Genomic DNA, 57,671 nt, shown 5'->3' with positions numbered 1-57,671 from the left:
GAGTAAAATATGGCTCAAAAAGGAAGACTTAGAGTTCAGTGTTTTGATGGTGAAAGTTATATACCTATTGAAAATTGCAAAATAACAGTTATACCCGAAGTTACTAGAAAAAATGTAAAGAAAAAATTAATGAGGTCAGTAGAGTTAGTTACAGACTCATCAGGTTCTACAATAACTATAGATTTAGATGCACCACCACTTGATTATTCTCAAAAACCAGATGGAAGTATTCCGTATAGTTTATGTGATATAAAGGTGGAAAGAGAGGGATATAATCCTCTAACTATTGAAGGGTGTCAGATTTATCCAGAAGAAACTGCATATCAAAAATGTAATTTAGAAGCTACAGGAAATAGAGCGACAAGAAGCGATATTATAGTTATACCACCAAACAGACAAGTTGGAGACTTTCCAAGTAAAATCCCAGAAGAGGTTGATAAACCACTTCCACTACCTTCAAGTGGGGTAGTTTTACCAAAACCTGTTGTTCCAGAATATATAATAGTTCATGAAGGAGGACCAAATAATACAAGCGGAAAAAATCATAAAGTTTTATATAAAGACTATATAAAAAATGTAGCATCTAGCGAGATATATTCTACTTGGTCAGAAAATACTATAAGAGCAAATGTATTTTGTATAATTTCATTTACATTAAATAGAATATATACAGAGTGGTATAGATCTAAAGGAAAGAATTTTCAAATAACTAATTCTACTGCATACGACCACGCATTTACTAATGGAAGAAATGTGTATGATAATATTAGTGATATTGTTGATGAAATATTTGCAACATATGTAAGAAGGATAGCTAGAAAGCAACCTCTTTTAACTCAATATTGCGATGGGAAAAATGTAAAATGCCCAGAATGGTTAAGTCAGTGGGGAAGTAAGGATCTAGGAGATCAAGGGAAAACACCTTTTGAAATATTAACCTACTATTATGGAAATAATATAGAACTTGTTACAGCAGAAAAGGTTACTGGAATACCTGAATCTTATCCAGGATATAACTTAACTATAGGTTCAAGAGGAGAGCCTGTAAAAGAAGTTCAAAGGGAATTAAATAGGATAGCTAGAAATTATCCTTTAATTCCAAAGGTTGCAGTTGATGGGATTTATGGAGAAAAATCAGCACAGCAAGTTAAAGTTTTCCAAGGTATATTCGGATTAAATAAAACTGGTGTTGTAGACTATAAAACTTGGTATAAGATTTCAGAAATATATGTAGGAGTTACTAGAATAGCAGAATTAAAGCAATAAAAAGTTAAGCCTTTGTAGATATTAATCTATGAAGGCTTTATTTTTAAAGAGATATACTTAGTATATAATTAGATGTATTAAGTGAAGGTGGTGTTTAAAAATGCTTAGCAGAAAATTAGCTTCAGATATTTCAAAGAAAATGATGGAGATAATACCGTATAACGTAAATATAATGGATGAAAAAGGTGTGATAATCGGAAGTGGTGACTCTAGTAGATTAGGTAGAGTTCACGAAGGTGCTTTAGAAACACTAGAACAAAAAAGAAGCATAGAAATTGAGAAAGAAAACGGGGGAACGAAGCCTGGGGTTAACACACCTATATTTTTTAGAGGAGATGTTATAGGTGTGATTGGAATAACAGGGAAGCCTGCAGAAGTTAGGCAATTTTCTAAAATAGTATCTATAACAGCGGAACTTTTAATTAATCAAGAGTATTCTTTAAATGAGTATTTGATTGAAAAGAAATTAAAAGAAGAATATATTTACGAATTGCTTTATTCAGACAAAGAATATGATGATGATTTTATTCAAAAAGGAAGAATGCTAAATATAGATATATCAAAAAAAAGGTTTGCTATAGTTTTAAGGTATGAAAAAGAAGCAGAGGAAAAAATTAAGAAAATATTAGATAAAAAGCTATCTAAGGATGAGTTTTTTATAAATATAGGGTCAGATAGAATAGCATTAATTTCTGTTTGCGATTATGAAGATGAATATAGAGGTAGGAAGATTTTAAGTTATTTAAAAGATTTTGATATAAAAATTGGAGTTGGAGAAGGGCTAAAGACTATCCATCATTCCTTTATACAGGGAGTAAAAGCTTTAAATATAGGAGAAAAACTTAAAGGTAGAGAAAATATATTTTTCTATAATAAAATAAAACTATTTTATTTTATGGAAGAATTTTTTAGAAAAGATGATAATAAAGAAATAATTAAAAGACTAAAAAGAGAAGATAAAGAACTTTTTTATACCTTTATTACATATTTTGATATGAATGGTGAGAAAAATAATACAGCAAAGAAACTTCATATTCATAGAAATACTCTAAGCTACAGGTTATCTAAAATCGAAGAAATAACAGAACTCAGTTTTGAAAACTACATTGATTTATTTCAATATCTGTCTAGTTATATAGGATATAAATTAGATGATATTTGTGCAAATGAACAAAAATAAACACTGTAAATCGTTATAAAAACGATGAAAATGTTTACTTAAACAATTACAATAAATAATGCAATTATTAAACGATTGGAGGAATTTAAGTGAATATAACAGTAACAGCTTTAGGAGCTATAGTAGCATTAGTAGTTACTATAGTATTAATAATAAAAAAGGTTCACCCAGCATATGGCTTAATTTTAGGGGCAGTAGTTGGAGGTTTAGTTGGAGGCGCAGGTCTTACAGGGACAGTTACATTAATGATGGATGGCGCAAAAGGTATGATTCCGGCGATACTTAGAATTTTGACAGCTGGTGTTTTAGCAGGTGTTTTAATTGAATCTGGAGCAGCTGCTAAGATAGCAGAAACTATCGTAGAGAAGATAGGTGAATCGAGAGCGTTAGTTGCACTTACTTTAGCAACTACAGTTTTAACTATGGTAGGTGTATTTGTAGACGTTGCAGTAATAACTGTATCACCTATAGCACTTGCTATAGCACAAAGATCAAACTTAACAAAAACAGCAATACTTATAGCTATGGTAGGTGGAGGTAAGGCAGGTAACATAATGTCACCTAACCCAAATACTATAGCAGCTGCAGATAACTTAGGAGTTCCATTAACTTCAGTTATGCTAGCAGGTGTAATTCCAGCTATTTTTGGAATTATAGTAACTTGTATTATATCAAAAAGATTAAAAGCTAAGGGTAGCTTAGTTAAAGAAGAAGAAAAGATGAAAGAAATAGAGGATATGCCAAGTTTCTTTGCATCTATACTAGGACCGGTTGTGGCAATAGTTTTATTAATGCTTAGACCTATTGCAAATATAGCTATAGATCCTCTTATAGCATTACCAGTAGGTGGAATTATAGGGATAATAGCTATGGGAAAAGTAAAACATTTAAATAGTTATGCTACCTTTGGATTAGCTAAGATGTCAGGGGTTGCAATACTTCTTATAGGGACAGGAACATTAGCTGGAATAATAGCAAATTCGGGTTTAAAAGATTTAATAATAGAAGGTGTAAATATGATAGGCCTTCCAAGCTTTGCACTTGCACCTATTTCGGGAATACTTATGTCAGCTGCAACAGCATCTACTACATCAGGAACAGCAGTTGCAACATCTGTATTTGGACCTACTATTGTAGGGCTTGGAGTAGCACCACTTGCAACGGCAGCTATGATTCACGTTGGGGCTACAGTTTTAGACCACTTACCTCACGGAAGCTTCTTCCATGCAACAGGTGGTAGTGTAGCTATGGAAATGAATGAGAGACTTAAACTTATACCATATGAATCATTAGTAGGTTTATCAATGACTATTGTATCTACTATAATATTTGGATTTATTTTATAAGAGAATTATAGATAGGAGAGTAAGAAATTATGAAATTCGTATTAGCACCAGATTCTTTCAAAGAGAGCATGACTTCAAAAGAAGCTTGCGAAGCTATGGAAAGAGGAATAAAAAAGATATATAAAGATGCAGAATGTATAAAAGTACCTATGGCAGATGGTGGAGAAGGTACTGTGTGTGCATTAGTTCAAGCAACAAATGGAAAAATGTATAAAGCTACTGTGAAAAATCCTTTAGGGGAAGAAATAGAAGCAAACTTTGGGATGCTTGGAAATTCTAAAACTGCGGTTATAGAAATGGCAGAAGCTAGTGGGATAGAGCTAATAGGAAAAGAGTTAAGAAATCCTATGATAACAACTACTTATGGAACAGGAGAAATAATTAAAAAAGCCTTAGACCTTGGAGCGAATAAAATAGTTATAGGAATAGGTGGAAGTGCTACAAACGACGGCGGAGTAGGAATGGTTCAGGCCCTTGGAGGAAGTTTTAAAGATAAAGATGGTAACGAAATAGGTTTTGGAGGAGGAGAACTTTCAAAAATCCAAACTATAGATGTTTCTAATTTAGATAAAAGACTTAAAGGTATAGATATAGAAGTTGCATGCGACGTAAGTAACACCCTATGTGGAGAACTTGGAGCATCTTATATATTTGGTCCTCAAAAGGGAGCAACCTTAGATATGGTTAAAGAATTAGATTATAATTTAAACCATTATGCAGATAAGGTATATGAAACTTTAGGTAAAGATATTAAAAATATAAAAGGTTCAGGAGCGGCTGGAGGGCTTGGAGCCGCACTTGTTGGATTTTTAGATGGAAAGCTTAAAAGAGGAATAGAACTTGTTATAAAACATACAGACCTTAGAGAAAAGTTAAAGGGAGCTGATTACCTTTTTACAGGAGAGGGTAGTATAGATTCACAAACTATATTTGGGAAAACTCCTATGGGAGTTTCAAAGGAAGCAAAAGATTTAGGCGTAAAATCAATTGCTTTTGGAGGAAGAGTCCTTGAAGGTTCAGAAAACTTATATGAAGTTGGAGTAACTGCAATTTTTGGAATAACTCCAGGAGTTATAACTTTAAAAGAAGCTTTAGAAGATGGAGCTAAAAATTTAGAGAGAACTGTAGAAAATGTGGTTAGATTATTATAACTATTTAAAAAGGATGTTGAAATTAAAATTCAACATCCTTTTTTTACATGATTTTTCTGTTTTTAAAATAAAACCATATACATTGGCATATAAAAGTTAAACTAAGTAAACCAAATATAGGATATAGAGTAGTTATAAGATTTCCAAATCCTATTAATGAAATAGGGAAAGCTATAAATAATACTAAAAAGATCCCCTTTTTAAATGGCACTTTAAAAGTTTGTTCTAATGATTTACCTATTGAATATACATCTGAAACTTCAGTTGAGAACATTTCTAATAGTATTACCATAAGTAAAAGTGCTTGTATAACTGTACTAAATCTATTTGCTACAAATAAAAGTGGAATTTCGAACTGATATATTTCAGGTTGATTAACCATAAGTAAAAGGTTTAGCATTCCACAAAGGATTGCTAAAAGTATTGCACCTAGTGAAACACCTAAAGTCATAGTTCTAGATTTTTTTATACTTGCACTAAGAGGAACTAAAACACCAGAACAACAAAGTATATTATAGCCACAATAAAGTATAGTAGATACCACTATGCCACTTTCTTTTTTTGGAACTATACTCATTAAATTTGTTATAGATATTGATTCAGGTGCTTTAAAAATATATAACAAAGTTATAGTGGTTATAGTAACTATAAGAGTTGGCACAATTATAGAGTTAATTTCTATAAGCCCGTTTGTTTCTCTTAAAAGAAAGAAGGCTGAAATTGTAATCATAATTAAAGTTCCGATTACTTTTGGAATATCAAAAAACTGATGAATAAGGGCGCCACTACCAGCTAGTATTATAGATGCACTAGATATTAGATAAAACGTAGTTGTAATACCTGTTATCTTTCCAAAAAAGTTAGGGCTTATCTTGTGAATCATATCACTATAGGATTCTAAATTATACTTTATACTTATTTTGCAAATAATTCTTCCCATAAAAACATAAAATAGTCCGCAAAATATTATTCCGATAAAGCTATAAATTCCAAATGTCGTAAAAAACTCAGTAATCTCCTTTCCAGAAGCGAGTCCCGCACCAACAATAGTTCCTATAAAGACTGCAGCTATCTGAAAAATCTTTAAAATTTCTCTTTTCAAAAAATATTCCTCCAAATATTAATGCTATATAACAAATATATAGTTACATAATTAGAATTATTCTACTATATTTTGAATAAGTGGATTTTAATAAGGGAAACTATTATAAAAGAACTATTGATAGGTGGGATATTATGAGAAAAAGAAAATTCTTTTTATGTATAGTTTTATTATTATTGTTTGTTGTAGGCTGCTCTAAAGGAGTAGGAAGTGGAGAAGAAAATATAGACTACTTTAGAGCAGATATTGCTAAAGAAAAAGCGTTAGAGTATATGGGCAGGCTACAAAAAGGCGATTTTGAAGGAGCTAAAGATATATTATCTCCTGAACTTGCTTCAAAATTTGACTTTAAAATAGGAAAAGGGCTTAGTATAGCTTCCTTTGTACCAGGGATGATCACAGAAACTGGCAATAGCGTTTATATAGAAATATATGTTTCTAAGGTAAATAAAGAAAAACCAAGATGTGATTTAGATAAGTATATTTTAAAGGTTTCAAATATTAAAGGAAATGAATATAAAATAGAAGAAATTAATAGTAGCAACGTAAAAGAAGTATTCGTAAGGGGTGAAGAACTTAGGATGGTTACAGCAGATACAGGAAGTAGTGATGTAATTCTTAGAATGAAGGATTTGCCTGTTGAGATATTTCCAAAGGAAGATAGGATAGGGGTGCAAAAAGATAATGTACCTAAAAATAAATTTGAAAACTTAGGTATAAGTTATTCTGGAGGAAGGATAGCTTTCTCTACAACTAATGGTAAAGACTCATTTTTAGGTTTAGCACTAATTGAAGATGCTAACGTAACTATGGGAAAAATTTATTCAGGAAAAGAACTTTTAGAGGAGTCCCCTGTAGATGAAGACTCTTTAAGAAAAGTTTTTGAAAAACCTCTTGCACAAAAAATAATTGGTTATGATATCTTAAAAGATACGGAAATAAAAGAGATGTTTTTTACAGAAGAGGAAAACGAATTACTAGTTCAGTATAGTAAAAGAGGAAAGGAGTCATTAGGACTTAAAATTTATAAAAATCCAAATGGAACTCCTAGCGAAATAGATTTAGAGAGTATATTCCCTTTAGATAAATACAGTATTAAATTTTTTGATGAAATTAAATCCTACATAATCATAACTGTAGATAAAGCAAAGGGGGCTAAAGATATATCTCAAGAACTTTTAGGTCAATATATTATAGACGTAACTGAAGACACTATAGATAAAATATAATTTACAGAAATAAAACTTAACTTATGATATTATAGGTATAAAGATAACAGATGAAAATATTTGGAGGAATAAATGAAAAAGGAATGGAATGGTAAAAGATATCATAATTTAAATTATTTCCTTAGAGAAAAATTTAAAGAAAAAGTATTTAAAATTTCTTTAGATGGAGGGTTTACTTGCCCTAATAGAGACGGCTTTAAGGCTACTGGAGGTTGCCTTTTCTGTAGTGAAAGTGGATCTGGAGATTATGCTGGAAATAAGCTTTTATCAATAAGTGATCAATTCGATAACGTTAAAGAAATGATGAGTAAAAAATGGAAAAGTGGAAAATACATAGCGTATTTTCAAGCATACACTAATACGTATGCTCCAGTAGAAGAACTTAAAAGAAAATACAAAGAAGCTATAAGTAAAGAGGGAGTAGTAGCACTTGCTATAGCTACTAGACCTGATTGTTTAGATGATGATATTTTAGATTTAATAGAAGAAATAAGTAAAGATTTATATGTTTGGGTAGAGCTTGGACTTCAAACAGTTTCTGATGAAACTGCAAGAAAAATAAATAGAGCATATAAATTAGAAGTATACGAAGATGCTATAAAGAGATTAAAAGAAAGAAATATAGATTTTGTTACTCACTGTATATTTGGATTACCTGGAGAAACAAAAGAAGATATGATTAAAACTATAGACTACGTAGCTCACACTGGATCTAAAGGAGTTAAGTTTCACTTACTTCACCTTATGGAAAACACAGCTATGGTTAAGCTTTATGAAAGAGGCGAATTAGAATTCTTAAGTCAGGAAGACTATATAGATTTACTTTGTGAAGCTGTTATGAGAATACCTCAAGATATGGTGGTTCACAGACTTACAGGGGATGCACCTAGAGAACTTTTAATAGGACCTATGTGGAGTCTTAAAAAATGGGAAGTTTTAAATGCTATAGATAAAGCATTTGAAGACAACGATGTTTATCAAGGTAAAAAATTTAAATAAAAATTTTAAGGGTTATCGCTAAAGTTTGTTGTGATAACCCTATATTAATTTAAAATAAAGGCGGGATAGATATGAAATTAGATGTTATTGTTTCACCAGAACATATAAATAAAGAATACATAAAAGATAAGGTAGTAGTTGTAATAGATATGCTTCGTGCAACAACTGTTATGACTACTGCTTTTATGAATGGATGCAAGGAAGTTATACCTTGCCTTACAGTAGAGGATGCTTTAGAAGAGGCAAGTAAATTAAAAAGAGAAGAGTATATTTTAGGTGGGGAGAGGAAAGCACTAAAAATAGAAGGATTTGATTTAAGCAACTCTCCTTTAGAATACACAGAAGAAATAGTAAAAGGAAAAACAGTTATAATGTCTACTACTAATGGAACTAGAACTTTAACTGACTGCAAAGATGCTAAGAGAGTATTTGTTGCATCTATGCTTAACGGACAAGCTGTCGCAAAAAAATTAGTAGAAATAAATGAGGATGCAATTATAGTAAATGCGGGGACAAATGGTAATTTTACAATGGATGATTTCATTTGTGGAGGTTATATAATTGATGAAATGTTAAAGCTTACAGGAAAAATTGAATTAACTGATATAGCTAAAACTAGTAAGTATATATATGAAAATAATAAGGATATAATTAGCTTTATAAGCGGAGCTAGGCATTATGGAGTGATGAAAGAATTAAATCTTTTAGAAGATGTTTCGTATGCTATTAAAAAAAGTGTTACAAATATTGTACCAGAATACAAGGAAGGACATATTATAAACTAAATTAGATAATTAACAATAATAATCAAGGGGTATATTGTATGGTTAAATGCATGTATACAAAGACTATAAAATGTAGATGTATAGATGTTTTTGAGGATGAGAAGTATGAAAGACAATATATGATTAATATGAAGGTAAACGATTCTGGAAAAGTAATATTAATAATTACAAATCATCCTAGAAGAGTGAATGAGAGCTTTTGTAATAAAATTATAAAAAGGGTTTTAAAATATTTATCTTTAAAAATAAATAAAAAAGATATAAAAGAGATAAATATAGTAAACATACTTTCAAATTACGATATAACAAACAAAAATTTATCTGATGAAGAGAATAATAAATATATTTTAAAAGCTATTAAAGAATCAGATGTTATTATAGCAGCTTGGGGTAAACCTTTAAGAAAAGAAGCTTTAGAATTTATAGATACTATAAAAAGTATATTAAAATCTATAAGAAGCGAAATACTTTTAAGTTCTAAAAGAAAAGTATTTTTAAAAGTTGGAGATTCAAGTAATTTTGGATATCCAAAGCATGTACTTGCTTGGAATTATGATGATGAATTAAAAAATTATTTTAACTAAAAAAGACCACTGCAAATGCAGAGGTCTTTTTAGGATAGTTTTTAATAAGTTTCTTTCCATACTTCGAAGTATGCTTGAGGGTGTAAGCAAGCTGGACATCTAACAGGGGCTTCAGCACCTTCAAATATAAATCCACAGTTATCACATTTCCATAAAGTGAATTTATCTTCTTTTTTAAATACAGTTCCATCTTCTATATTTTTAGCTAATGCTCTATATCTTTTTTCGTGTGCTATTTCTGCAAGAGTAATCATTTTAAATGCAGATGCTATTTCAGGGAAACCTTCTTCTTCAGCAACCTTTGCAAATGTAGGATAAAGGTTTGAGTTTTCATCGTGCTCACCTTCAGCTGCGAAGATTAAGTTAGTTTTTGTATCACAAGGTAATTCTACTGGATAAGCAGCATTTATTTCTATTGATTCTCCATTAAAATCATCTTTTAAGAATTTGTAGAATCTTTTAGCATGTTCTTTTTCATTTTCAGCAGTTTCCATAAAGATATTTGAGATTTGTACAAATCCTTCTTTTTTAGCTACGCTTGAGAAATATGTATATCTTGTTCTAGCTTGGCATTCTCCAGCGAATGATTTCATTAAATTTTCAGCAGTTTTTGTTCCTTTTAAACTTTTCATTTTAACTCCTCCTAATTTAGAAATAATCATTAATTACAAATCTGAATAAAATTATTAATTAATAATTATTTTCCATTAACTTATGACTTTATTATAGTCCTAGAACAGAGTGAAATCAATGTATAAAATGTAAATAAAAAGAAAATAAAAGCATAAAAAAAGCCCATTAAATCCCAGAAAAAACACCTAGGATTTAATGAGGTTATTAAAGTTAAATTACTTGGAAAACAAAGAATTTTAAATAGTATGATTCATCAGAGTTCCAAAGGATTGGGTGGTCTGATGATTGAGTTCTAAATTCTATTTGTCTTAAAGTTCTATGTGCATCGTGCGCTGCATCGGCTATAGTTTTTCTAAGTAAGTCTTCTGCCATATAGTGCGAGCAAGAGCAAGTTACGAAGTAACCGCCTTCTTTAACCATTTTAAGACCTCTAAGATTAATTTCTTTGTAACCTCTAGTTGCACCTCTTACAGTATCTCTTGATTTAGTAAAAGCAGGAGGATCTAATATAACAACGTCGAATTTTTTACCTTCTCTTGACCATTCTCCTAGTACATCAAAAGCGTTATGACATTCAAATTTAACAGTATCTTGTAAGTTGTTAAGCTTTGAATTTATAGTAGCACAATCAATAGCATGCTGTGATACATCTATTCCTAGAACTGATTTAGCTCCGGCTATACCTGCGTTTAAAGCAAATGAGCCAGTGTGAGTAAAGCAGTCTAAAACGTCTTTATCTTTACATATTCTGTGAATTGCAGCTCTATTTTCTTTTTGATCTAGGAAGAATCCAGTTTTTTGTCCGTTTGCTAAATCAACTATGTATTTAACGCCGTTTTCGATTATTTCTATATCCGTATCAAACTCTTCTGTTAAGAATCCTTTTCTTTGCTCTAAACCTTCGATTTCTCTAGTTTTTAGATCGCTTCTTTCGTAGACTCCTTTAGCTCCGTATTCATCTACTAATAGTTTAACTATTATATCCCTGTATTTATCCATACCTAATGTAGAGATTTGAATTACGTAGTAATCTTCAAATTTATCTACAGTTAAACCAGGAAGAAAATCAGCTTCTCCGAAGATAAATCTGCAAGAAGAAGTATCTATTACAGTTTTTCTGTAATCCCAAGCGGATTTAAATCTTTTTTTGAAGAAATCGTAGTCTATTTCTTCTTCTATATCTCTAGTCATTATTCTGATTGCAATTTTACTTGCATCATTTATATATCCTTTACCTACAAAGTAATGTTTATGATTATAAATCTCTACGATATCTCCGTTTTCATATTCACCATCATATTCTTTAATTTCATCAGTATAGATCCAAGGTCTGCCTTGTTCAGCTTTTGCTTTTTTGCTTAATTTATGTAAATAGAATTTACTAGCCATTTAATTAGCTCCCTTCATATATAAGTCGTTTAAGATTATAACATAAGATTGTTATTTTAAATTTTCTATTTCTTCACTCAAAATTAAGTCTATAACTTTAAGTAATTTAAAAGTACAAGCTGCACCACTACAGATACCCGTTCCAGAACCAGTTGAAAGTTTTATATCATTTAAAGTTTTTGAACCGTTTTTTATAGAATTTCTAATTTCTGCTTTAGAAATACCTCTGCAAGTACAAATAATTATTTTATCTTCTGAAATATTGTTATTCATTATTCTCTCCTAAAAAATAAAAGTTAACTATATTTAAGCATTAAAAAAGCTTTAAAGCAATTTATCTAAAATGTATTAAATAAATAATATCTCTTGTATTTTATTTAGATAGGTTATATATTATAAAAAAGGTTTTTACTAATGACTAATAGTAGGAGGAATAAAATGTCAATATTTTTAAAAGAGGAAGCAAATAGATGTCTTTTATGCAAGAAGCCAAGATGCAAGGAGTTTTGCCCGATAAGTACAAATATTCCAGAGATAATAGAGCTTTATAGAGAAAATAAAATAGATGAAGCTGGAAAGATTTTATTTGAAAATAATCCATTATCAGCAGTTTGTGCCATAGTTTGTCCTCACGAAGATCAATGTGCAGGTAACTGTATAAGAGGAATAAAAGGCGAACCGATACATTTTTATGAGATAGAAGAAGAGATTTCTTTAAAATATTTAAGAAGTGCTAAATTCCACAAACCAGAAGCAAATAGAGACAGAATAGCTATAATTGGCGGAGGGCCAGCTGGAATAACTATAGCTTTCATATTAGCTAAGAGAGGATTTAAAGTAACTATATTTGAAGCTCACGATAAAATAGGAGGGGTATTAAGATACGGTATCCCAGAATATAGACTACCAAATACTATAGTTGATGATATATCAAAACAATTAAAATCATTAGGTGTAAAAATAAGACCAAACACAATGATAGGACCGGTTATAACTTTAGATAGATTATTCGAAGATGGTTATAAATCAGTATTTATAGGAACTGGGGTTTGGAACGCTAAAAAGTTAAATATAAAAGGTGAAACTTTAGGTAACGTTCACTATGCAATAGATTATTTAAAAGCACCAGAAGTATATGATTTAGGAGCTACAGTTTGCGTTATAGGAGCTGGTAATGTTGCTATGGATGCAGCTAGGACTGCAAAGAGAAACGGTGCAAAAAAAGTTTATGTAGTATACAGAAAAGGCTTCGAGCAAATGACAGCAACTAAAAAAGAAATAGAAGAAGCTAAAGAAGACGGAGTAGAATTTATGTTATTTAAAGCTCCTCTTGAGTTATTAGACGACGGAATAAGAGCTGTAAAAACAGAAAATGAAGAAGTAGATGGAAGAATAGTTACAAAGACTATAGACGGAAGCGAAGAAATCATTAAATGTGATTCTACTATAATAGCTATAAGTCAAGAACCTAGATCTGTTATAGTTTCAAGCACGAAACAATTAGAAACTAACAAATGGGGACTTGTGATAACAGATGAAGAAGGGCGTACAACAAGAGAAGGTGTGTTTGCATCTGGAGATGTTGTTACAGGAGCTAAAACAGTAGTTCAAGCTGCAGCCCACGCTAAAGTAGTTGCAGATGCTATAGAAAAATTTTGTGAAGAAAACTAATTAAAAAATAAAACGCTACGCCTTAAATTTAGGCGTAGCATTTTTTACTTCATAGGGTTTTTATTAGTTGAAGTCCATTGATTATCACCTGCTGTTTTTTTCTTTCTATGCTCTGCGCCAGTTATATTAGGGTCAGTTGGCGTAGAAATCCATTGGTTGTTACAAGCTGATTTCTTTTCACCTGTCATTAAAAGCACCTCCTTTAAATTGTATAAGTTTAGTTTTTGTAAAATCATTTATAAAATTCTAGGAAAAAAATGCAAAGAAAAAAGATGTGAGGGGGTAACATCACATCTTTTTTAAAACAGTGGTCAATTTTATAAGTTATTTTAAATTCTAATAATGTTTAGAATTAGAACTCGCCATTTTCATGATCTTCTATTAATTTTTCAATTTTCTTTTTGCATCTGAAGCCATGACAGCACCCTGTAGCAGCACCAGTTTCTTCTTTTACTTTATCTAAAGTATTAGCTCCGTTTTTGATAGCTAATTTTATTTTGTCTCTAGTTATTGCTTTACAAATACACACTTTAGTCATTTTATCCATAACTTCTGCATTAACATCTTTATTTTCCAAAGTTTTGTCCTCCTACTTTTAAAAATTAAAAACCGTAGTACGTTATTATATATATTTTTGTTTAGTTATTTTTTGAAATTGATTGTTATGAGATTAGTTTATCACTGAGATAATTAAAAGTCAATACTAAATAATAATAATTATTGGTTATTATTTAGTTTTTTATAGTTTTATGTATAATTGACTTTTTAAAAGGCATACTATATAATGGTTTTTAATAAAGACTATGATTAGGAAAAGTAATTAATAATATTGTTTTATAGAGAGCAGCTGTTTGGTGTAAAGTTGTAACAAATATTAGTGAAAATCACCTATGAGTTGGTGACTGAAAGGAATTTTCTTATTAAGTTTACCCGTAATCTTGCGTTAAAAGATAGAGTATTATATTGTACTTGAATTTAAAATTAGAATTTAGATAGAAAGAAAACTATTATAATAGTTCTAATTATTATACCAATAGGTGGTATAGAAAGTTGTTACTTCGTCCTATAAGTTTAGGGTGAGGTTTTTTTATTTTATAAGGAAAGTAAGACTTAACATTTTATATAGAGTTTTATTAATTTTAAGCAATCAGGAAAGGAGTTTTTTTACATGTACAAAAAAGTTGAACTTACAAATGGATTTGTAGGGATGGAAAAGCAAATCTCAGATATGTGGGATGCTAGAAATGTAATAAAAAAGAACTTTGATTTAAATCAAGGTGGAGAATACTTCACATTCTACGATGGACCGCCAACAGCAAATGGTAAACCACACGTAGGACATATCTTAACAAGGGTTATGAAAGATATAATCCCAAGATATAAAGTAATGAAGGGTTACCAAGTTATTAGAAAAGCTGGTTGGGATACACACGGTCTTCCAGTTGAACTTGAAATAGAAAAGAAACTTGGAATTTCAGGTAAAGAACAAATAGAAGAGTACGGTGTTGATAAATTCGTACAAGAATGTAAAGATAGCGTATTCACATATGTTAGCATGTGGGAAAAAATGACTAAGCAAATAGGTTACTGGGTAGATATGGAAAACCCTTACGTAACATACCACAATCCATACATAGAATCAGTATGGTGGGCGTTAAAACAAATGTGGGATAAAGAACTTTTATACAAAGGTCACAAAGTTATGCCATACTGCCCTAGATGTGGAACTGGTCTTTCATCACACGAAGTATCACAAGGATACAAAGATGTAAAAGATTTAACAGCTGTAGCTAAGTTTAAAGTAGAAGGAGAAGATAACAAGTTTATATTAGCTTGGACTACAACTCCTTGGACATTACCTTCAAACGTAGCATTATGTTTAAACAAATCTTACACTTATATAGAAGCTAAAGTAGGGGATGAAACTTATATTTTAGCTAAAGATTTAGCTCCAAAAGTTCTAGGAACAGAAGGAGAAGATTTTGAAATAGTTAAAGAGTTTAAAGGTGAAGAATTACTAGGAATGAAGTATGAGCAATTACTACCATTCCACAAACCAGAAGGAAGAGCATTTGAAATTATCCACGGTGATTTCGTAACACTTTCAGATGGTACTGGTATAGTTCATATCGCACCAGCATACGGTGAAGATGATAGCCTTGTAGCTAAGAAAAACAATATGGCATTTATGAACTTAGTTGATGCAGCTGGATGCTTCGTAGATGAAGTAACTCCTTGGGCTGGTAAAAACGTTAAAAAATGCGATCAACAAATTTGTGATTACTTAAAAGAAGAAAACAAATTATTTAAAGCAGAGAAGCACACTCACTCATACCCACACTGCTGGAGATGTGATACACCACTTCTTTACTACCCTAAAGATAGTTGGTTTGTAGCTATGACTACTTTAAGAGATAAGTTACTTCAAAACAACGATAAAATTAACTGGTTACCTGACAACATAAGAACAGGTAGATTCGGTAAATTCTTAGAAAATGTTATAGACTGGGGTATCTCAAGAGATAGATACTGGGGAACTCCACTTCCAATATGGGAATGTGAATGCGGACACAGAGAATGTATAGGAAGCATCGCTGAATTAAAAGATAAAGGAATCGATGTTCCAGATGATATAGAACTTCACAAACCATTTATAGATAAGATAAATTTAACTTGTGAAAAATGTGGAAAGCATATGACTAGAACTCACGAAGTTATAGACTGTTGGTTCGATTCAGGATCAATGCCATTTGCACAACATCACTACCCATTCGAAAACAAAGAGTTATTCGATCAAAACTATCCAGCTCAATTTATTTCAGAAGCTGTTGACCAAACTAGAGGATGGTTCTACACATTACTTGCAATTTCAACTGCAATATTTGATAGAAACCCATTTGAAAACTGTATAGTTTTAGGTCACGTTCTAGATAAAAAAGGCTTAAAGATGAGTAAATCAAAAGGAAACGTAGTAGATCCATTTGAAGTATTAAACTCACAAGGTGCAGATGCTACTAGATGGCATTTCTACACTGCAAGTGCTCCTTGGCTTCCTACAAGATTCTCAATAGATGATGTTGGAGAAGCAGGAAGAAAGTTCTTAAGCACATTATGGAATGTATATTCATTCTACGTTTTATATGCTGATTTAGATAAGTTTAATCCTAATAAGTATGCTGATTTCGTATCAGAAAACGTAATGGATAAATGGATTTTATCAAAATTAAACTCACTAATTAAGAGAGTAGAAAAAGGATTAGATTCATACGATATAACAGGTTCAGCTCTTGCAATTGAAGAGTTTACTGATGAATTATCAAACTGGTATGTAAGAAGAAATAGATCAAGATTCTGGTCATCAGAACTAACTGATGATAAAATTGGAGCTTACGTAACATTAAATAAAGTATTAATTACTTTAGCAAAAGTTGCATCTCCATTTGTACCATTTATAACAGAAGAGATATATCAAAACTTAGTAGTTAATTTAGATTCTAACGCTACAGAAAGTATTCACTTATGTAAATGGCCAGAACCAAACAATGAAGCTATAGATAAAGAGTTAGAAAAAGAAATGGATTTAGCTTACACAATAGTTAAACTTGGAAGAAGTGCTAGAAACGGTGCTAATGTTAAAAACAGACAGCCACTTTCAAAAATTCTAGTATCAACTGATTCAATTCCAAATTACTATGGTGATATCATAGCAAACGAATTAAACATCAAAGATATTGAGTTTGGAGCAGATCTTTCTAAATACGTTAACTTTGAAATAAAGCCTAACCTACCAGTACTAGGAAAAGCTTATGGTAAGTTAATACCAGGAATAAGAAAAGAAATCGCATCTAGAAACCAAATGGAATTAGCACAAAAAATCCAAAACGGTGGAACAGAAGTGATAAATGTTTCAGGAACAGAAATTACTTTAGATTCAGATAGCATTCTTGTAACTATGCAAGGACTGGAAGGTTTTGCATTTGCAGGTGAAGGAGAAACGGGAGTAGTTCTTGATACTCATATTACAGATGAATTAAGAGAAGAAGGTCACGTAAGAGAAACAATTTCAAAAATTCAAAATATGAGAAAAGAAAAAGGATTTGAAGTTGCAGATAACATCAACCTTTATGTAGCTGGAAATGAAATGCTTGAAGAAGTAATTAAGAAATTCCAAGATACAATTAAGAAAGAAACTTTAACTAAAGAAATCATATTTAATGGTGAGTTTGACTACACAGAAGTAACTATAAACGGTGAAAAATTAAATATGACTGTAGAAGTTTTAAAATAGTATGTTATATAAAGGCTAGGGACTCATTTCTGGGTGAACTAGCCTTTTTTCATAAAATTATGATAAAATCGCAAAAATTGAGGAAAACTACAATTAAAGAAGGGATTTTATTGTATTAGGTAGAATATATTAGTATAATAAAGTATCAAAATATTGATTAGGAGTGATAAAAGATATGGCTACTTCTATTAAAGACGTTGCAAAAGAAGCTGGAGTATCAATTGCTACTGTTTCTAGAGTACTAAATGATATAGATGTTGTAAACGAGGACACAAAAAAGAAGGTTCTTGATGCAATCAAAAAACTAGGGTACAGACCTAACATAGTTGCTAGAAGTTTAAAAACTCAAAGGACAAAAACAATTGGAATACTTATTCCAGACATATCAAGCCAGTTCTATCCTGAGATAGTTAGAGGCGCAGAAGACGTTTCTAACATATATGATTACAACATAATCTTAGGAAACTCAGACTTTGATATAGAAAAAGAAAAAGAGTACCTAAGAGTTATGAAAGAAAAGATGGTTGACGGAGTTATCTATATGAGTAGTTCTCTGCAAGAGGAAATTTTAGATTTAATAAACGAATTAGATTTAAGAACTATCCTTGTAGAAACAAAAGATAAAGAAGGAAAACTACCTAGCGTAACTATAGACAATATTGCAGCAGCAGTAGACGGAACAAATTATATGATTAACAAAGGTTTCAAAGATATAGCTTTTGTTGGTGTAGAAAGAGATGCTGTAAATGCTTGGGGAGACAGATTTAAAGGATACCAAAAAGCTATGGAAGAAGCTAACTTAACAGTTTCTGAAGAACTAGTATATACTTCAGATTTAAGAGTTAAGAGTGGCTACAAGGCAGCAGAGCAGTTTATAAAATCAGGTAAGAAATTTGATTCAGTAGTTTGTGCTACAGACGAACTTGCAATGGGTGTAATTAACGGATTAAGAGATAATGGAATTAAGGTTCCAGAAGATGTAAGCGTTATGGGATTCAATAATAACGTTTTAAGTGAGATATTCTATCCAAAACTATCTACAATATCACAACCAAGTTATGATATGGGATCAGTTGCAATGAGAATGCTTATAAAAATCTTAAATAAAAAAGAGTTAGATCAAGCACATTTCGTATTACCACACGGAGTAATTGAAAGAGATAGTGTAAAATAACCTTTAAATAAATCCTAAACTTTTTGTTTAGGATTTATTTTTTTACCCTTATGGTAAAATTTACTTGAAAGATTTTGAATATTTTTGAATGAAAACGATTGATTTTTGTTATGAAATAGATTACAATAAACTTGTAAAAGGTTTCAGGAGGTAAATATGTTAACAGAAAAGAGACATCAAATAATCATTAATCTATTAGAAGAAAAAGGTATAGTAAAGTTATTAGACTTAATGCAAAGCACAGACTCATCTGAATCTACCATTAGAAGAGATTTAACTTTTTTAGAAGCTCAAGGTATTTTAAGAAGGGTTCACGGTGGTGCAAAACTTGTAGAGAACAAAACAAAGGAACCAACATATAAAGAGAAAACTTTCAAAAACGTTCAAAGCAAAAAAGACATAGCAAAATATGCCTCAATGTTTATAGAAGATAATGATACAGTTTTTCTCGATGCTGGAACAAGTACTTATGAAATCATACCTTATTTAAAAGAAAAAAGTGTTTTTGTAGTGACAAATGGATTAAATCATATAGATGCACTTATTGAAAATAATATAGACTGTTATATGCTTGGAGGAAAGATCAAAAGTACAACCAAAGCAGTAACTGGAAGTGATGCTATTAAATCTTTAAACAAATTCTATTTTGATAAAGCCTTTTTAGGAACAAATGGAATAGATAAAGAGATGGGATTTACTACTCCAGATACAGATGAAGCGATCCTAAAAGAATTAGCAGTCAAAAAATCAAAGAGAGCATTTATATTAGCGGATCACAGTAAATTCAACTCAAAAACACTTGTTAAATTTGCAGAATTAGACGAAGCAATAATTATAACAGATAGTAGAAGCAATATAGAAGATATAAAAGATATTACAGAAATAAAGGTGGCGGAATAAATGATATATACATTAACTTTAAATCCTTCAATAGACTACATAGTAGATGTAGATAATCTAACGCTAGGACTTGTAAATAGAACAAAAACTGATTTAAAATTCCCTGGGGGAAAAGGTATAAACGTATCTACAGTTCTTGCGAATTTAGGAACAGAAAATATAGCACTTGGATACTTAGGTGGGTTTACAGGTAAATTCATAGAGGATACTTTAAAAATTAGAAATATAAAAACTGACTTTATAAAAGTTAAAGACGATAGCAGAATTAATGTAAAAATTAAATCAAACAAAGAAACTGAAATAAACGGGGAAGGTCCTAGTATTTCAAAAGAAGAGCTAGATTCTTTAATGAAAAAGTTAGGTGAATTAAAGACTGGAGATATATTAGTTCTTGCAGGAAGTATTCAAAAATCATTACCTAGTGATTTATATCTTAAGATACAAGAAAAGGTAGTTACAAAGGGAGTTAAAGTTGTTGTAGATACATCAGGAAAGGCACTTTTAGAAGCTATAAAATTAAAGCCTTTTTTAATAAAGCCTAACAACCACGAAATAGAAGAAGTGTTTGATGTAAAAATAAATTCAGAAGACGAGCTTATAGAGTATGGCAAAAAGTTAGTTTCACTTGGAGCTCAAAACGTAATAATATCTATGGCTAAAGATGGTGCAATTCTTATTTCAAAAGATGGAATATATAAAGGAAATGCACCTAAAGGAGAAGTTAAAAATTCAGTTGGTGCTGGTGATTCTTTAGTTGGAGGATTTTTATCTAAGTTTAATGAAACAGGTGATATAAAAGAATCCTTTAAATACGGAATAGCATCAGGAAGTGCAAGTGCATTTTCAATGGAGCTTTGCAAAAAAGAAGAAGTATTAAATTTATTAAACATTATAAATATTAAAAAGCTATAGGAGGAACACTAATGAAAATATCGGAATTATTAAGTAAAGATACTATAAGATTAGATCTAAAAGCTAAAAATAAAAATGAAGTTATCAATGGATTAGTAGATGTATTAAACGATGCAGGAAAACTATTTGACAAAGAAACTTACAAAAAAGAAATCCTAGCTAGAGAAAACCTATCATCAACAGGTATTGGTGAAGGGATAGCGATTCCTCACGCTAAAACAAATGCGGTACATTCTGCTGCGCTTGCTATGGGAATTATAAGATCTGGTGTAGATTACGATTCATTAGACGGTGCCCCTGTAGATATAGCTTTTATGATAGCAGCTCCAGAAGGAGCAAATAATGAGCATTTAGAAACTCTTTCAAGACTGTCAGTATTACTTATGGACCCTAACTTTAAAAAAGGTTTATTAAGTGCAAAATCAGAAAAGGAAGTTTTAGATTTAATAGATAAATTTGAGAAAAAAGATGAAGATAGTTTAGAAGAAAAAGATGAAACTAATGAAAATAATAAATATGTTATAGCTGTAACGGCTTGTCCTACAGGAATCGCTCACACTTATATGGCAGCAGATGCTCTTAAAAAGAAAGGCGAAGAGATGGGCGTTACAGTAAAGGTTGAAACAAACGGATCAACTGGAGTTAAAAATGCTATAACAAAAGAAGATATAGATAGAGCTGACGGAATAATAGTAGCAGCGGATAAGCAAGTTGAAACAGCTAGATTTAATGGGAAAAAAGTTATATTTGTTCCTGTAGTTCAAGCTATGAAAAAACCAGAAGAATTAATAAATAAAGCTATAAACGGAGAAGCAAAAGTTTATAATAATGAAGGCGGCTCTAAAGGAACAGAAAAAACTGAAAGAACTGGAGTTTATAAGCACTTAATGAATGGTGTTTCAAATATGTTACCATTTGTTGTTGGTGGAGGTATATTAATCGCTATATCATTTATGTTTGGTATACATTCAGCTGACCCAAACAGTGAGCAATATAACGCTTTTGCACACCTTATAAACCAAATTGGAGGAGGAAATGCATTCTTCTTAATGATTCCTGTACTTGCAGGATTTATAGGACAAAGTATTGCAGACAGACCAGGTTTTGCACCAGCTATGGTAGGTGGACTTATAGCAGCAAATAGCGGAGCTGGTTTCTTAGGGGGCTTAATTGCAGGTTTCCTTGGTGGTTATATAGTATTAGGACTTAAAAAGGTATTTACTTTCTTACCTAATTCACTAGAAGGATTAAAACCAATCCTTATATATCCTCTACTTGGTATATTCTTAACAGGCGCTGTTATGTACACTGTAGTAGTTGGACCTGTAGCTAGTATTATGATTTGGGTTCAAGATTTCTTAAATTCAATGGGAACTACAAACTTAGTATTACTTGGAGTAGTACTTGGTGGAATGATGGCTATAGATATGGGTGGTCCTATAAATAAAACAGCATATACTTTTGGTATTGCAATGTTAGCATCAAAAAACTACTTCCCACAAGCTGCTATAATGGCTGGGGGAATGGTACCACCTCTTGCAACAGCATTAGCTACAACATTCTTTAAAAATAAATTTACTAAAGATGAAAGAAATGCTGGTAAAACAAACTATGTTTTAGGTTTATCATTTATAACAGAAGGTGCGATACCTTTTGCAGCAGCAGACCCTATAAGAGTAATACCAGCTTGCGTGGTAGGTTCAGCAGTAGCTGGAGGGTTATCAATGTTATTTAAAATTGGATTACCTGCACCACACGGCGGAATATTCGTATTCCCAATAGTAGAAGGAAATCCATTCCTTTACTTATTAGCAGTAGTAGTTGGAGCTATTATAGCAGCAGCTATTATGGGATTTACAAAGAAGAAAATAGAAGCTTAAACTTTTAAAAGCTACATCAAAAATTTTGATGTAGCTTTTTTTGACTTTTTTGTAGTTTTTTATTAATTGCTGATATGATATAGTAATATAGAACATTTAGGGGGAAAATTCAAAAAAGGGAGAGGTGAGCTAATGAATAAGCAGACGAGACTTGGTGAAGAGAAGATAGGGAAATTACTTAGAGTTTTCTCAATACCAGCCATAGCTGGGATGGTAGTAAACATGCTATATAATATTATAGATAGGATGTACATAGGACATATTCCAAAGGTAGGAAATCTTGCAATTACTGGAGTTGGAATTACTATGCCTATTATGACTATAATATTAGGTTTTGGTATGCTAGTTGGATTAGGTACAGCTGCAAGAGTATCTATAAAACTTGGTCAGCATGATAAAGAAGCTGCAGAAAGGCATTTAGGAAATGCATTTACTTTAATTATAATAATCAGTGTTATAATAACGATTTTAGGACTTATATTTATGGATCCATTACTTACTGTTTTTGGAGCTAGTGAAAATACTATTGGATTCGCTAAAGATTATATGAATGTAATATTTATAGGAACTATAGTTAATATGCTTAGCTTTGGATTAAATCATTCTATTAGAAGTGACGGTAATCCTACTGTAGCTATGCTTTCAATGTTAATTGGAGCAATATTAAATATTATATTAGACCCTATATTTATATTTGGATTAGATATGGGAGTTAAAGGTGGAGCTATTGCGACAGTAATATCACAAGTAGTAACAACTGTTTGGATTCTTTATTATTTTACAAAGGGTAAAAGTATAATAAAGCTTAAAAAAGAATACTTTAAATTAGATAAACTAACTGTTTTAAGCATATTCTCAATAGGGATGAGCCCTTGCAGTATGCAAATTGCAGCAAGTGCTGTACAAGTTATAGCAAATAATACATTAAAACATCACGGTGGAGATTTAGCTATAGGTGCTATGACTATAGTATCTAGTGTAAGCTTGATTTTCCTTATGCCTATATTTGGTTTAAATCAAGGTTCGCAACCTATAATAGGTTACAACTACGGAGCTAAACAGTATCATAGGGTTAAGGAAACTGTTAAATACGCATCTATAATAGCAACTATAATAGTTGTGATAGGTTGGTGCACAATTCAATTTATACCACATGTTTTAATTGGAATGTTTAATAAAGACCCGGAACTTGTAGGAATTGCAACAAACGGACTTAGAATTTATTTATTTATGTTACCTGTTATAGGTTTCCAAATAATAAGTTCAAACTATTTCCAAGCTATAGGTAAAGCTAAGATATCTATGTTCTTAAGTTTATTAAGACAAGTTATTTTATTAATACCATTGATGCTAATATTACCTAAGTTCTTAGAACTTGATGGAGTTTGGTTATCAGGTGCTATAAGTGATTTCTTATCAGCAGTTATAACAGGAATAATATTCTACGCATCAGTTAGAAAGTTAAAAGAACCAGAAGATTTATAAAATGATTAAAAACAGGCTAAGATTTCTTAGTCTGTTTTTTATATTAAAATAGAATTTAAGAAAGTAACTTAAGTTACGAGTAAAATTAAAGCTTTAATATATAATATTAAGTATATAATAATAGTATCGGTCTATATAGGTTAAAGGAGGGGAGATAATGAGTGAGAATAATTCACCAAAGATTCCGATTATGGTAAGTGGAACTCATTATGGAAATTTGCAAAAAATAAGAGACGGAAAAAGAACTTTTGGAATAACGCCACACATACCAGGTGGCTTTATCAGTATAGAAAATTTAGAAAAAATAACAAGTGTAGCTAAAAAATATAACGGTGTTATAAAGATAACTTCAGGTCAAAGACTTCTTATAACAAATCTTAATGGCGAGGATTTACCTAAGATTTGGGAAGAACTTGGGATGGAACCTGCAGTAAAAAAACAAAACTCTGTTAAAAATGTAGAGATGTGTCCTGCTGGTTTTTGTAAGAGGATGAAGCTAAACACTATAGGTATAGGAATGAAATTATCTAAAAAGTATCAGTGGATGGAAGTTCCTTGCAGAACTAAGATAGGTGTAGCTGGGTGTAGAAATGCTTGCGGAAGCGCATATTCTAAAGATATTGGAGTTATAGCGGATAAAGAAGGTATAAGAGTAACTGCTGGAGGTTCAGCTGGATATACTCAAAGAGCTTCAGACCTTATAGCTACTAATTTATCAGAAGAAGAAACTTTAAAGCTTGTAGATAATATTTTTAAAGTATATATAGCAAACGGAAATCCAGGGGAAAAGCTTGGAGACTATATAGATAGAGTAGGAATAGAAGAATTTAAAAAAATGGTTCTATAAAAAAAATCCCATAGGATAGAGAAGCTAAATTCTCTATCCTATGGGATTTTTAATTATCTAACGTCAATATAAGCAGCTGCTACTTTTTTAAAGCCGTTATCTATTAAAGTTTCAAACACTAAAAGTCTAACTTCTAGACTTGATGGAATTCTACTTTCATTACAGATAAAGTTTATTCCGTCTTTAACTGATGATGTTAGAATTGATAAATCACTTTCAGTAAGTGAAAAGTTTGCATCTTTTGCAGCACTTAAAATACTTTGGTGAATTTTATTTTCTTCAAAATTGACTATTTTACCATCTCTTTTAATAATTTTCATAAAATACCCTCCTTATTATAAATAAAGCAATTTTTATTTATGAAAAAAGAAACTTAAAAGTAAGTTTCTTTTAATTCTAAAAATTATAGTATTCCCTCAGTTTTAAGAATATCTTCAAGCTTTTGAAGTTTCTCGTTTAGAGATATGAATTTTTCTTTTATATCGTCTTTTGATATTTCTTCGTTGTCTAATCCAGTTTCTAAATCTTCAACAGTTTTTAAAGCTTCTTCTATATCTTGTTGTGCTAATTTAAGGTTTGATTCGTTCATGTTTTTTTCTCCTTTTGAATACCATCTATTTAACTTAAGTTTATATAATTATCCTATCACTACTAAAAGACCAGTGCAAGGCATATATTTAATTGTTAACAGTACTTATTTTATGGAGGTTTTAATGATTAATTATATTTGGTTTTTTATGATTTTTTTGGGAATTATAGTTGCCTTATTTACTGGTAATGCAGATAAAATAACAGAAGCTATAGTTAATGGAAGTGATGGAACTGTTAAATTTATTATAGGTTTAGTTGGAATAATGTGCTTTTGGAGCGGTGTTATGAAAGTTGCTGAAAAGAGTGGATTTACAGGAAAGATAGCTATAGTTTTACGACCTATTTTAAAAAGATTATTTAAAGATGCAGCTAAAGATGAAAAAGCACTTGGGGCTATAGTTATGAACATAACTGCAAATATGATGGGTCTTTCAAATGCAGCAACACCTTTTGGAATAAAGGCTATGGAAGAGATGGATAGATTAAATAAAGAAAAAGGAACAGCTTCAAATGATATGGCTTTATTTTTAGTTTTAAATGCTGCCTGTATTCAGCTAGTTCCAACTACTATAATTTCTATAAGAACTGCAGCAGGGTCAAGTAATCCAGGACTTATAATTTTACCTGCAATTATAACAACAGGGATAGCTGCTATAGTTGGAGTTATTTGTTGTAAAGTTATGCAAAGGCATTTTTAAGGGGGAAGATTTATGGAGTACTTTACTAAAAGTGTTATACCTTTTATAGTTTTAATAATTTTAGGCTACGGGATGATAAAAGGAAGAAAGGTATACGAATGGTTTATGGAAGGTGCAAAAGAAGGCCTTCAAACTTGCCTTAGAATTTTTCCTTGCCTTTTAGCTATGCTAGTTGCGGTTCAAATATTTAAAGGCGCAGATCTTTTAGATATGATAAATAGAATATTAGCTCCAGTTTCAGGTTTTATAGGGCTTCCAGAGGAGATAGTGCCTTTAGTTTTACTTAAGCCAATCTCAGGGAGCGGCGCTATAGGGATGTTTACTGAAATAATAAATACTTACGGGGCAGATTCTTTTATTGGAATATTAGCATCTGTAATTATGGGAACTACAGAAACTATATTTTATACTATAACTGTTTATTTCGGAGCAGTAGGAATAAAAAAGATAAGGCATACTTTGTGGGGAGCAGTTATGGCAGACGTTACAGCTGTTTTAGTAGCTATATTCATAGTTGGACTTATAATATAAAATCATATCCTATAATATGTAAAATATGTTAAAATATATTATGGGGGTGGGTTTATTGATAAAAATAGATGGAGTAACAAAAATATATAATAAAACATATAAAGCAGTTGATAACTTAAATTTAGAAATAAAAGATGGAGAGATTTTTGGAATTTTAGGACCAAATGGTGCAGGAAAAACAACTACTATTAAGATGATAACTGGAATTTCAGAAATAACTAAAGGAAATATAAGTATAAATGGAATAGACATATCAAAAGAAGGGGTAAAAGCTAAAGAACAATTCGGATACGTTCCAGATAGCCCTGATATGTTTTTGAAATTTACGGGACTTGAATATATTAATTTTATGGCTGATGTATACTTTGTATCTTCAGAAGATAGGAAAAAAAGAATAGAGGATTTATCAAAAAGATTTTCTATGGAAAATGCATTAGGGGATAAGATTCAAAGTTATTCTCACGGTATGAGACAAAAAATAATTATTATGGGTGTATTAATTCATGAGCCAAAGGTTTGGATCTTAGATGAACCTTTAACTGGACTTGATCCTAAGTCAGCATTTTTATTAAAGGAAATGATGAGAGAACACGCAGACAAAGGAAATACAGTAGTATTTTCAACTCACGTTTTAGAAGTTGCAGAAAAATTATGTGATAGAGTATGTGTTATTAGAAAAGGAAAGCTTGCTTTTTTAGGGACTTTAGAAAGTATGAGGGAGGAATCTAAGGAAAATGACTCTTTAGAGAAAATGTTCTTAGAGATGACAGAAGATGAGAAGTAGGCTTTTTATATGTTTAAAGTTTTTCTTTAAAAATAGCTTAAAGGAGCTATTTAATTTTGGTAGTAACCCTTTAGTTGGGGTAGGGCTTTGCGTTTTAGTTTGCTTTCTTTTAAACTTACCATTAGTTTTATTGGTTAATGGTTTGTTTAAGGCGTATGAATCTTTAAATCAAGTTGGAAGCTTAATATCATTGCTATTATTTATAGGCGCTTCTTCAACTTTTATTATGGGGATATATACTGTCTTTAATAATTTCTTCTTTTCAAACGATGTAGATTATTTGATGCCATTGCCTTTTAAGCCAGGAGAAATAATGCTAGGTAAGTTTGTATCTACTTTTATTGTTTTATATTTTTATGCAGCAATAATAATATTACCATTACTTCAAATAGGAGATATGGCAGGGTATAGCAGTGGATATTTTATAATGGTATTTGTAGTTATAATATTTTTACCTATACTACCTTTAGGGTATTGCATACTCATTTCATTATTACTTATGAGGCTAACAAACGTTAGTAAAAATAAAGATGTATTTAAAATAATCGGCGGAGTTTTAGGGCTTGCCTTTGTAGTTTTAATAAATAGAGTAACATCAAATTCTTCTTTTAGTGAAGCTGAGATGGTAGAAATGCTAACTAAAGAAAATGGGATGATGGATGTTTTAAACGGAGCATTTATAACTAATAAATTTGCAGCAGAAGGATTAGTTTCAGTTGGAAATTCAGGAAGCTTTAGCAGCATTTTAATATATGTAATGATATCTATTTTAATTATTGCTTTTGTTTATTTTTTAGGACAATTTTTCTATAAAAAAGCTATTATGGGTTCTTCTGAAACATTTAGTAAAAAAGAAAATATACTTAAAAACAAAAAGGTTAAGCTAGAAAAAGAATCACCTTTAAAAGCTTTAATAAAGAGAGATTTAATTATAATATTTAGAACACCTTCATTTTTCTTAAACTGTGTAGTTATGCTTATATATTTTCCAGCTATAATATTTGTAACAAGTTCTACAGGAAATCTTGTAGATATAGGAGGAGAAGCTTTATCAAACCCTGGGTTTGTAGATTTTTATTTACCTATGGTAGTAATGCTTCCTTCTATGATATTTATGACTGGATTTGGACTTGCAGCGCCAAACGCATTAAGCAGGGAAGGAAAAAATGTAATAATATCTAAATATATACCAGTAGATTATAAGGTTCAATATAAGGCTAAAGTTATATCCTCTTTAATTATAAATATGTTAGGAGTAATTATTTCTATAGCTTTTCTTATATACTTAAAGATGCCTTTTAAAACAATAGTTTTAGGAGGGATAATATCATTTTTATCTGTTTTAGTAATAACTCTTTTTGGGGTTTATATGGATTATAGTAATCCTAAACTAGATTGGACAGATGAAAAGCAGTGCGGTGATGGAGGAATCAAACACCTTATAAACTTTGTTTTGTTAATAATACTTGGTTTGATTTTAGGTGGAAGCGGTTATGTAATAGGAAAGAGTACTGAGTTTAGCATAAATACAGCAGCGATTGTAGTGTTTGCACTAAATGTAATTGTATTAATAAGTATAGCTCTAGCTCTTTATAAGATGAGTTTAAATAGTGTATTTAACACTTATAAAGAACATGAAATATAAAAGGATGCTTTGCACTAAAATATAGTGCAAAGCATCCTTTTTTTATTTAATAAATTTAGAATTTACTTTATCTACAAGTAATGCAATAGCATTATCTCCTGAAACGTTACAAGCAGTTCCAAAACTATCTTGAGTTATATAAAGTGCTATCATTAAAGCAAGTTGAGCTTCTGAAAAACCAAGGTTAGATTGAAGAACACCAAGGGCTGCCATAACAGCACCACCAGGAACTCCAGGGGCTGCAACCATTGTTATACCAAGCATACCTATAAAACCTAGCATTTGAGGGAATGTATAATTCATTCCGTTTAGAAGCATTACAGCTATAGAACATGCAGTAAGTGTTATTGTACTACCAGATAGATGAATAGTTGCACAAAGGGGAACTGCAAATTCACGAACCCCCTTTGAAACTCCATTTTTTTCAGCTACTTGTAGATTTACAGGAATTGTAGCAGCAGATGATTGAGTTCCTAAAGCAGTTAAATATCCTGAAACTTGATTTTTTAAAAGTGTAAATATATTCTTCTTAGTTAAAGTACCTGCAATAGTAAATTGAATTAAAATAATAAAAAATTGCATTGCAAGTATTATTAAAAATACTTTCCAAAATACTGAGAAGATTGTTTTAACTTCTCCAGTGTAAGTCATGTTAGCAAAGATTCCTAAAATATGAAGAGGTATTAAGGGTATAATAACTACCTTAATAACTTTTTCAATTATACCTTGGAATTCGTTTGCCATATTATATAATGTTTTTCCTTTGATTGAAGCTATCCCAAGCCCTAGTAAAAATGCTATTAAAAGAGCAGTCATTACTGGCATTAAAGGGGGCATGTCCACCACAAAAAAAGGAGATAGTAAGCTCTCTTCAGGGTTTTTAGCATCACCTACATTTTGCATTTGTGAAATAAACATAGGAAATGTTTTTGAAGAGACAAAATATGAAATAAGACCAGCGATTATAGTTGATCCGTATGCAAAAATCGTAGTAACTCCAAGCATCTTTCCAGCTGAAGAACCAAGATCAGCTATACCTGAAACAACAAAACCTAATATTATTAATGGTATTATAAATCCTAAAAAGTTTCCAAAAATTGAGTTAAAGGTTACAAATATCCTCACGAATTCTTTAGGCATAGTAGAGCCTATTAAAACTCCTAAAATTATGCCGATTATTAATTTCGGAATGAGACCAAATTTTTTCATATGTTTTCCTCCTATACACAAGTGTCCTTTATATGATAACATATAAGTATATAAAAATACATAATATATTTTAAATAAATAAAATTTCTAGTAAATAAAAGGAAAAATATATTGCTATAAAGAATATTAATATATTAAAGTAAAAACTATGGGGATTATATATTTAAATAATAAATAAAAAGAATTGGGGGCTAAAATTATGGAAGAAGAAAGATTTTATGTGGTAAACGAATCAGTTTTACCTGATGTATTCTATAAAGTTATAGAAGTTAAGGAACTTATACATACAGGCAAGGTTAAAGACATCTCAGAAGGTGTAAAAAAAGTAGGTATAAGTAGAAGCACGTATTATAAATATAAGGATGCAGTATATTCAATGTCAGATGGGGTAAACAGTAAGAAGATAACAATTGTTTTATTATTAGAACATAAAGCTGGGGTTTTATCTAAGGTATTAGACTTTATTGCAACTAATAAGTTAAATATTTTAACAATTAATCAAGATATTCCTATAAACATGACAGCTAATGTTACAATAACATTAGACGTATCGAAGATAAAAGGTGATGTTAAAAAATTCTTATTTAAAGTAAATGAATTTGAGGGAGTAGTTAAAGTTAGAGTACTTGCAGTAGAATAAAAATAAATATTAAATATATAATCTTTAAAAGGAAGAAGGAATGGCAAATTGAAAAAAGAGGTATTTCTAAGAAACAGAAAGCATTTATTAGAAGACATATGTGATAATTCTCTTGTAATCTTATTTGCAGGGAATGCACCTAAAAAAACAGCAGATGAGAGTTATAGTTTTACGCCAAACAGAAACTTTTACTATATGACAGGGATAGATGAAGAAGACCATATATTCTTAGCATGTAAAAAAGATAATCAAATAATAGAAAAGATGTTTATAAAAGAGATAGACGAAGAAAGAGAAAAATGGCTAGGTAAGACTATAAGGAAAGAAGAAGTAGAAGAAAAAAATGGAATTAAAGATGTTTCATATTTAGGAGAGCTTAAAGGTTATTTAAATAAAATTATAGGTGAAAGTGAAGATATAAATATTTATCTTGATTTAGAAAGAGATAGTTTTGATTCACTTCCAAGCATAGCTAGCACCTTTTCTAAAAAATTAAAAAATAAATATCCAAGTGTAGTTATAAAAAATATCTATCAAAAATTCGCAAGTCTTAGATTAGTTAAATCAGATGAGGAAATTGATGAAATGAGAAAAGCTATAGCTATAACTATAGAGGGTGTTAAGTCACTTATGACTAATATAAAACCTAACTTAAAAGAATATGAAATGGAAGCTTATTTTGAGTTTGAATGTAGAAGAAGAGGCGTTTTTGACTATGCTTTTAAAACTATAGCAGCAGCTGGAAAAAATGCAACAGTTCTTCACTACGTAGATAATGATGATACATTAAAAGATGGGGACTTAATGTTATTTGATTTAGGAGCTCAATTTAATTACTATAATGCTGATATATCAAGGACTTTCCCTATAAACGGTAAATTTTCAAAAAGACAAAAGGAAGTTTATGAAGCAGTTTTAAGAGTAAATGAAAAAGTTATAAAGGAGCTAAAACCAGAAGTTAGCTTTTTAGAGATAAATAGTTTAGCTAGAGACTGGATTGCAGAAGAATGTATAAAACTTGGATTAATAAAAGACAAATCAGAAGTTTCTAAATATTACTTCCACAGTATAGGCCACAGCCTAGGTTTAGATACTCACGATATAGAAAATCCAGGTAGAAATACAATTCTTAAACCAGGTATGGTTTATACAGTAGAACCAGGAATCTACATACCAGAAGAAGGTATAGGAGTTAGGATAGAAGATGATGTATTAATCACATCTGATGGTAATGAAGTTCTTACTAAAGATATGATTAAAAGCGTAAATGAAATTGAAGATTTTATGAAAAAAAGACAAAACTAGTTATTTTGAATGATAAAGTGTTAAAAAACCATTGCAAAAAATAACAAAATACTATACAATTAACTTAATTAATAAGTGAATAATTTGAAGAGATAGAGGCGCGGCCTTTAAGAGTAGTCTTATGGAGTTTAAGCAAACTTTGAAGTAAGATAAAAGGAAATGCCGCCGAAGGAAGTTAGATAAGCTTTAATCTACTATCCTGGGTTTATGCATAATATGCATAAGACTGTCACAGATTAAATTTGTGTTGAGCTATCATTCAATGGATTCTACGGAAACTGTAGAACCTTGAGTGCTATCTCAAGGTTCTTTTTAATATATAAAAATATTAGAGCCTTACAAATATTCACAAAAGTAAAAAGAGGGGGCTTTAAATATGAGAAAAAGCAGAAATTATTTATTATTTTTATTAACTTTTGTTCTTGTAATAGGAACAGGAGCCACGGTATTTGCAGCGGAGGTAGACCCAGGGACTTTAAATTCAGAGAATTATGGAATTTTAACTATAATTCCACCGCTAGTAGCTATAATACTTGCATTTATAACTAAAAATGTAGTTATATCGTTATTTGTAGGAACGATAGCTGGGTGCTTTATGATACAGCTTGTAGATAACGCATTTTTACCATCTATTTTAGGATCATTTTTAGATTTTATTCAAAGAGTTTTAAACTCTCTTGCAGACCCTTGGAATGCAGGAATAATACTTCAAGTTTTAGCAATTGGAGGAGTTATAAATCTAGTAGCTAAAATGGGAGGGGCAAGAGCTATAGCAGAAGCCCTTGCAAAGAGAGCAAAAACACCTAGAAGTGCACAAATGGTAACTTGGTTTTTAGGAGTTTTAGTATTTTTTGATGATTATGCAAACTCACTTATAGTTGGACCTATAATGAAACCTGTAGCAGATAAACTTAGAATTTCTAGAGAAAGACTTGCATTTATAATAGATGCAACAGCAGCGCCTATAGCAGGACTTGCTATAATTTCAACTTGGATAGGATTAGAAGTAGGACTTATAAACGATTCATTTACTCAAATAGGTATGAATGTAGATGCTTTTGGAGTGTTTTTACAAACTATACCTTATAGATTTTATAATATTTTAATTTTAGCATTTGTAGTTATTACATCACTTATGCTTAGAGATTTTGGACCTATGAGAAAAGCTGAAATAAGAGCAAGAAAAGGAATAAAAGAACCAAAAGCAGAACTAGAAAATCTTACAACAGAAGATGAAATGCAAGTTAAAGAAGGTGTTAAATTAAGCGTTTGGAATGCAATAATACCGATAGGAACTCTAATAGTAAGTGCCCTTGCAAGCTTTTACTATAGCGGGTACACAGCTATTATGGGAGGAGAAGATAAGGCACTTATAGAACTTATTTCAAATTCACCATTTTCATTTAATTCAATTCAACAAGCCTTTAGTGCAGCAGATGCTTCAACAGCACTTTTCCAATCAGCAGTTCTTGCATCTATAGTTGCAATAGTAATGGCTGTAGCTAAAAAGATATTTACAGTTTCAGAAGCGGTTGACGTTTGGGTTGATGGAATGAAAGGACTTATTATAACTGGTGTTATATTATTACTTGCTTGGTCTTTAAGTTCAGTAATAAAAGATTTAGGAACAGCTAAATACTTAGTAACACTTTTATCAGATTCTATACCGATGTTCTTACTTCCAAGTATTATTTTTATACTAGGTGCAGTTATATCATTTGCAACAGGAACAGCATATGGAACTATGGGAATACTTATGCCACTTGCAATTCCTTTAGCTAATTCAATATCACCTGATATGGGATATATAGTAATGAGTACAAGCGCAGTATTAACAGGTGCGATTTTCGGAGATCACTGTTCACCTATTTCAGATACAACTATACTTTCTTCTATGGGATCTGGATGTGATCATATAGAACACGTTAAAACTCAAATGTGGTATGCACTTTTTGTAGCTGGATTCACAATACTATTTGGATATATACCGGTTGGGTTAAATATACCAGTATATATAGTACTGCCAGTAGCAATACTAGTAATGACTGTAGCAGTAAGATTTATTGGAAAGCCTGTAGATAATGCCGACTAATTAATATGAAAAGAGAGTGCTATTATAGCACTCTCTTTTCATATATTTAAAATACATAAACCTTTTTGTATCAAAAAACATCACATATAAATATATTATTATAGAGAAATATTATATAAAGGAGAAAATGATGTTTTTTACAAGTGGGGGAATATTTGGAGAAGTTTTTTCAGTAACGTTTGTTAACGATATTTTTCAAACTATAGATAGATTAGAAAGTTATAATGACGTGCCGATGATAGAATTAGATGATATAAAATTATTTATGAATGAGTATGATGATAAATTTGTTATCGAGGGGTTATTCCCAGGAGTTGATAAGAGAGATTTAATAATTGATTATAAAGATGATTATATAGACGTTAAAGTAAAACTTGATAACTACGTAAATTCTTTTGCAGATAACAGATTTAGAAGGACTTTTTACGTTCCGGATGTAGATATATCTAGACTTAATATATCTTATAAAAATGATGTTTTGCACTTTGAACTACCGAAGTTATTACTTAAAGAATCAGAAAATGTTGAGATAATTGATGTATATGATTATGAAAATGAATAATGTATGAGAACTACACAAAATATAAGTGTAGTTCTTTTTCTTTCACATATATTTGAATTTTAAGTTAATATATGCAAAAATGATTATAAAAGATTTAAAGGGGGCATTAAATTGAATACAAAAATGAGAATTGAAAATTTAAGAAAAGAAATGAAAAAGAATAATATAGATTATTATATTATTCCAAGTTCAGACTCACACGGAAGTGAATACGTTTCTGATTTTTATAAATCTAGAGCTTATGTATCAGGTTTTACAGGATCAGCTGGAATTCTTTTAGTAGGTTTAGAAGAGGCTATACTTTGGACTGACGGAAGATATTTTATACAAGCAGAAAAACAACTAGAAGGTTCTGATATAAGGCTTTATAAAATGAGAATACCAGGGTGGCCGACTATTGAGGAGTACTTAGATGAAATAGTTAAATTTAATCAAACTATAGGTTTTGACGGAAAGACATATAGTTTAGAGAGCTATATGAAGCTTCAAAAAATAGCAGAAAAAAGATGTATAAATCTTAAAACTGATATAGATTTAGTAGGTGAGATTTGGGAAGGTAGACCAGAGCTTCCTAGAGAAAAAGCTTTTATTCATGATGTTAAGTATTCGGGTAAAAGTGCAAAAGAAAAATTAAGCGAAGTAAGAAAAGCTATGGAAAAGCTTGAAGCAGAAAATTATATAATTTCTTCTTTAGATGATATAGCTTGGCTATTTAACATAAGAGGAAATGATGTTAAGTGTAACCCTGTAGTTTTAAGTTATGCAGTAGTTACAAAAGATAAGGCTATATTATTTGTTTCTTTAGATAAGTTTTCTAAAGAAGATATAAAGGTTTTAAATCAAAATGGAGTAGAACTTAAAGAATACGAAGAGATATTTAACTTCGTTAGAGTTTTAGAAGGTTCTATACTTATAGACCCAAATAAAACAAACGCAAGTATCTATAAAAGCATTAATGAAGAGTCTAGCATAATTGAAGATTTAAATATAACAACAAAGCTAAAGGCTGTTAAAAACGATATAGAAATAAAAAATCTTAAGGCGTGCCAAGTTAGAGACGGTGTAGCTATGGTAAGATTTATGAAATGGTTAAAAGAGAATATAGGTAAGATAGAGATAAGTGAAATTTCAGCATCAGAAAAATTAGAAGAGTTTAGAAGCCTTGGAGATCTTTTTAAAGGTATAAGCTTTGATACTATAGCAGCTCATAAAGAGCACGGGGCTATGATGCACTACTTCCCTACAAAAGAAAGTGATTACACTTTAGAAAGCCGTGGGTTTTTACTTATAGATTCTGGAGGACAATACTTAGACGGAACTACAGATATAACTAGAACCTTTGTACTTGGGGATTTAACAGAGGAAGAAAAGAAGGATTTCACTTTAGTTTTAAAAGGTCACATAAACCTTATGAGAACTAAATTCTTAAAAGGAACTACAGGTTCTAATTTAGATATAATGGCAAGAAAACCTCTTTGGGACGAAGGGATTGATTACAAGTGCGGAACAGGCCACGGGGTTGGATTCTTTTTAAGTGTTCACGAAGGACCTCAAAGTTTAAGTCCAGTTCCAAACAAAGTAGCATTAGAAGAAGGTATGATTTTAACTAATGAACCTGGAATCTACAGAGAAGGAAAGCACGGTATAAGAACAGAAAACACAATGCTTGTAGTTAAAGACTCAGAAAGCAAAGAGTTTGGAGAATTCTATAAGTTTGAAGTTATATCACTTTGTCCTATAGATTTAGAAGGAATAGATTTTGATTTATTAAGTAAGGAAGAAAAAGATTGGCTTAACGAATATCACACCTTTGTAAGAGAAACTTTAAAAGAACATTTAAACGAAGAAGAGTTTAAATTTTTAGAAAAGGTAACAAACAAATAAATTTCTAAAGAAAATTAGCTAATTTATTTAGCTAATTTTTCTTTTTAACCAAATTTAAAAAGAGGGGTACTAAATGAGCAGAATATTGATTATTGATGATGATAAAGAAATAAATAAACTGATATTTGATGTACTAACAAATAATAATTACGAACCTTATAGTGTTTTTTCAGGAGAAGAAGCTTTAAAGGAAATAAATAATAGAGAATTCGATTTGATAATTTTAGATTTGATGTTACCTAATAAAAGCGGTGAAGAGGTATTAGAAGAGATAAGAAGAAATTGGAGTTTACCTATAATTGTTATATCTGCAAAGGGAATAATAAAGAAAAAAATAGAGGTTTTAAAGTTAGGTGCAGATGATTATTTAATAAAACCATTTGATTTAGAAGAACTAATTGCAAGAGTAGAATGTGTAATCAGAAGATATAACAAAGAATTATTAAAGGGTAAAGAAAATATCTTAGAATTTAAGGATTTAGTATTAAATGTTGATGAGAGAAGATTAATAATTTCAGAGAAAGAGATACAATTAACATTAAAAGAATATGAAATTTTGAAAATGTTTTTAGAAAATCCGAAGAGAACATTTTCAAAAGTTAATATATACGAAAGACTTTGGGAAGATGAGTTTTTAGCAAATGATGATATTTTAAATACTCATATTAGTAATTTAAGAAATAAGTTAAAAAAGGCAAATAATAAGGTTAAGTACATAGAGACAGTTTGGGGATTAGGATATAGGCTATGTAGGGATTAGTTAAAGTAATTAATTTAGAGAACTTTAGAATTTCTTTAGATAAGATTTATAAAATCTTATAGAGAGGTGATGATTTTGAAAAATCTAATAATTGAAACAGTAGGGTTAAATAAAACCAAAAAAAATATAGCCTTATTAAAAGATATAAACTTAAAAATAGAGGAAGGTAAAATATATGCCTTGATTGGTAGAAACGGTGCAGGTAAGACAAGTTTAATTAGGGTACTAACAGGATTATCTTTTAAAACAAGCGGTGAAATTAAAATATTTAATAAAAGTTCTTTAAAAGATATTGAAAGTGAAAGAAGTAAAATTGGATGTTTGATTGAAGGGCCAACTGTATTTGATAACATGACAGCATATGAAAATTTAGAAACTGAAAGAATTTGTAGGGGATTACCAGATTCAGATTCTATTGATGAAGTTATAAAATTAGTTGGATTAGAAGATAATTTAAATAAAAAGGTTAAAAATTTTTCTCTTGGGATGAAGCAAAGACTAGGAATTGCTATGGCACTATTAAGTAATCCAAGATTAGTAATACTAGATGAGCCAACAAATGGATTAGATCCTATGGGGATTGTTGAAATAAGAAATTTATTAAAAAAACTAAATGAAGAATATAACAAAACCATTATAATATCAAGCCATTTATTATCAGAATTATATCAAGTTGCAACATATTATATAATAATAAATGATGGTGAGATAATTGAAAGTTTAACGTTAGATGAGTTAAATAAAAAATGCAAAAAGCATATTGCTATAAAGGTAAAAGATACGGGACTAGCAGCAACGATAATAGAGTCAAAGCTAAATATTAAAAATTTTGTTGTAGATGAAGATGGATTAATAAAGATATATGATAAATTAGAAAAAATAGAAGATATCTCTAAAGAACTAACTAGTTCAGGAATAATTATTACAAAAATTGATACAAGGGTAGATAGTTTAGAGGAATACTTTATAAAGTTAATAGGGGAGAAAAGAAATGATTAATCTATTAAAATTAGAAATTTTTAAATTAAAAAAGAATTTATCTTTTAAGATTATATGTTTAGCAGTTATATTTATCGAGTTAGTATATGTATATAAGAATGGTACAATAACAGGAATTAAAGCGTTTGAATGCAGCATGTATGACGTTGCAACTATGATGGTTGTAGGAGCGATATTTTCAAGCTTATTTATAGGAGGAGAATTCTTAAATAGAACAATTAACCAACAAATAGTATCAGGGTATTCCAGAATAAGTGTATTTTTTAGTAAAGTAATAATCACATTTTTAGCTACTGAAATTTTAATGATTATTTATCCTATTACAAGTGTTTTTATAAATACTTTAACAAATGGATTTGGCTGTGATTTTAATTCAAATGTTTTATTATATATTGTTAGAGTTTTATTTTTAAGAGTTATTATAGATTTTAGTTTAATAAGCTTATTGATATTTTTTGCCTTTTTATTTAAAGATACTCTTAAGACAATAGGTGTTTCGATTTTAACATTTTTAATAGGGACAGGATGTTTATTTACATTAAGTAAAAGTAATGAGTTTATAAATTTAATATATAAGCTTACAGCTAACAGTCAATCAAGATTAATAATAAGTGCAGACATATCTGTTGATAATATTATTTTCTTACTTTTATCAAATTTAATTATTATGTTTATTTTGATTTATATTTCATATATTCAATTTAGAAGATATGATTTAAAATAAAAAATTATTCAAGAAGCGAGGATGTAAAATGAATTTTATATTGGTAGGAGCTATATTAATTATAATAGTGTTAATTATGTATGTAATATCATTAAGGTATCAAGTTAAAAGGATTTTACAACAGCTAAAGAAAATAAATAATAATGAAGTTGATATTATAACTTTGCCGTTAATAAATAAAGATACAATATCTATTGCAAGTGAAATAAATAAAATGATAAGAAAAAACCAAAAAAATAATTTAGCTATAAGAAAAAAAGATAGGTCTTTAAAAAGGACTATAGCAAATCTGTCTCATGATTTTAGGACACCATTAACATCGATAATAGGATATCTTCAATTATTAGACAGATCTAATATGAATGAAAAACAATTAACTTATATGGATATAATAAGCAATAAGTCAAATGAACTAAGAAATTTAGCGGATATGTTTTTTCAATTATCTATAATTGAGTTAGATGAAATGAGAGTAAATTTAAAAAGAGAAAATATAGGAAATCTATTAACTAATATTATAATTGATAATGTAGACCTTATAGAGAATAATGGATTCTTATTAGATGTTTATATAGATAAAAAGCCATCATATGTTTATATAGATGATAGTTTATTAAATAGAGTTCTCCAGAACCTTTTAACAAACTCTATAAAGTATGGAGTGGATAAATTAAAGATAAGCCTTACTAATGAAGGAGAGTTTATAAAAATAATTTTCAAAAATAACATACAAAACTTTAATATAGATATTAACAGTTTATTTCATGAATTTTATACAATTGGAAATTCAGGAACAGGATTAGGCTTATCTATTTCAAAGTCATTAGTAGAGAAGATGGGTGGAAAAATTAAAGCTTTAAAAGAAGAAGATAGTTTAATTATAGAAATATTATTTAAAAGTTTAGATAAAAAATAGAGTGCTAAAATTTTTAGCACTCTATTTTTTATACTCCGTCTTCGTCGTCACCTTCAGAAGGTGGGTTGAAATACTTATTTAACAGTATTGCAATGATTATTCCTATAGCTGTATCAATACTTCTACTTATTGCATAAGAGTAAGATTCAGGTCCTGCATAGTTAACCATTATCCCGATTACAACGATACACGCAATAGAAACAGAGCCAGGTTTGTATAACATATTACAAATATAGATAGCTACAACTATCCCAAGTCCAGTAACTAAAGGTAATGCGTGATATAAAAAAGTAAAGTTTATAACAAGATAAATTAAAGTTAACCCTGTTAAAGCACCGATTAATGTTCCAATAAGTCTGTTTTTACCCATAGTAAAAGAACTAGAAACAGTATCTTTCATACAGATAACAGCAGCAATACATGCATAAAAAGGATTTTCCCTACCTATAATCTGAAAAATTACCATACATATCATAACAGCTAGAGCCGTTTTAATATTACGTAAACCTACTTTGTGAATATTCAATTTCATATAAAAATCTCCTAACACATAATAATTTGTATTATAACATAGAATTTATACTAATTATAATTTAAGACATTAATAATTTACTAAAAATTATAACAAATGATATAATTAAATATATTGTTTATACTATATTTTAAGAAGATAAATTATATTAGAAAGAAATCTGGTGAGTTTAATGAATGAATTAAAGTTTTTAGAGTATTTAGAAGATAATTTAATTAATCGTTGCAAGGAATTGATATTTGAATATTATTCTTCAAGTATCACAGATGAAGAACTTACAGATAGACTAATGATTATTTTTGAAGATTCAGAAGAATATTTAAATAAAAATTTTAAAGATAATACTGTATTTAAAAATATGGTTATATCAACTGAATTTAATGCAACTGATGTTGCTACGAATTTTGAATCTGCATACGGAACACTTAAACCACTATCTAGAAATGAACTTATGAATATACTAAAAAAGAATGGTTTTAAAGTTTTAGCACTTAGGGAAGAATATATAGTTACAAAGGACGATGAGGGCAGTTTATTTTATATGCCAACAAAAACAAGTTTAAGAAAAGACTTTGTAGAAGAAAGGCTTAAAAAGCTAAAAACTAACAAGGCTAAAAATACACCTATATATCAATAATTATAAGGTTTTAAGTCATTGACATAAAAAGATATTTAGAATATCATATACTTAAAATATAAATGCAATGAAGAGAAGAGTAGTAAGATGCAATATCTAAAGAGAGCTAGCGGCGTGGTGAAAGCTAGTGATATTACTTTTATGAAGATGGCCTTGGAGAGCAGACCTTTCGAGCTTTTTATAAAAAGTTAGACTGGTACGGGAGCAACCGTTATATTGCAAAGGTGAAATGATTCACCTTACGAGTTTCTTGCCGTGAGGTATTTAGAAAGAAGTAGAGTGGTAACGCGTTAATAACGCCTCTATGCAAATTTTGCATAGAGGTTTTTTTATAGTTTAGAAAATTTTAAGGAGGATAAGAATATGTGTAAAAAACCATATTATATAACTACGCCAATATACTATCCATCAACAAAACTTCATATTGGTAACACTTATACTACAGTAGCTGCAGATGCTATAGCTAGATTTAAGAGACTAACAGGATATGAAGTAATGTTCTTAACTGGTTCAGACGAACACGGTCAAAAAATCCAAAGAATAGCTGAAGAAAAGGGAATAAAGCCTATAGAGCACGTAGACGAAATAGTTGCTGGAATCAAAGACCTTTGGAAATTAATGAATGTTAACTATGATAAATTCATAAGAACTACTGATTACTACCACGTAGAAGCAGTACAAAAAATATTCAAAAAACTTTATGACCAAGGTGATATTTATAAAAGCTCATATGAAGGATTATACTGTACTCCATGTGAATCTTTCTGGACTGAAAGCCAACTTGTAGACGGTAAATGCCCAGATTGCGGAAGACCAGTTGAAACATCATACGAAGAAGCTTATTTCTTCAAAATGAGCAAATATGCTGATAGATTAATTAAATATATAGAAGATCACCCAGATTTCATTCAGCCAGAATCAAGAAAGAATGAAATGTTAAACAACTTCTTAAGACCAGGTTTACAAGACCTTTGTGTTTCAAGAACTAGCTTTGACTGGGGTGTTCCTGTAACTTTTGATGAAAAACACGTTGTATATGTTTGGATAGATGCATTATCAAACTACATAACAGCATTAGGATATGGAAGTGGTAACGAAGAATTAATGGATAAATTCTGGCCAGCAGATGTTCATCTAATAGGAAAAGATATCTTAAGATTCCACACTATATACTGGCCAATAATGCTTATGGCATTAGATTTACCATTACCTAAAAAGATATTTGGACACGGTTGGTTATTAGTAGACGGTGGAAAGATGTCAAAATCAAAAGGTAACGTAGTAGACCCAGTTACTTTAGTTGAAAACTTTGGAGTAGATGCTGTTAGATACTACTTACTAAGAGAGATTCCTTTTGGAGCAGACGGATTATTCAATAACGAAGTATTCATAAAGAAGATAAACTCAGACCTTTGTAATGACCTTGGAAACTTACTTTCAAGAACAGTTGCTATGGTAGAGAAATACTTTGACGGGGTTATACCTGCACCAACAGTTAAAGAAGATATAGACGATGAATTAATAAACTTAGCTTTAGAAGCTCCTAAAAAAGTAGAAAAAGCAGTAGATGAATTAAATCTACCAAAAGCTTTAGAAATCATCTTTGAACTTATAGGAAGAGCTAATAAGTACATCGATGAAACTACACCTTGGATTCTTGCTAAAGACGAAGAAAAGAAAGAAAGACTTGGAACTGTATTATATAATTTAGCAGAAGCTTTAAGATTTGCATCAGTTTTAATTTCACCTTTCTTACCTGGAACTTCAGAAAAGATAAACGAACAATTAGGAATAACAGCTATAGATTTCGAATCACTTGAAGGATTCGACGGAACTGCACCTGGAACTAAAGTTAATAAAGGTGAAAGCTTATTCCCAAGAATAGATGTAGATAAAAAATTAGAAGAACTTGAAGCTTTAAGAGCAGAGCAAATGAAAGCTATAAAAGCTAAAGAAGAAGAGGAAAAAGAAAAGGAAATGAAGCCTTTAAAAGAAGAAATAACTATAGACGATTTTTCAAAAATTGATTTAAGAGTTGTTAAAGTAATAGATTGTGAACCAATCAAAAAGGCAAACAAACTACTTAAGTTAAAAGTAGATTTAAACGGAGAAGAAAGACAGGTAGTTTCAGGAATAGCTAAACACTACAAACCAGAAGATTTAATCGGAAAATACGTAGTATTAGTAGCTAACCTTAAACCTGTAAAATTAAGAGGAGAATTATCACAAGGTATGATACTTGCAGCATCAACAGATGACGATAGTATATTAACTCTTGTAGATCCTGGGAAGTTACCGACAGGTAGCGAAGTAAGATAATTAAACTAAGGAAGTCAGCTTAAATTAAGCTGGCTTTCTTTATAAAAATTTTGGGGTGGTGGATTTATGAATATAGTAATTGGGAATGCTTGGCCGTACTCTAACAGCAAACTTCATTTAGGAAGAATTGCAGTACTTTTACCTGGAGATGTTATAGCTAGATATCATAGAATGATGGGTGATAATGTAATATTTATATCAGGAAGCGATGCGCACGGAAGATTAGTTTTAGAAAAAGCATTAGAAGAGGGGCTTAGTCCAAAAGAAACTAATACAAAATATCACAAAGAATTCTTAAAGTGTTTTAAAGACTTAAACTTTTCTTTTGATTTATTTACAAGCACGGAAACAGATTATCATAAAGAAAAAGTAAAGGAATTTATAAAAGAGCTTTACGATAAAGGATATATATACGAAAAAGTTGCTTTTGAAAGAGAAACAAATAAAGAAAGTAATCATTTATTTTTTAAGCTATCAAACTTTGAAAATGATATAAAGAGGATATTTATAAAAAGGCAAGGATTTAGAAAAAATGCAGAAGAAATAACAAAAAGGTATTTAGAAGAAGGACTTCGTGATAGAGCTGTTACTAAAGAGATAGACTGGGGAGTTGAAGTTCCTATAGATGGATTTAGTGATAAGAGGATTTTCGTTTGGATTGAGGCTGTTATGGGATACTTAACTGCAACTATGAAAGTTTTAGAAGATTCAAATGAAAGTTTATATGATTACTGGGATGATGAAGATAGCAAGATCTACTTAGTTCACGGCAAAGATAATATACCTTTTCATACAATTATATTCCCAGGTATTTTAGCTGCACTTGGAATTAAAAATCCTAATTTAAGCATAGTTTCTAGCAATCATTTAAAGCTTGAAGGTAAGCCTTTTTCAGGGGTTAAGAACTGGGCTGTTTGGGTAGATTATATAACTTCTAAGTATAACGTTGATTCTATTAGATATTACTTACTTTTAAATGGCCCTGAAGATTCAGATACTGATTTTAAGTGGAGAAATTTTATAACTTTAAACAACTTTGATTTAGTTTCAGAACTTGATAATTTATATAAAGAAACAATAAAATGTGTAAATTTAGATTCTTATAAAAGAACTTTATCAAAAGAAGATAAAAACAAGATTTTAAACCTTTATTTTAGTATTGGAGAAAAGATAGAGGAAGGCGCTTTTAGAGCTTCTTTAAAAGAATTATTCTCCTATATTAAAGAGAAAAATAAGAGTAGAGCTAAATCTATAGATGAATTAATAAATATAGCGAATATATTAGAAGTCTTCTTGCCAGATACAGCCAAAAAGATAAAGGATACATTTAAAATAAAAGAAAGTGTTTGGAATATTATAAATAGTGTAGAAATAAAAGAAATATTAGATTATAGGCCATTATTTAGACCTATAGACAGGAATAATGCTTCTTATGAATTTTCAAGATTAAAAGAAAAAAGAAAATAAAAAAAAACCTAGAATATCTGCAATAGGGGGACGAGATATTCTAGGAAACCAATCAATTAAGATGGTTATAAGGGGTAAATAATAATGCTTTAACTACTTTACAAGTATTATAATATACCCCTTATATGTCAGTTATGTGTCAAATAAGATAAAATTAAAATTAATATGCATCTAGTTTTAAAATTTTAATTTGTTTCCTATCAAAATCAATTAAACCTTCATTTTTCATCTTTATAAGCTCTCTAGATAAAGATGGTCTTTGCACTCCTAAGCTATCTGCAAGTGCCTGTTTTGTCATATTTAATCTTATGGTATTTGAAGATTGTTTTTCTTTTTCTAAAAGTAAAAATTCTATAATCATTTCTCTTAAAGATTGCAAAGAAACCTGCCTAATTTTTTTATTTAAAAGCTGTGCTTTATTAGATAGTAAACCTAAAAAAGAAAGGGTAAAATCAAAGTTCACTTTTAGCAAGTTTGAAACGTCTGATTTTTTTACACTTATAATAGTAGATTTAGATTTACTAATAACATCAACAGGGTAGATATTATTAGCTCCAAATAGCAAATTTTCACCAAACATATTTGAAGAATGTAAACTTGCAAGAGTTAATGTATTTCCTGATGCATCATTTTGTTCTAGATTTATTTTCCCATCTAATATTATGTTTAATTCATTGCAAGGGGTATCACATAAAAATATTACTTCATCTTTATCATAGTTTGAAATTTTGAAGGTGTTATTTTTAAGTAGTTTTATAATTTCAGCTTCATCAAGAGAATTGAATAAGAATGTAGATTTAAGTACTTTAACTATAGCTTCATTTGTCAAAAGAAATCACATCCTTTCTATTTATAAAATTATCTGTCTTTGTATGTATTATATAAAATGTATTATAATAATTAAAGAATAAATAAAAGGATTGGAGAAATTGATATGGATTTTAAATATAGAATTTTCGATACACACGCTCATTATGACTCAGAAGATTATGATTTAGATAGAAAAGAAGTTTTTAAGGAATTACAGGAAAATGATGTAATAGGAATCCTTGATTGTGCTTCATCATACGAAAGTATTAAGGCTGTAGATGAATTAACAAAAGAAGAAGCCTTCATTTTTGGGGCACTTGGAATTCATCCTGAAAATGCAGATGAACTTTCAGAAGAAAGATTAAAAGAAATAAAAAATAAAATACAAAATAACAAAAAAATATTAGCAGTTGGAGAAATTGGCTTAGATTATTACTGGGAAGAAAATCCAGATAGGGAAATTCAAAAAGATACTTTTAGAGCTATGATGAACTTAGCAAAAGAATTAAATTTACCAGTTGTAATTCACGATAGAGATGCACACAAAGATACTTTAGATATAATTAAAGAATTCCCAGAAGTTAAGGGGGTTGTACATTGTTTTTCAGGAAGTGTAGAATTCGCAAAAGAATGTATTAAAGAAGGATACTATATTGGATTTACTGGAGTAGTTACTTTTAAAAATGCAAAGAAAATATTAGAAGTTGCAAAAGAAATACCAATAGACAGAATTCTTGTTGAAACAGATGCACCATATATGGCACCAGTTCCAAATAGAGGGAAAAGGAATATGTCTCACTATATAAAATCAATAATTGAAAAGATCGCGCAAATAAGAGAAATAGAGCCAAAAGAATTAAATATTATAGTAAACAAGAATTTTTCTGACTTGATGGGAATAGAAATATAAAGTAAAATAAAATGGTATTGATTGTAAAGTAAAACAGAATATGTAAACGGCTATAGGGAAGTGATTAAAATAAGTTTTTATTTGTTAAGGAGACTCTAAAAAAAGAACTGGAATAGTTGTATTTTCAATAAAAATCAGATTGAAAATTATGCACAGTGTTGCATTAAGAAAATTGCAGTTTTAATAAGCAAGAGCAGTCAAATTTGACAAAATGTCAGATGTTCTATATAATTCAAAATACGTTCTTGCCAAAGGAGGTAAAAAAATGGTAGAAAAATTAAAAGCGTTTTACGAAAAGAATTTTTCTAATAGTCCTAAGGCTAAATATTCTGTAATTGCTATTGCATGCGTAATAGTAGTTGCACTAGCGATAACATCAATGAGGAAGACTGTAACGGTTAGTATAGACGGAAAAGAAGAAGCATTTGTTACTTATAAAGGGACTGTTAAGGAAGCGTTGCAAGACAAAGGCATTCAATTGTCTGAGAAAGATAAGGTGCAACCTTCTCTAGAAGCCGGAGTAAAAGAAAATCAGTTAATTGCAGTTAAAAGAGCTGTACCAATAAGCGTTGAATTTGCAGGTAAGAAGGTAAAATTACTATCGGCAGAAGAGACTGTAGGAGATGCACTTTTAGCAGAATCTGAAACTCTTAAACAAAATGGAGTTGACTACAACAAAGAATTAGACGAGGTTAGTCCAAAAGTAGACGAGCCTGTAGCTAAAGATATGGATATAAAAGTTGTAGATGTAGAGGTAAAGAATCTTAAAGAGAAACAATCAATACCGTTTGAAACAGTAACGAAAAAAGATTCAGGGCTTGAGAGAGGAAAAACCGAAACTAAGACAGAGGGTAAAAACGGACAAAAAGAAGTGACATATGAGTTAGTATATAAAGATGGAAAAGTAGCATCTAAAAAAGAAGTTAGCTCAAAGGTAGTTGCAAAACCAGTTAATGCTCTAGTATCACATGGAACTAAAGCGCCATCTGTTTATATACCAAACAGAGGTAGTAATGTTGAATTTAAGAAGCATTTAGTAATGGAATCAACTGCATATAGCGGTGATGGAATTACTGCAACTGGAAGCGTACCTGTTTATAATCCAGGTGGAATCAGCACAATAGCGGTAGACCCAAGTGTAATACCTCTAGGAAGTTTAGTTTACGTAGAAGGCTACGGATATGCTAAAGCTGCAGACACTGGTGGAGTAATAAAAGGTAACATCATAGATGTCTTTTTATCATCAAGCGCAGCATGTTCATCTTGGGGTAGAAAATACGGTGTTGATGTTTACATCATATCATACCCAGGTGAATGGTAAATTACAAAAAGATAACAATTTTATAAAAAAGCTTCATGGCTTAAAAGTCATGAAGCTTTTTCGTTTTCTTTACTAATTTGACATAACCAATATATATAGGTAAATTATTTATATAAGTTTTATAAAGAATAAATAGATAAGCTAGATAGATACATATTTAACTTACACGAAAGGATGTATAACGTGATTAAAGAAGTTATTGTAGTAGAAGGAAGAGACGATATAGATGCTGTAAAAAAGGCAGTAGATGCAGAAATTATAGCAACTGGTGGTTTTGGAATAAATAAAAGAGTTATAGATAGAATTAAAGAAGCTCAAAAAAGAAAGGGAGTTATAGTTTTAACTGACCCTGATTTTGCAGGAGAAAAAATAAGAAGTATAATCTCAAAAAGGGTAAAAGGAATAAAGCATGCATATATCGCTCAAGAGGACGGAATAAAGGGTGATGATATAGGTGTTGAAAATGCAACTCCAGAAGTAATTTTAAGAGCCTTAAATGAAGCTAAAGTTACATTAGAAGAAAAAAATGAAGAGTATTCTATGGAGGATATGTTCTTCTTCAAGCTAACAGCTGATAGTAAAGCTAGAGAAAGAAGACTTAAACTAGGTAAAGAATTAGGTATAGGATACGGCAATGCAAAACAAATGGTATCTAGATTAAATAACTACGGAATAAATAAAGATGAGTTTGTTGAAGCTATGAAAAAAGTAGAAAGTATATTAGGAGAGTAAGAGTATGGATATATATAATTACAACACGTTAGAGCTTGTTCACAAGTATGGATTTAGATTTACTAAAACATTAGGACAAAACTTCTTAATAGATAATGCAGTTCCAAGAGATATAGCTGAAGGTGCAGACGTAAATGAAGAAGATTTAGTAATAGAGATAGGACCAGGGGTAGGTACTTTAACAGCGCAACTTCTTCAAAGAGCTAAAAAAGTTACAGTTATAGAAATCGATAGAACATTAATTCCTATACTAGAAGAAGAATTAGGTGATAACGAAAAGTTAACTATTATAAATAAAGATGCCCTTAAGGTAGACTTTAATGAAATAATAGGGGAAGAAAAGAGTGTTAAGCTTGTTGCAAATCTTCCATATTACGTAACAACTCCAATAATGGCTAACCTTTTTAAAAGCGGAGTAAAATTTAAAAATATGACTGTAATGATTCAAAAAGAAGTTGCAGACAGAATGAATGCAGAACCTGGAACTAAAGATTACGGTTCAATATCATTATTAGTACAATATTATTGTGATACGCATATAGTTAGAAAAGTAGGCCCTAATTGCTTTATGCCTAGACCAAAGGTAGATTCTATAGTTATAAGATTAGATAGGTTAGAAGAGCCTAGAGTTAAAGTTTTAGATGAAAAATTATTATTTGATGTAATAAGATCATCATTTAATATGAGAAGAAAAACTTTATGGAACGGTCTTAAAAACATAGGACTTTCAAAAGAAGATTTAGCACTTGCTTTTGAAAATGCAAATATAGATCCAAAGAGAAGGGGAGAAACACTTAGTTTAGAAGAGTTTGGAGCCCTAACAAACGAGATATATAAATTAAAATAAAAAATTTGTTATCATAAATAATACCTTTAAGCATATACTGTATTGAATAAATATATGTGGAGGTATTAGGGACTTGGCACATAACAAATTATATAGAAATTTTATAATACTACAAGAAGATGAAAAATTACAATCACCTAATGGAAAAGTTCTATCAGGATATGCAAAGATAGAAGCTAAAGGAGATAAGTGTAAAGTTACATTCTATGCTCAAAACTTAAAAAAAGATGATGAATATTCCATAGTACTTATTTGTAATAAAAAAGATATGAAAAAAATAGTAGATATGGGGCCTATAAAAGTTAGCGATTCTGGAAAAGGTGAAGCCTTTAAAGAATACTATGTAGATAATATAGCTGGATTAGAATTCGGATACGAAAAAATATCTGGTGCGGGTATCTGCAAAAAAGGTTCTAGTAAAGCAGAATTTATGCTTTATGGTTTTATGAATGGGGAAAAACCTCAAGAAGGATGGAAGAGTTCAGAATTAATAAAATGTGATGATAAGAATGTAAATTCAAAACCTAAAGAGTATTTAAAAGAAACTAAAAAAGAAACTAAGAAAAAAGAAGATGGATGCGGCTGCAAGGATAGAGATAATTTATCTAAAGAATTTGAAGATTACGAAAGAAGTATTGAAGAAGAAACTGTAGACCCTAATGATTTTAGAGTAAAAGGCGGAACTGGAGATTATTTTGAAGGTATAGCTAAGGGGTTCTCAGAAGTTAAAGGGTGCTTTAAAGAAATATCTTATTCTAAATGGTATAAGATTCCTGTAAAAGATATAGAAGATATGTGTAATGCAAAAGATGCTGATAAATACACAGTGGTCTATTATCCTATGCTTAACTATTATCCTTATATAATCAAGCATGGACATTTTATGATGGGTTATAAATGTGATAAAAAAGGTAATTTAAAATATTTAGTTTACGCAATACCAGGAAAGAAAGATAAATTTGACCAACCGTATGTTGGTAAATCAGGTTTCGTAACTTGGGCTAAGTGTAAAGATAACGAAGAACAGGGATATTGGTTAATGTTTTACGATTATAAGACTTCAAAGGTTGTAGTACCTTCTAAGTAAAGTCTAGAAATATTGCCATAAATATCTTAAAGTATTATAATTATAGATAATTAGGAGAAGCATGTTATGCTTCTCCTAATTACATATAAAGGGGTTTTTGGAGGAGACATGAAGCTAGTTTTATTTCAAATTGGAAGTTTTAAAGTCTATAGCTATGGACTTATGATAGCTATAGGAATTCTAGTTGCAGGATATTTATTTTTAAAAAGTGCAACTAAAAAAGGTTATAACGAAGATAAGTTATTTAATCTACTTATTACAGCAGTTATATCTGGAATCTTAGGCGGAAAACTGCTATTTATAATTGTTGAGTTTAAAAATATAATGAATGATCCTGAAATATTGCTTGATTTTGGGAATGGTTTTGTTATATATGGGGCAATAATATTAGGTGTAATAGGTGTCTATGTATACTCTAAGAAAAATAAATGGGATACTTTAGATATTTTAGATTCTGTAGTTCCTGGAGTTGCAATAGCACAAGGATTTGGTAGGATAGGATGCTTTTTAGCGGGTTGCTGTTACGGAAGAGAGACAACTTCACATTTTGGAGTTATTTTTCCAAGCGATTCATTAGCACCAGCTGGAATCAGTCTTATACCAACTCAAATCTATAGTTCTATCTTTGATTTCTTATTAGGTTTCTTTTTACTTTGGTATGCAAAAAAGACAAAGGTAAAAGGAAAAGTAGTAGCTATGTACGTAATAATATATAGCATAGGGCGATTTCTTATTGAATTCTTAAGAAATGACCCTAGAGGGAATGTTATGATGTTATCAACATCACAATTTATAGCTATATTTACTTTAGTAATAGGTATTTGTATCTATAACAAAGATAAGATAAAAAAGGAGAGAAAATAATCTATGAAAAAATCAAAAGTTATAATTGCCTTTTTGATGGTTATTCTTAGTTTCGGACTTATAGGATGCGCACCTGTTAATGATGCTCTTGTTAAAATGGGATTTAAGAATAATGACTTTGAGTTTATGAAAAACAACAAAGTAAATCAAATAGTAATACAAAATACTAGAGATATAGGTTTTAGATTTATAGTTACAGACCCTAAAGTTATAGAAGATATCTATAAAATATTATCAGACGGTAACCCTGAAACTGAAAAGAGTACTTTAGAACCGGATTATGTATTCGAGATACAAACTGGAGATACAGTTAGAAAGTATGATTACGTAGTTGGAGACCCTGAGTCTGGTAAGGGTAACTTTTATGATAAAGATAAAGCTTATAGAGTTCCTAAAGATTTAGACCAAACTATATTAAATAACTTATCATTTATAAAGAAACCTAGAGATTTCTATAACATTTATTATGGAAGCATATTAAAAGTTGTAGAAGGAGTAAAAGGACAGCTTGATGGTCAAAAAATAGGAGTAGATATATTAGGCGATATAGATTGCGTAAAATATCTATTCTCAGTAGATCTTGGAGATTTCCAAAAACAACTTCAAAAAGTAGTGCCAAGTGCAGAGGTGCTAAATAGTAAATCTAATAAAAGTGACTATGATGCTATTATAAGTGTTCAAAACAGAGGTTATAATAGTGATACATTCAAAACTATAATAACAGTTGATGATAAAAAGAAAAACATATACGAAAAGTATTATGTTTTAGGTAAATATGAATTTAAAAACTGGGATATAAAAGTTGGAGATGTGAATGAAAAGCCAGAAGGTTGGTAAAATTAAGGAGGAAGCAAAAGATGAGTGATTGTTCAAGTTGTGCAAGCAAAGATAGCTGCGCTTCAAAAGGAATAGGTATATGTCCATCAAAAAAGACTCCGAAATATGGTAAGATAAAGAATATAATAGGAGTAATTAGTGGTAAAGGTGGAGTTGGTAAATCAACTGTAACAGGGATACTTGGAACTATGCTTACAAAAAGAGGATATAAAGTTGGTGTTTTAGATGCTGATATAACAGGTCCATCTATGCCTAGATTTTATGGAATAAATAAAGAGAGAGCTAGTATTTTACCTGTTAACGATAAAGAGGTAAAATTTATACCAGTAGAAACTGAAAGTGGTATAAAGGTTATATCTATGAACCTTTTAACTAAAGTTGAAGAAGATCCAGTTATTTGGAGAGGTCCTGTAATAACAGGAGTACTAAACCAAATGTTTTATGATACAGAGTGGGGAGAACTAGATTATCTATTAATAGATATGCCCCCAGGAACAGGAGATATTGCTCTTACAGTAATGCAAGAGTTTGGAGTAGATGAACTTGTTATAGTATCTACACCACAAGATATGGTTTCAATGATAGTTAAAAAAGTTATAACTATGGGTGAAAAGATAGGTGTTAAAATAAGGGGCGTTGTAGAAAACATGTCATACATTGAATGTAATGATTGCGGCAAAAAAATAAAGCTATTTAGCAACAAATCAGCTGAAGAACACGCTGAATATTTAGGAGTTCCTCTAATTGGAGAATTACCTATGAACCTAGGACTTACAGAAGCTTTAGAAAAAGGTGAAGCTGAAAGTTATGTATTAAATAACCCTCTTTATTCTTTAATATTTGAGGGTTTATATTAATAAATAAAACTTAAGAGGAGATGAGAATAATATGAAAGCAAATGTAGATCAAGATACATGTATAGGTTGTGGACTATGTACTTCTATCTGCCCAGCAGTTTTCGAGTTAAACGATGAAGGTAAATCACACTCTATAGTAGATGAGGTTCCATCAAACGAAGAAAATAGTGCAAAAGAAGCAGAAGGAAACTGTCCAGTAAATGCAATAACTGTAGAATAAAAAATAAAAGGTGAGTTCTAAGATATTAGAACTCACCTTTTATTTTAAAAGAATCTCATTATAGGACTTATGTAGTCAGTAGTTCTAAAACTTCCAGAATTTAAAACTTCTGATTCTGATAAAAATACAAAATCACCTATGCTACTCGTGCTAACTTTATATATAGGAATAGAAATAATTCTATTATCATCTAAAGCTACAAAAGCTTCTAAATCAGTAGTATCTAAAATTTTTCCTCTCATAAAAAAACCTCCTTTTGCAAATTATTTTTTACAAAATAGAGGTTTTATATGCAGATGGATTAATAAATATCCTTATATATTATTTTAAACACTTCTAATGCTTCTTCTATTTTAGGCTTTAATAATATTTTACTTCTTTCATATTCATCAAAACCACTAGGAGTTAGAGAATATGTTTTTCTAAACTTTTTTTCAGGGTCATCCCATTCTCCAACTACAAGATTTGCAGTTTCTAATTTTTTTAAGAGAGGATATATTCCTCCGGTGCTAGGATGCCATTTGCCTTTAGTTTTATCAGAGATGATGTTTGATATCTCGTTACCGCTAATTGGGCCTAAGCTTAAAATATGAAGCACATAAATAGGCAATAAACCTTTAGTAAATACTTGACCTGATGGTTTGGAGTTTGTATTTTGCTTTTTTTTAAGTGTTAGTAAGTTCTTTTTGTATTCTTCATATAGCCTTTTTTCTTCTGCTCTTATCTCTTTTTCACTTAAGAGAGTTAAGTCATCCATAATATTAAACTATACCTCTTGAATTATAACTCCAATTAAACCAGGTCCTGTATGAACTCCTAAAGCAGGTCCTATCGTTGCTTCATTAAGTTCTATGATATTTTTTAAATCTAAGCCTTTTATAGTTTGATAGAATTTAGCACCATCTTCTTTAGCACCACCGTTTAAGACCCAAACTTTACATTGGCCTTTTGAAGCTGCTTCTTCTACTATTTTTTGTAGTCTTGAAATAGATTGTTTTCTTCCACGAACTTTAGCGTAAGTTTCGTATACTCCATCATCGCCAACGTGGATTATAGGTTTTAAGTTAAGTAGTTCTCCTATAGTTCCAGAAACTTTACCTATTCTTCCACCTTTTTTTAGGTATTCAAGAGTATTTAAAGTAAAGTAACCTTCAGTTCTATTTCTTATTTCAGGAAGAGCTTCTATTATCTCTTCAAATGATTTTCCGGCTTTTATAAGTTTAGCTGCATCTAAAACTATTGCACCTTCTGCGATACTTAAAGTTTTACAATCATAAACGTATGATGTAAGGTTTGGGTGATCTTCTAATAAAAGTCTTATTGAATTAGAAGTACCTGATAGTTTAGAAGAGATATTTATAGCTAATACGTGAGTATAGCCTTCTTCTTCTATTTTATTTAATATTTTATCTATTGTTTCGTTACTAGGTAGAGATGTTTTAGGAACTTCTAGTTCTATTTTTTCGTAAACATCATCTGCACTTATCTCGATTATATCTTCGTATTCACCACTATTATAAATTATTTTTAATGGTGCAAGTTTTATGTTATTTTCTTTTAATTGTTCAAAAGTTAAGTCGCATGCACTGTCTGTAAGTAATGCTATTTTTTGCATAAAGCAATCTCCTCCTTATATAAAAAACTATATCACTATTGATAATGTTAACTATATCACTATTGATATAGTTTTACAATCCTATTTGTAAAAAATGGAATTAAAAAAATGGCTTTATTTTTGAAAGTTTACAAAAATAAAGCCATTTTTTAATTAATAGTTATAACTTTAAAAGTTAATAGGTGCATTGTTGTCAATTATATTCCAAATAGTAGTTCCAGAAGGAATTGAGATTTCTTTTCCTTCTAAATCTAAAAGTTTAGTTTGACCGTACTCAGCATCTTTTTCCCATTTTATTTCTTTTACTTTTCCTTTAGAAAAAACATAGCCTGTTCCGGTTGAGATAAGATCTACATCTAAATGACTGCCATCATTTTGAAGTGTTATATTTGTTTTTTGAACAATTACATTATCAAAAGCTAAAGGTTTTTTAGTTAATGCATCATAAGATAGAGTTCCATCCATATATTTTTCATATCTTCCGTCTTTGAACTTATATGATGTACTGTATAAATTATTGCATTTTATATCTATAGTGTTAGAAGCTTTTAAATTATCATCATTAAAAGAAGAATCATCATAATTTAAAAAATCTTTAGGCGCTGGATTAAAACTTTTATCTTTAAGTGCTTCTAATATTTTTTCGCTACTAGTATAAAGGTTGTGAGGTGCGACTCTACTATTATCTCTATAGAAGTATTTTGAGTTATACATTTCATTTATACTCATTGTAGCTGAATCATTAGATATTTTACTTAAAGCCTCTTTAGAGCCTCCACAGTGAGCAAAAGGAAGTGAAAATTCATTTGCTAAAGTAACAAAGTAAGGTCTAGCACTTCTTATAGGTCCAATCTTTTCAGGATATTTTGAATGGAAAACACAGATAAATCTTGGAATTCCGCCTTCGGCTGAAGTTTCGTATACTATATCTGCGTAAGAGAGACCGCTTTGAGGTCTAGCACTTTTAGAATTTTCAACTATTGCCATAAAAGGAGTTTTTGAACTTGGATCTGCTTGAGTTTTTATTCCAGTATATTGGTAATTAAAAGCAGTAGCTGATGCATTAGTAGTAGTATCATCTTCTTTTGATTTGTTAAATAAATTGCAAGAAATAAGTGAAAGAGATAATGCTGAAACAATTACAGTTAATAAAATATTTTTTTTCTTCATTTTGTACCTCCTAATATTTATATGTTAATATATATATTATCCACAATAAGGAAAAGATAACCAATAATTACTTAAAAAGTAATTTGTCAAGTCTCAGAAAAAGCATAAAAACTATCAAAAAAAAGAGATAATTCGATGTAATTTAAATTATATCAATTAATTAAAATAGTTTTTAATTGCACAAGAATTTCTTTTGAAGTATAATAGTAAAGTACGAAATCGGTACTATATATTGTGTAATGGGGGTCATTTGTATGCTATATGTTGTGAAAAGGGATGGTAGGGAAGTTGAATTCAATGCCGAAAAGATATCTGGCGCTATTAAAGGAGCGGCTAAAGAAATAGGAGTAACCCTTAAAACTAGTCAAATTTTAGACATGGTTCAAAAGGTTATTAATTATATAGAGAAGGACGATAACTGTGATAATAGTTATGTAAGAAAAATCACGGTAGAGGAAGTTCAAAATCTAGTCGAGAGAGCTTTAAACAATACAGATTTATCAAATGTAGCTTCTGCTTATAGAAGTTATAGAATAGAAAGAACTAAAGTTAGAGAAATAAAATCTGACCTTATGAAAGCTATTAGCAAAATTGGTGTAGAAACGGATAGAGATAACGCCAATGTTGGTAATAACTTTAGTTCAAAGCTTTTAAGAATAGCATCAGAATCAAATAAATGGCATAATTTAGCAACTATGCCAAAAGGATTATCAAGAGGGCACGAAATAGGAGATGTATACTATCATGATTTAGATAGTTACAACCTAACAACTAACTGTCTACACATTCCAACAAAAGAATTATTAGAAAAAGGATTTAATACAGGATACGGAACAATAAATTCGCCAAGAAGAATAGAAACTGCAGCAGAGTTATCATGTATATTATTACAATCAACTCAAAATGATATGTTTGGGGGACAATCTCACCCAGATTTTGATAATGACATGGCAGTTTTCGTAGAGCCAACAAGACAAGAGATAAAAGAAGAGCTTGAAGAACTTGGAATAGAAGGCGAAAAATTAAAAGAATTAACTGAAAAGAAATTAAGAAAGAGAATCCATCAAGCAATGCAAGGTGTAGTTTATAACTTAAATACAATGCATTCAAGAGCAGGATCTCAAGTTCCATTTAGTTCAATAAACTTAGGTATTCCAACTACTAAAGATGCTGAACTAGTATGTGAAATATTCTTATTAGAGTATGAAAAAGGTTTAGGAAGAGGTGAACAACCTATATTCCCAAACATAATTTTTAGAGTTAAAGATGGTGTTAATAGAGAAGA

At 30.1% G+C, this 57,671-nt stretch carries 57 protein-coding genes, 1 riboswitch and 1 other annotated feature (1 of these 59 only partly in view); of the genes, 42 read left to right on the top strand and 15 right to left on the bottom strand.

What is annotated here, in order from left to right; all coding sequences use genetic code 11:
- Window positions 1-9: 9 nt before the first annotated feature.
- The 4 genes from INR60_RS13245 (at window position 10) to INR60_RS13230 (ending at window position 4,943) form a co-directional block, all read left to right on the top strand.
- The gene (locus INR60_RS13245) at window positions 10-1,266 is read left to right on the top strand and encodes a peptidoglycan-binding domain-containing protein (protein ID WP_194191983.1); all 1,257 of its coding nucleotides are present in this window, start codon (window positions 10-12) and stop codon (window positions 1,264-1,266) included.
- Between the two features lie 100 nt (window positions 1,267-1,366).
- Complete coding sequence (locus tag INR60_RS13240) at window positions 1,367-2,446, top strand: CdaR family transcriptional regulator (RefSeq protein ID WP_194191982.1); 1,080 nt, start codon at window positions 1,367-1,369, stop codon at window positions 2,444-2,446.
- An 89-nt stretch (window positions 2,447-2,535) separates the two neighbouring features.
- Window positions 2,536-3,792, top strand: a complete 1,257-nt coding sequence (locus INR60_RS13235) for a GntT/GntP/DsdX family permease (protein ID WP_194191981.1) — start codon at window positions 2,536-2,538, stop codon at window positions 3,790-3,792.
- Window positions 3,793-3,821: 29 nt separating this feature from the next.
- A complete protein-coding gene (locus INR60_RS13230; protein ID WP_194191980.1) occupies window positions 3,822-4,943 on the top strand; it encodes a glycerate kinase family protein in 1,122 nt (373 codons plus the stop codon).
- Window positions 4,944-4,986: 43 nt separating this feature from the next.
- Here the strand turns inward: INR60_RS13230 and INR60_RS13225 are convergent, their stop codons facing one another.
- Window positions 4,987-6,045, bottom strand: a complete 1,059-nt coding sequence (locus tag INR60_RS13225) for a YkvI family membrane protein (RefSeq protein WP_194191979.1) — start codon at window positions 6,043-6,045, stop codon at window positions 4,987-4,989.
- 134 nt (window positions 6,046-6,179) lie between these two features.
- Between INR60_RS13225 and INR60_RS13220 the strand changes: the two genes are divergently transcribed.
- From INR60_RS13220 to INR60_RS13205, 4 genes are all read left to right on the top strand, one after another.
- On the top strand, window positions 6,180-7,274 hold the full coding sequence (locus INR60_RS13220; RefSeq protein ID WP_194191978.1) for an outer membrane protein assembly factor BamD: 1,095 nt from the start codon (window positions 6,180-6,182) through the stop codon (window positions 7,272-7,274).
- Window positions 7,275-7,346: 72 nt separating this feature from the next.
- Window positions 7,347-8,273: a tRNA modification radical SAM protein MnmL/YtqA gene (gene mnmL, locus INR60_RS13215; protein WP_194191977.1), complete on the top strand. Its 927-nt coding sequence runs from the start codon at window positions 7,347-7,349 to the stop codon at window positions 8,271-8,273.
- A 71-nt stretch (window positions 8,274-8,344) separates the two neighbouring features.
- Window positions 8,345-9,058, top strand: a complete 714-nt coding sequence (locus INR60_RS13210) for a 2-phosphosulfolactate phosphatase family protein (protein WP_194191976.1) — start codon at window positions 8,345-8,347, stop codon at window positions 9,056-9,058.
- Between the two features lie 38 nt (window positions 9,059-9,096).
- Entirely contained in the window at window positions 9,097-9,642 is a 546-nt protein-coding gene (locus INR60_RS13205) for a DUF1643 domain-containing protein (protein WP_194191975.1), read from the top strand.
- 41 nt (window positions 9,643-9,683) lie between these two features.
- Here INR60_RS13205 and rbr read toward each other — a convergent pair whose 3' ends face one another.
- The 3 genes from rbr to INR60_RS13190 form a co-directional block, all read right to left on the bottom strand.
- Window positions 9,684-10,274 carry a rubrerythrin gene (gene rbr / locus INR60_RS13200; protein WP_194191974.1) on the bottom strand — a complete coding sequence of 197 codons (591 nt, stop codon included), beginning with the start codon at window positions 10,272-10,274 and terminating at the stop codon, window positions 9,684-9,686.
- A 211-nt stretch (window positions 10,275-10,485) separates the two neighbouring features.
- Window positions 10,486-11,664, bottom strand: a complete 1,179-nt coding sequence (locus INR60_RS13195; protein WP_194191973.1) for a class I SAM-dependent rRNA methyltransferase — start codon at window positions 11,662-11,664, stop codon at window positions 10,486-10,488.
- 51 nt (window positions 11,665-11,715) lie between these two features.
- Window positions 11,716-11,937 carry a (2Fe-2S)-binding protein gene (locus tag INR60_RS13190; RefSeq protein ID WP_194191972.1) on the bottom strand — a complete coding sequence of 74 codons (222 nt, stop codon included), beginning with the start codon at window positions 11,935-11,937 and terminating at the stop codon, window positions 11,716-11,718.
- A 165-nt stretch (window positions 11,938-12,102) separates the two neighbouring features.
- On the opposite strand from INR60_RS13190, the gene INR60_RS13185 reads away from it, so the two are divergent.
- Window positions 12,103-13,335, top strand: a complete 1,233-nt coding sequence (locus INR60_RS13185; RefSeq protein ID WP_194191971.1) for an NAD(P)-dependent oxidoreductase — start codon at window positions 12,103-12,105, stop codon at window positions 13,333-13,335.
- Window positions 13,336-13,379: 44 nt separating this feature from the next.
- Here the strand turns inward: INR60_RS13185 and INR60_RS13180 are convergent, their stop codons facing one another.
- Window positions 13,380-13,523: a hypothetical protein gene (locus tag INR60_RS13180; RefSeq protein ID WP_194191970.1), complete on the bottom strand. Its 144-nt coding sequence runs from the start codon at window positions 13,521-13,523 to the stop codon at window positions 13,380-13,382.
- 164 nt (window positions 13,524-13,687) lie between these two features.
- Window positions 13,688-13,912 carry a (2Fe-2S)-binding protein gene (locus INR60_RS13175; protein WP_374707707.1) on the bottom strand — a complete coding sequence of 75 codons (225 nt, stop codon included), beginning with the start codon at window positions 13,910-13,912 and terminating at the stop codon, window positions 13,688-13,690.
- A 591-nt stretch (window positions 13,913-14,503) separates the two neighbouring features.
- Here INR60_RS13175 and ileS point away from each other — a divergent pair.
- From ileS to INR60_RS13140, 7 genes are all read left to right on the top strand, one after another.
- Entirely contained in the window at window positions 14,504-17,623 is a 3,120-nt protein-coding gene (ileS, locus tag INR60_RS13170) for an isoleucine--tRNA ligase (protein ID WP_194191969.1), read from the top strand.
- A 175-nt stretch (window positions 17,624-17,798) separates the two neighbouring features.
- Complete coding sequence (locus INR60_RS13165; protein ID WP_194191968.1) at window positions 17,799-18,797, top strand: LacI family DNA-binding transcriptional regulator; 999 nt, start codon at window positions 17,799-17,801, stop codon at window positions 18,795-18,797.
- Window positions 18,798-18,953: 156 nt separating this feature from the next.
- On the top strand, window positions 18,954-19,697 hold the full coding sequence (locus INR60_RS13160) for a DeoR/GlpR family DNA-binding transcription regulator (RefSeq protein WP_194191967.1): 744 nt from the start codon (window positions 18,954-18,956) through the stop codon (window positions 19,695-19,697).
- Window positions 19,698-20,609 (top strand): 1-phosphofructokinase, encoded by a 912-nt coding sequence (pfkB, locus tag INR60_RS13155; RefSeq protein ID WP_194191966.1) that lies wholly within the window; start codon window positions 19,698-19,700, stop codon window positions 20,607-20,609.
- Window positions 20,610-20,620: 11 nt separating this feature from the next.
- Window positions 20,621-22,489 (top strand): PTS fructose transporter subunit IIABC, encoded by a 1,869-nt coding sequence (locus INR60_RS13150; protein ID WP_194191965.1) that lies wholly within the window; start codon window positions 20,621-20,623, stop codon window positions 22,487-22,489.
- 132 nt (window positions 22,490-22,621) lie between these two features.
- Window positions 22,622-23,974 (top strand): MATE family efflux transporter, encoded by a 1,353-nt coding sequence (locus INR60_RS13145; protein ID WP_194191964.1) that lies wholly within the window; start codon window positions 22,622-22,624, stop codon window positions 23,972-23,974.
- Window positions 23,975-24,131: 157 nt separating this feature from the next.
- Window positions 24,132-24,821, top strand: coding sequence for a ferredoxin-like domain-containing protein (locus INR60_RS13140; protein ID WP_238480451.1), 690 nt, complete (start codon window positions 24,132-24,134; stop codon window positions 24,819-24,821).
- A 53-nt stretch (window positions 24,822-24,874) separates the two neighbouring features.
- On the opposite strand, the gene INR60_RS13135 is transcribed toward INR60_RS13140, so the two are convergent.
- Entirely contained in the window at window positions 24,875-25,141 is a 267-nt protein-coding gene (locus INR60_RS13135; protein WP_194191963.1) for an ATP cone domain-containing protein, read from the bottom strand.
- An 83-nt stretch (window positions 25,142-25,224) separates the two neighbouring features.
- Window positions 25,225-25,410 carry a hypothetical protein gene (locus INR60_RS13130; protein WP_194191962.1) on the bottom strand — a complete coding sequence of 62 codons (186 nt, stop codon included), beginning with the start codon at window positions 25,408-25,410 and terminating at the stop codon, window positions 25,225-25,227.
- Between the two features lie 124 nt (window positions 25,411-25,534).
- Here INR60_RS13130 and INR60_RS13125 point away from each other — a divergent pair, with 124 nt between their 5' ends.
- Genes INR60_RS13125 through INR60_RS13110 form a run of 4 tightly spaced genes read left to right on the top strand, consistent with a single transcriptional unit; the run spans window position 25,535 to window position 29,070 of the window.
- Window positions 25,535-26,110, top strand: a complete 576-nt coding sequence (locus INR60_RS13125) for a nucleoside recognition domain-containing protein (RefSeq protein WP_194191961.1) — start codon at window positions 25,535-25,537, stop codon at window positions 26,108-26,110.
- Between the two features lie 12 nt (window positions 26,111-26,122).
- Window positions 26,123-26,641 carry a spore maturation protein gene (locus INR60_RS13120; protein ID WP_194191960.1) on the top strand — a complete coding sequence of 173 codons (519 nt, stop codon included), beginning with the start codon at window positions 26,123-26,125 and terminating at the stop codon, window positions 26,639-26,641.
- A gap of 40 nt (window positions 26,642-26,681) precedes the next feature.
- Complete coding sequence (locus tag INR60_RS13115) at window positions 26,682-27,425, top strand: ABC transporter ATP-binding protein (RefSeq protein ID WP_420797495.1); 744 nt, start codon at window positions 26,682-26,684, stop codon at window positions 27,423-27,425.
- Window positions 27,415-29,070: a putative ABC transporter permease subunit gene (locus INR60_RS13110; RefSeq protein ID WP_194191958.1), complete on the top strand. Its 1,656-nt coding sequence runs from the start codon at window positions 27,415-27,417 to the stop codon at window positions 29,068-29,070. Before INR60_RS13115 ends, INR60_RS13110 begins: the two co-directional genes overlap by 11 nt.
- A gap of 42 nt (window positions 29,071-29,112) precedes the next feature.
- Here INR60_RS13110 and INR60_RS13105 read toward each other — a convergent pair whose 3' ends face one another.
- Window positions 29,113-30,279 (bottom strand): dicarboxylate/amino acid:cation symporter, encoded by a 1,167-nt coding sequence (locus INR60_RS13105; RefSeq protein WP_194191957.1) that lies wholly within the window; start codon window positions 30,277-30,279, stop codon window positions 29,113-29,115.
- A gap of 199 nt (window positions 30,280-30,478) precedes the next feature.
- Between INR60_RS13105 and INR60_RS13100 the strand changes: the two genes are divergently transcribed.
- The 9 genes from INR60_RS13100 to INR60_RS13060 all read left to right on the top strand — a co-directional run bounded on the left by INR60_RS13100 (window position 30,479) and on the right by INR60_RS13060 (window position 40,161).
- Window positions 30,479-30,919 (top strand): ACT domain-containing protein, encoded by a 441-nt coding sequence (locus INR60_RS13100; protein WP_194191956.1) that lies wholly within the window; start codon window positions 30,479-30,481, stop codon window positions 30,917-30,919.
- A gap of 48 nt (window positions 30,920-30,967) precedes the next feature.
- Window positions 30,968-32,224 (top strand): aminopeptidase P family protein, encoded by a 1,257-nt coding sequence (locus INR60_RS13095; RefSeq protein WP_194191955.1) that lies wholly within the window; start codon window positions 30,968-30,970, stop codon window positions 32,222-32,224.
- Between the two features lie 85 nt (window positions 32,225-32,309).
- Window positions 32,310-32,487, top strand: a riboswitch (Lysine riboswitch).
- Between the two features lie 113 nt (window positions 32,488-32,600).
- Window positions 32,601-34,316 (top strand): Na+/H+ antiporter NhaC family protein, encoded by a 1,716-nt coding sequence (locus INR60_RS13090; protein WP_194191954.1) that lies wholly within the window; start codon window positions 32,601-32,603, stop codon window positions 34,314-34,316.
- Between the two features lie 130 nt (window positions 34,317-34,446).
- The gene (locus INR60_RS13085; RefSeq protein WP_194191953.1) at window positions 34,447-34,878 is read left to right on the top strand and encodes an Hsp20 family protein; all 432 of its coding nucleotides are present in this window, start codon (window positions 34,447-34,449) and stop codon (window positions 34,876-34,878) included.
- A gap of 111 nt (window positions 34,879-34,989) precedes the next feature.
- A complete protein-coding gene (locus INR60_RS13080) occupies window positions 34,990-36,762 on the top strand; it encodes an aminopeptidase P family protein (protein WP_420797493.1) in 1,773 nt (590 codons plus the stop codon).
- A gap of 73 nt (window positions 36,763-36,835) precedes the next feature.
- On the top strand, window positions 36,836-37,522 hold the full coding sequence (locus INR60_RS13075; protein WP_194191952.1) for a response regulator transcription factor: 687 nt from the start codon (window positions 36,836-36,838) through the stop codon (window positions 37,520-37,522).
- Window positions 37,523-37,597: 75 nt separating this feature from the next.
- Window positions 37,598-38,521 carry an ABC transporter ATP-binding protein gene (locus INR60_RS13070; RefSeq protein ID WP_194191951.1) on the top strand — a complete coding sequence of 308 codons (924 nt, stop codon included), beginning with the start codon at window positions 37,598-37,600 and terminating at the stop codon, window positions 38,519-38,521.
- Window positions 38,514-39,245, top strand: coding sequence for an ABC transporter permease (locus tag INR60_RS13065; protein ID WP_194191950.1), 732 nt, complete (start codon window positions 38,514-38,516; stop codon window positions 39,243-39,245). Before INR60_RS13070 ends, INR60_RS13065 begins: the two co-directional genes overlap by 8 nt.
- Window positions 39,246-39,273: 28 nt before the next feature.
- Window positions 39,274-40,161: a sensor histidine kinase gene (locus INR60_RS13060; protein WP_194191949.1), complete on the top strand. Its 888-nt coding sequence runs from the start codon at window positions 39,274-39,276 to the stop codon at window positions 40,159-40,161.
- Window positions 40,162-40,189: 28 nt separating this feature from the next.
- Here the strand turns inward: INR60_RS13060 and INR60_RS13055 are convergent, their stop codons facing one another.
- The gene (locus INR60_RS13055; RefSeq protein WP_194191948.1) at window positions 40,190-40,693 is read right to left on the bottom strand and encodes an FUSC family protein; all 504 of its coding nucleotides are present in this window, start codon (window positions 40,691-40,693) and stop codon (window positions 40,190-40,192) included.
- A gap of 172 nt (window positions 40,694-40,865) precedes the next feature.
- Between INR60_RS13055 and INR60_RS13050 the strand changes: the two genes are divergently transcribed.
- The 3 genes from INR60_RS13050 to INR60_RS13040 all read left to right on the top strand — a co-directional run bounded on the left by INR60_RS13050 (window position 40,866) and on the right by INR60_RS13040 (window position 45,116).
- Entirely contained in the window at window positions 40,866-41,330 is a 465-nt protein-coding gene (locus INR60_RS13050) for a hypothetical protein (protein WP_194191947.1), read from the top strand.
- A gap of 58 nt (window positions 41,331-41,388) precedes the next feature.
- Window positions 41,389-41,637: a binding site (T-box leader), on the top strand.
- Window positions 41,638-41,693: 56 nt separating this feature from the next.
- Complete coding sequence (gene metG, locus INR60_RS13045) at window positions 41,694-43,649, top strand: methionine--tRNA ligase (protein WP_194191946.1); 1,956 nt, start codon at window positions 41,694-41,696, stop codon at window positions 43,647-43,649.
- Between the two features lie 66 nt (window positions 43,650-43,715).
- Window positions 43,716-45,116 carry a methionine--tRNA ligase gene (locus INR60_RS13040; protein WP_194191945.1) on the top strand — a complete coding sequence of 467 codons (1,401 nt, stop codon included), beginning with the start codon at window positions 43,716-43,718 and terminating at the stop codon, window positions 45,114-45,116.
- A 160-nt stretch (window positions 45,117-45,276) separates the two neighbouring features.
- Here INR60_RS13040 and INR60_RS13035 read toward each other — a convergent pair whose 3' ends face one another.
- Window positions 45,277-45,945 carry a Crp/Fnr family transcriptional regulator gene (locus INR60_RS13035; RefSeq protein WP_194191944.1) on the bottom strand — a complete coding sequence of 223 codons (669 nt, stop codon included), beginning with the start codon at window positions 45,943-45,945 and terminating at the stop codon, window positions 45,277-45,279.
- A 105-nt stretch (window positions 45,946-46,050) separates the two neighbouring features.
- On the opposite strand from INR60_RS13035, the gene INR60_RS13030 reads away from it, so the two are divergent.
- From INR60_RS13030 to INR60_RS12990, 9 genes are all read left to right on the top strand, one after another.
- Window positions 46,051-46,836, top strand: a complete 786-nt coding sequence (locus tag INR60_RS13030) for a TatD family hydrolase (protein WP_194191943.1) — start codon at window positions 46,051-46,053, stop codon at window positions 46,834-46,836.
- Window positions 46,837-47,101: 265 nt separating this feature from the next.
- The gene (locus INR60_RS13025; protein ID WP_194191942.1) at window positions 47,102-48,157 is read left to right on the top strand and encodes a resuscitation-promoting factor; all 1,056 of its coding nucleotides are present in this window, start codon (window positions 47,102-47,104) and stop codon (window positions 48,155-48,157) included.
- A gap of 183 nt (window positions 48,158-48,340) precedes the next feature.
- The gene (gene rnmV, locus INR60_RS13020; RefSeq protein WP_194192055.1) at window positions 48,341-48,889 is read left to right on the top strand and encodes a ribonuclease M5; all 549 of its coding nucleotides are present in this window, start codon (window positions 48,341-48,343) and stop codon (window positions 48,887-48,889) included.
- Between the two features lie 4 nt (window positions 48,890-48,893).
- Window positions 48,894-49,736, top strand: coding sequence for a 16S rRNA (adenine(1518)-N(6)/adenine(1519)-N(6))-dimethyltransferase RsmA (rsmA, locus tag INR60_RS13015; protein ID WP_194191941.1), 843 nt, complete (start codon window positions 48,894-48,896; stop codon window positions 49,734-49,736).
- Between the two features lie 73 nt (window positions 49,737-49,809).
- The gene (locus tag INR60_RS13010) at window positions 49,810-50,823 is read left to right on the top strand and encodes a DUF7922 domain-containing protein (protein WP_194191940.1); all 1,014 of its coding nucleotides are present in this window, start codon (window positions 49,810-49,812) and stop codon (window positions 50,821-50,823) included.
- 108 nt (window positions 50,824-50,931) lie between these two features.
- Complete coding sequence (locus INR60_RS13005; protein ID WP_194191939.1) at window positions 50,932-51,687, top strand: prolipoprotein diacylglyceryl transferase; 756 nt, start codon at window positions 50,932-50,934, stop codon at window positions 51,685-51,687.
- Window positions 51,688-51,690: 3 nt separating this feature from the next.
- On the top strand, window positions 51,691-52,524 hold the full coding sequence (locus tag INR60_RS13000; RefSeq protein WP_194191938.1) for a YhfM domain-containing protein: 834 nt from the start codon (window positions 51,691-51,693) through the stop codon (window positions 52,522-52,524).
- Between the two features lie 20 nt (window positions 52,525-52,544).
- Complete coding sequence (locus INR60_RS12995; protein ID WP_194191937.1) at window positions 52,545-53,381, top strand: Mrp/NBP35 family ATP-binding protein; 837 nt, start codon at window positions 52,545-52,547, stop codon at window positions 53,379-53,381.
- A gap of 31 nt (window positions 53,382-53,412) precedes the next feature.
- Window positions 53,413-53,601 (top strand): ferredoxin, encoded by a 189-nt coding sequence (locus INR60_RS12990; protein WP_194191936.1) that lies wholly within the window; start codon window positions 53,413-53,415, stop codon window positions 53,599-53,601.
- A 44-nt stretch (window positions 53,602-53,645) separates the two neighbouring features.
- Here INR60_RS12990 and INR60_RS12985 read toward each other — a convergent pair whose 3' ends face one another.
- From INR60_RS12985 to INR60_RS12970, 4 genes are all read right to left on the bottom strand, one after another.
- A complete protein-coding gene (locus INR60_RS12985) occupies window positions 53,646-53,843 on the bottom strand; it encodes a hypothetical protein (protein WP_194191935.1) in 198 nt (65 codons plus the stop codon).
- Between the two features lie 59 nt (window positions 53,844-53,902).
- Window positions 53,903-54,358 (bottom strand): PadR family transcriptional regulator, encoded by a 456-nt coding sequence (locus tag INR60_RS12980; protein ID WP_194191934.1) that lies wholly within the window; start codon window positions 54,356-54,358, stop codon window positions 53,903-53,905.
- Window positions 54,359-54,367: 9 nt separating this feature from the next.
- A complete protein-coding gene (locus tag INR60_RS12975; RefSeq protein WP_194191933.1) occupies window positions 54,368-55,216 on the bottom strand; it encodes a DegV family protein in 849 nt (282 codons plus the stop codon).
- 168 nt (window positions 55,217-55,384) lie between these two features.
- Window positions 55,385-56,386 (bottom strand): DUF3048 domain-containing protein, encoded by a 1,002-nt coding sequence (locus INR60_RS12970; protein ID WP_194191932.1) that lies wholly within the window; start codon window positions 56,384-56,386, stop codon window positions 55,385-55,387.
- Between the two features lie 254 nt (window positions 56,387-56,640).
- Between INR60_RS12970 and nrdD the strand changes: the two genes are divergently transcribed.
- On the top strand, window positions 56,641-57,671 hold the start of the coding sequence (gene nrdD / locus INR60_RS12965) for an anaerobic ribonucleoside-triphosphate reductase (RefSeq protein ID WP_194191931.1). It continues 1,105 nt past the right edge of the window; only the first 1,031 of its 2,136 coding nucleotides appear in the window; the start codon lies at window positions 56,641-56,643; its stop codon lies beyond the right edge, outside the window.

Origin of the sequence: Clostridium chrysemydis, assembly GCF_015234215.1 — a bacterium.
GTDB lineage: Bacteria > Bacillota > Clostridia > Clostridiales > Clostridiaceae > Clostridium > Clostridium chrysemydis.
The sequence above is the reverse complement of the archived record's forward strand: the minus strand, read 5'-3'. Positions and strand labels throughout refer to the sequence as shown.

Coding starts and splice junctions, on each gene's coding strand:
- INR60_RS13245 (WP_194191983.1), top strand. CDS start 10: ATGGCTCAAAAAGGAAGACTTAGAGTTCAGTGTTTTGATGGTGAAAGT.
- INR60_RS13240 (WP_194191982.1), top strand. CDS start 1,367: ATGCTTAGCAGAAAATTAGCTTCAGATATTTCAAAGAAAATGATGGAG.
- INR60_RS13230 (WP_194191980.1), top strand. CDS start 3,822: ATGAAATTCGTATTAGCACCAGATTCTTTCAAAGAGAGCATGACTTCA.
- INR60_RS13220 (WP_194191978.1), top strand. CDS start 6,180: ATGAGAAAAAGAAAATTCTTTTTATGTATAGTTTTATTATTATTGTTT.
- mnmL (WP_194191977.1), top strand. CDS start 7,347: ATGAAAAAGGAATGGAATGGTAAAAGATATCATAATTTAAATTATTTC.
- INR60_RS13210 (WP_194191976.1), top strand. CDS start 8,345: ATGAAATTAGATGTTATTGTTTCACCAGAACATATAAATAAAGAATAC.
- INR60_RS13205 (WP_194191975.1), top strand. CDS start 9,097: ATGGTTAAATGCATGTATACAAAGACTATAAAATGTAGATGTATAGAT.
- rbr (WP_194191974.1), bottom strand. CDS start 10,274: ATGAAAAGTTTAAAAGGAACAAAAACTGCTGAAAATTTAATGAAATCA.
- INR60_RS13195 (WP_194191973.1), bottom strand. CDS start 11,664: ATGGCTAGTAAATTCTATTTACATAAATTAAGCAAAAAAGCAAAAGCT.
- INR60_RS13190 (WP_194191972.1), bottom strand. CDS start 11,937: ATGAATAACAATATTTCAGAAGATAAAATAATTATTTGTACTTGCAGA.
- INR60_RS13185 (WP_194191971.1), top strand. CDS start 12,103: ATGTCAATATTTTTAAAAGAGGAAGCAAATAGATGTCTTTTATGCAAG.
- INR60_RS13180 (WP_194191970.1), bottom strand. CDS start 13,523: ATGACAGGTGAAAAGAAATCAGCTTGTAACAACCAATGGATTTCTACG.
- ileS (WP_194191969.1), top strand. CDS start 14,504: ATGTACAAAAAAGTTGAACTTACAAATGGATTTGTAGGGATGGAAAAG.
- INR60_RS13165 (WP_194191968.1), top strand. CDS start 17,799: ATGGCTACTTCTATTAAAGACGTTGCAAAAGAAGCTGGAGTATCAATT.
- INR60_RS13160 (WP_194191967.1), top strand. CDS start 18,954: ATGTTAACAGAAAAGAGACATCAAATAATCATTAATCTATTAGAAGAA.
- pfkB (WP_194191966.1), top strand. CDS start 19,698: ATGATATATACATTAACTTTAAATCCTTCAATAGACTACATAGTAGAT.
- INR60_RS13150 (WP_194191965.1), top strand. CDS start 20,621: ATGAAAATATCGGAATTATTAAGTAAAGATACTATAAGATTAGATCTA.
- INR60_RS13145 (WP_194191964.1), top strand. CDS start 22,622: ATGAATAAGCAGACGAGACTTGGTGAAGAGAAGATAGGGAAATTACTT.
- INR60_RS13140 (WP_238480451.1), top strand. CDS start 24,132: ATGAGTGAGAATAATTCACCAAAGATTCCGATTATGGTAAGTGGAACT.
- INR60_RS13135 (WP_194191963.1), bottom strand. CDS start 25,141: ATGAAAATTATTAAAAGAGATGGTAAAATAGTCAATTTTGAAGAAAAT.
- INR60_RS13130 (WP_194191962.1), bottom strand. CDS start 25,410: ATGAACGAATCAAACCTTAAATTAGCACAACAAGATATAGAAGAAGCT.
- INR60_RS13125 (WP_194191961.1), top strand. CDS start 25,535: ATGATTAATTATATTTGGTTTTTTATGATTTTTTTGGGAATTATAGTT.
- INR60_RS13120 (WP_194191960.1), top strand. CDS start 26,123: ATGGAGTACTTTACTAAAAGTGTTATACCTTTTATAGTTTTAATAATT.
- INR60_RS13115 (WP_420797495.1), top strand. CDS start 26,682: ATGGGGGTGGGTTTATTGATAAAAATAGATGGAGTAACAAAAATATAT.
- INR60_RS13110 (WP_194191958.1), top strand. CDS start 27,415: ATGAGAAGTAGGCTTTTTATATGTTTAAAGTTTTTCTTTAAAAATAGC.
- INR60_RS13105 (WP_194191957.1), bottom strand. CDS start 30,279: ATGAAAAAATTTGGTCTCATTCCGAAATTAATAATCGGCATAATTTTA.
- INR60_RS13100 (WP_194191956.1), top strand. CDS start 30,479: ATGGAAGAAGAAAGATTTTATGTGGTAAACGAATCAGTTTTACCTGAT.
- INR60_RS13090 (WP_194191954.1), top strand. CDS start 32,601: ATGAGAAAAAGCAGAAATTATTTATTATTTTTATTAACTTTTGTTCTT.
- INR60_RS13085 (WP_194191953.1), top strand. CDS start 34,447: ATGTTTTTTACAAGTGGGGGAATATTTGGAGAAGTTTTTTCAGTAACG.
- INR60_RS13075 (WP_194191952.1), top strand. CDS start 36,836: ATGAGCAGAATATTGATTATTGATGATGATAAAGAAATAAATAAACTG.
- INR60_RS13065 (WP_194191950.1), top strand. CDS start 38,514: ATGATTAATCTATTAAAATTAGAAATTTTTAAATTAAAAAAGAATTTA.
- INR60_RS13060 (WP_194191949.1), top strand. CDS start 39,274: ATGAATTTTATATTGGTAGGAGCTATATTAATTATAATAGTGTTAATT.
- INR60_RS13055 (WP_194191948.1), bottom strand. CDS start 40,693: ATGAAATTGAATATTCACAAAGTAGGTTTACGTAATATTAAAACGGCT.
- INR60_RS13050 (WP_194191947.1), top strand. CDS start 40,866: ATGAATGAATTAAAGTTTTTAGAGTATTTAGAAGATAATTTAATTAAT.
- metG (WP_194191946.1), top strand. CDS start 41,694: ATGTGTAAAAAACCATATTATATAACTACGCCAATATACTATCCATCA.
- INR60_RS13040 (WP_194191945.1), top strand. CDS start 43,716: ATGAATATAGTAATTGGGAATGCTTGGCCGTACTCTAACAGCAAACTT.
- INR60_RS13030 (WP_194191943.1), top strand. CDS start 46,051: ATGGATTTTAAATATAGAATTTTCGATACACACGCTCATTATGACTCA.
- INR60_RS13025 (WP_194191942.1), top strand. CDS start 47,102: ATGGTAGAAAAATTAAAAGCGTTTTACGAAAAGAATTTTTCTAATAGT.
- rsmA (WP_194191941.1), top strand. CDS start 48,894: ATGGATATATATAATTACAACACGTTAGAGCTTGTTCACAAGTATGGA.
- INR60_RS13005 (WP_194191939.1), top strand. CDS start 50,932: ATGAAGCTAGTTTTATTTCAAATTGGAAGTTTTAAAGTCTATAGCTAT.
- INR60_RS13000 (WP_194191938.1), top strand. CDS start 51,691: ATGAAAAAATCAAAAGTTATAATTGCCTTTTTGATGGTTATTCTTAGT.
- INR60_RS12995 (WP_194191937.1), top strand. CDS start 52,545: ATGAGTGATTGTTCAAGTTGTGCAAGCAAAGATAGCTGCGCTTCAAAA.
- INR60_RS12990 (WP_194191936.1), top strand. CDS start 53,413: ATGAAAGCAAATGTAGATCAAGATACATGTATAGGTTGTGGACTATGT.
- INR60_RS12985 (WP_194191935.1), bottom strand. CDS start 53,843: ATGAGAGGAAAAATTTTAGATACTACTGATTTAGAAGCTTTTGTAGCT.
- INR60_RS12980 (WP_194191934.1), bottom strand. CDS start 54,358: ATGGATGACTTAACTCTCTTAAGTGAAAAAGAGATAAGAGCAGAAGAA.
- INR60_RS12975 (WP_194191933.1), bottom strand. CDS start 55,216: ATGCAAAAAATAGCATTACTTACAGACAGTGCATGCGACTTAACTTTT.
- INR60_RS12970 (WP_194191932.1), bottom strand. CDS start 56,386: ATGAAGAAAAAAAATATTTTATTAACTGTAATTGTTTCAGCATTATCT.